This window comes from Winogradskya humida (genome assembly GCF_016862215.1).
Taxonomy (GTDB): domain Bacteria; phylum Actinomycetota; class Actinomycetes; order Mycobacteriales; family Micromonosporaceae; genus Actinoplanes; species Actinoplanes humidus.
Window position 1 is genome coordinate 1 of sequence record NZ_BOMN01000064.1, and the last position, 57,671, is coordinate 57,671.

48 protein-coding genes and 1 riboswitch (1 of these 49 running past the window's edge) are annotated in these 57,671 nt (G+C 69.2%); of the genes, 24 read left to right on the forward strand and 24 right to left on the reverse strand.

Annotated elements, in window-relative coordinates; genetic code table 11:
* Positions 1–377: 377 nt before the first annotated feature.
* From Ahu01nite_RS25025 to Ahu01nite_RS25040, 4 genes are read right to left on the reverse strand one after another with little or no spacing between them, the layout of a single operon-like run.
* The gene (locus Ahu01nite_RS25025; protein WP_203839064.1) at positions 378–1,850 is read right to left on the reverse strand and encodes an ATP-binding protein; all 1,473 of its coding nucleotides are present in this window, start codon (positions 1,848–1,850) and stop codon (positions 378–380) included.
* Positions 1,851–3,509, reverse strand: coding sequence for an NAD(P)/FAD-dependent oxidoreductase (locus tag Ahu01nite_RS25030; protein WP_203839065.1), 1,659 nt, complete (start codon positions 3,507–3,509; stop codon positions 1,851–1,853).
* Between the two features lie 8 nt (positions 3,510–3,517).
* Positions 3,518–3,808, reverse strand: a complete 291-nt coding sequence (locus tag Ahu01nite_RS25035; protein ID WP_203839066.1) for a UBP-type zinc finger domain-containing protein — start codon at positions 3,806–3,808, stop codon at positions 3,518–3,520.
* The gene (locus tag Ahu01nite_RS25040) at positions 3,805–4,977 is read right to left on the reverse strand and encodes an NAD(+)/NADH kinase (protein ID WP_203839067.1); all 1,173 of its coding nucleotides are present in this window, start codon (positions 4,975–4,977) and stop codon (positions 3,805–3,807) included. The genes Ahu01nite_RS25035 and Ahu01nite_RS25040 overlap by 4 nt, the downstream gene beginning before the upstream one ends.
* A gap of 210 nt (positions 4,978–5,187) precedes the next feature.
* Here Ahu01nite_RS25040 and Ahu01nite_RS25045 point away from each other — a divergent pair, with 210 nt between their 5' ends.
* Together Ahu01nite_RS25045 and Ahu01nite_RS25050 are read left to right on the forward strand one after the other, a co-directional pair.
* The gene (locus Ahu01nite_RS25045; RefSeq protein ID WP_239159111.1) at positions 5,188–6,711 is read left to right on the forward strand and encodes a ricin-type beta-trefoil lectin domain protein; all 1,524 of its coding nucleotides are present in this window, start codon (positions 5,188–5,190) and stop codon (positions 6,709–6,711) included.
* 138 nt (positions 6,712–6,849) lie between these two features.
* Entirely contained in the window at positions 6,850–8,502 is a 1,653-nt protein-coding gene (locus tag Ahu01nite_RS25050; RefSeq protein ID WP_203839068.1) for a beta-1,3-glucanase family protein, read from the forward strand.
* A 52-nt stretch (positions 8,503–8,554) separates the two neighbouring features.
* Here the strand turns inward: Ahu01nite_RS25050 and Ahu01nite_RS25055 are convergent, their stop codons facing one another.
* The 3 genes from Ahu01nite_RS25055 to Ahu01nite_RS25065 form a co-directional block, all read right to left on the reverse strand.
* Entirely contained in the window at positions 8,555–9,835 is a 1,281-nt protein-coding gene (locus tag Ahu01nite_RS25055; RefSeq protein ID WP_239159112.1) for a multidrug effflux MFS transporter, read from the reverse strand.
* A gap of 69 nt (positions 9,836–9,904) precedes the next feature.
* A complete protein-coding gene (locus Ahu01nite_RS25060) occupies positions 9,905–11,296 on the reverse strand; it encodes a hypothetical protein (RefSeq protein WP_203839069.1) in 1,392 nt (463 codons plus the stop codon).
* Complete coding sequence (locus Ahu01nite_RS25065; RefSeq protein WP_203839070.1) at positions 11,215–11,634, reverse strand: hypothetical protein; 420 nt, start codon at positions 11,632–11,634, stop codon at positions 11,215–11,217. The genes Ahu01nite_RS25060 and Ahu01nite_RS25065 overlap by 82 nt, the downstream gene beginning before the upstream one ends.
* 119 nt (positions 11,635–11,753) lie before the next feature.
* On the opposite strand from Ahu01nite_RS25065, the gene Ahu01nite_RS25070 reads away from it, so the two are divergent.
* Both Ahu01nite_RS25070 and Ahu01nite_RS25075 read left to right on the forward strand, forming a co-directional pair.
* Positions 11,754–12,593 carry a DUF1963 domain-containing protein gene (locus Ahu01nite_RS25070; RefSeq protein WP_203839071.1) on the forward strand — a complete coding sequence of 280 codons (840 nt, stop codon included), beginning with the start codon at positions 11,754–11,756 and terminating at the stop codon, positions 12,591–12,593.
* Between the two features lie 50 nt (positions 12,594–12,643).
* Complete coding sequence (locus Ahu01nite_RS25075; RefSeq protein WP_203839072.1) at positions 12,644–13,453, forward strand: PrsW family intramembrane metalloprotease; 810 nt, start codon at positions 12,644–12,646, stop codon at positions 13,451–13,453.
* Between the two features lie 46 nt (positions 13,454–13,499).
* Here the strand turns inward: Ahu01nite_RS25075 and Ahu01nite_RS25080 are convergent, their stop codons facing one another.
* Both Ahu01nite_RS25080 and Ahu01nite_RS25085 read right to left on the reverse strand, forming a co-directional pair.
* Positions 13,500–14,363: a siderophore-interacting protein gene (locus Ahu01nite_RS25080; protein ID WP_203839073.1), complete on the reverse strand. Its 864-nt coding sequence runs from the start codon at positions 14,361–14,363 to the stop codon at positions 13,500–13,502.
* A gap of 15 nt (positions 14,364–14,378) precedes the next feature.
* The gene (locus Ahu01nite_RS25085; protein WP_203839074.1) at positions 14,379–15,293 is read right to left on the reverse strand and encodes a hypothetical protein; all 915 of its coding nucleotides are present in this window, start codon (positions 15,291–15,293) and stop codon (positions 14,379–14,381) included.
* 145 nt (positions 15,294–15,438) lie between these two features.
* Between Ahu01nite_RS25085 and Ahu01nite_RS25090 the strand changes: the two genes are divergently transcribed.
* From Ahu01nite_RS25090 to Ahu01nite_RS25120, 7 genes are all read left to right on the forward strand, one after another.
* Positions 15,439–16,371 carry an aminoglycoside phosphotransferase family protein gene (locus Ahu01nite_RS25090; protein ID WP_203839075.1) on the forward strand — a complete coding sequence of 311 codons (933 nt, stop codon included), beginning with the start codon at positions 15,439–15,441 and terminating at the stop codon, positions 16,369–16,371.
* A gap of 34 nt (positions 16,372–16,405) precedes the next feature.
* The gene (locus Ahu01nite_RS25095; RefSeq protein ID WP_203839076.1) at positions 16,406–16,804 is read left to right on the forward strand and encodes a TOBE domain-containing protein; all 399 of its coding nucleotides are present in this window, start codon (positions 16,406–16,408) and stop codon (positions 16,802–16,804) included.
* Complete coding sequence (gene modA, locus Ahu01nite_RS25100; RefSeq protein WP_203839077.1) at positions 16,801–17,610, forward strand: molybdate ABC transporter substrate-binding protein; 810 nt, start codon at positions 16,801–16,803, stop codon at positions 17,608–17,610. The genes Ahu01nite_RS25095 and modA overlap by 4 nt, the downstream gene beginning before the upstream one ends.
* The gene (modB, locus tag Ahu01nite_RS25105) at positions 17,607–18,398 is read left to right on the forward strand and encodes a molybdate ABC transporter permease subunit (RefSeq protein ID WP_203839129.1); all 792 of its coding nucleotides are present in this window, start codon (positions 17,607–17,609) and stop codon (positions 18,396–18,398) included. Before modA ends, modB begins: the two co-directional genes overlap by 4 nt.
* The gene (locus Ahu01nite_RS25110; protein ID WP_203839078.1) at positions 18,395–19,429 is read left to right on the forward strand and encodes an ABC transporter ATP-binding protein; all 1,035 of its coding nucleotides are present in this window, start codon (positions 18,395–18,397) and stop codon (positions 19,427–19,429) included. Before modB ends, Ahu01nite_RS25110 begins: the two co-directional genes overlap by 4 nt.
* 13 nt (positions 19,430–19,442) lie before the next feature.
* Positions 19,443–20,261, forward strand: coding sequence for a hypothetical protein (locus Ahu01nite_RS25115; protein WP_203839079.1), 819 nt, complete (start codon positions 19,443–19,445; stop codon positions 20,259–20,261).
* Between the two features lie 379 nt (positions 20,262–20,640).
* Complete coding sequence (locus tag Ahu01nite_RS25120; RefSeq protein WP_203839080.1) at positions 20,641–21,165, forward strand: hypothetical protein; 525 nt, start codon at positions 20,641–20,643, stop codon at positions 21,163–21,165.
* A 22-nt stretch (positions 21,166–21,187) separates the two neighbouring features.
* On the opposite strand, the gene Ahu01nite_RS25125 is transcribed toward Ahu01nite_RS25120, so the two are convergent.
* The gene (locus tag Ahu01nite_RS25125) at positions 21,188–21,859 is read right to left on the reverse strand and encodes a TetR/AcrR family transcriptional regulator (RefSeq protein ID WP_203839081.1); all 672 of its coding nucleotides are present in this window, start codon (positions 21,857–21,859) and stop codon (positions 21,188–21,190) included.
* 74 nt (positions 21,860–21,933) lie between these two features.
* Between Ahu01nite_RS25125 and Ahu01nite_RS25130 the strand changes: the two genes are divergently transcribed.
* Entirely contained in the window at positions 21,934–23,031 is a 1,098-nt protein-coding gene (locus tag Ahu01nite_RS25130; protein ID WP_203839082.1) for an FAD-dependent oxidoreductase, read from the forward strand.
* Here Ahu01nite_RS25130 and Ahu01nite_RS25135 read toward each other — a convergent pair.
* On the reverse strand, positions 23,028–23,606 hold the full coding sequence (locus Ahu01nite_RS25135) for a DUF1684 domain-containing protein (RefSeq protein ID WP_203839083.1): 579 nt from the start codon (positions 23,604–23,606) through the stop codon (positions 23,028–23,030). The genes Ahu01nite_RS25130 and Ahu01nite_RS25135 overlap by 4 nt on opposite strands.
* 126 nt (positions 23,607–23,732) lie before the next feature.
* On the opposite strand from Ahu01nite_RS25135, the gene Ahu01nite_RS25140 reads away from it, so the two are divergent.
* The 4 genes from Ahu01nite_RS25140 to Ahu01nite_RS25155 all read left to right on the forward strand — a co-directional run bounded on the left by Ahu01nite_RS25140 (position 23,733) and on the right by Ahu01nite_RS25155 (position 29,358).
* Positions 23,733–27,290, forward strand: a complete 3,558-nt coding sequence (locus Ahu01nite_RS25140) for an alpha-L-rhamnosidase (RefSeq protein ID WP_203839084.1) — start codon at positions 23,733–23,735, stop codon at positions 27,288–27,290.
* A 400-nt stretch (positions 27,291–27,690) separates the two neighbouring features.
* Positions 27,691–27,969, forward strand: a complete 279-nt coding sequence (locus tag Ahu01nite_RS25145) for a YggT family protein (protein ID WP_203839085.1) — start codon at positions 27,691–27,693, stop codon at positions 27,967–27,969.
* 30 nt (positions 27,970–27,999) lie between these two features.
* Positions 28,000–28,503, forward strand: coding sequence for a GNAT family N-acetyltransferase (locus tag Ahu01nite_RS25150; RefSeq protein ID WP_203839086.1), 504 nt, complete (start codon positions 28,000–28,002; stop codon positions 28,501–28,503).
* A gap of 54 nt (positions 28,504–28,557) precedes the next feature.
* Positions 28,558–29,358 carry an SAM-dependent methyltransferase gene (locus tag Ahu01nite_RS25155; protein WP_203839087.1) on the forward strand — a complete coding sequence of 267 codons (801 nt, stop codon included), beginning with the start codon at positions 28,558–28,560 and terminating at the stop codon, positions 29,356–29,358.
* A 414-nt stretch (positions 29,359–29,772) separates the two neighbouring features.
* On the opposite strand, the gene Ahu01nite_RS25160 is transcribed toward Ahu01nite_RS25155, so the two are convergent.
* Genes Ahu01nite_RS25160 through Ahu01nite_RS25175 form a run of 4 tightly spaced genes read right to left on the reverse strand, consistent with a single transcriptional unit; the run spans position 29,773 to position 33,544 of the window.
* Entirely contained in the window at positions 29,773–31,971 is a 2,199-nt protein-coding gene (locus tag Ahu01nite_RS25160) for an FtsX-like permease family protein (protein WP_203839088.1), read from the reverse strand.
* The gene (locus Ahu01nite_RS25165) at positions 31,968–32,642 is read right to left on the reverse strand and encodes an ABC transporter ATP-binding protein (RefSeq protein ID WP_203839089.1); all 675 of its coding nucleotides are present in this window, start codon (positions 32,640–32,642) and stop codon (positions 31,968–31,970) included. Before Ahu01nite_RS25165 ends, Ahu01nite_RS25160 begins: the two co-directional genes overlap by 4 nt.
* Positions 32,639–33,163, reverse strand: coding sequence for a PadR family transcriptional regulator (locus tag Ahu01nite_RS25170; protein WP_203839090.1), 525 nt, complete (start codon positions 33,161–33,163; stop codon positions 32,639–32,641). The genes Ahu01nite_RS25165 and Ahu01nite_RS25170 overlap by 4 nt, the downstream gene beginning before the upstream one ends.
* A gap of 39 nt (positions 33,164–33,202) precedes the next feature.
* The gene (locus Ahu01nite_RS25175) at positions 33,203–33,544 is read right to left on the reverse strand and encodes an Atu4866 domain-containing protein (protein WP_203839091.1); all 342 of its coding nucleotides are present in this window, start codon (positions 33,542–33,544) and stop codon (positions 33,203–33,205) included.
* A gap of 73 nt (positions 33,545–33,617) precedes the next feature.
* Here Ahu01nite_RS25175 and Ahu01nite_RS25180 point away from each other — a divergent pair, with 73 nt between their 5' ends.
* From Ahu01nite_RS25180 to Ahu01nite_RS25195, 4 genes are all read left to right on the forward strand, one after another.
* A complete protein-coding gene (locus Ahu01nite_RS25180; protein ID WP_203839092.1) occupies positions 33,618–36,725 on the forward strand; it encodes an NACHT domain-containing protein in 3,108 nt (1,035 codons plus the stop codon).
* Between the two features lie 87 nt (positions 36,726–36,812).
* Positions 36,813–37,400: a TetR/AcrR family transcriptional regulator gene (locus Ahu01nite_RS25185; RefSeq protein WP_203839130.1), complete on the forward strand. Its 588-nt coding sequence runs from the start codon at positions 36,813–36,815 to the stop codon at positions 37,398–37,400.
* A gap of 3 nt (positions 37,401–37,403) precedes the next feature.
* Positions 37,404–39,140 (forward strand): ABC transporter ATP-binding protein, encoded by a 1,737-nt coding sequence (locus tag Ahu01nite_RS25190; RefSeq protein ID WP_203839093.1) that lies wholly within the window; start codon positions 37,404–37,406, stop codon positions 39,138–39,140.
* 139 nt (positions 39,141–39,279) lie between these two features.
* Positions 39,280–41,190 (forward strand): ABC transporter ATP-binding protein, encoded by a 1,911-nt coding sequence (locus Ahu01nite_RS25195; protein ID WP_438874828.1) that lies wholly within the window; start codon positions 39,280–39,282, stop codon positions 41,188–41,190.
* A gap of 50 nt (positions 41,191–41,240) precedes the next feature.
* Here the strand turns inward: Ahu01nite_RS25195 and Ahu01nite_RS25200 are convergent, their stop codons facing one another.
* Positions 41,241–44,174, reverse strand: coding sequence for a beta strand repeat-containing protein (locus Ahu01nite_RS25200; protein ID WP_203839095.1), 2,934 nt, complete (start codon positions 44,172–44,174; stop codon positions 41,241–41,243).
* Positions 44,175–44,188: 14 nt separating this feature from the next.
* Positions 44,189–44,268: riboswitch (cyclic di-GMP riboswitch) on the reverse strand.
* A 155-nt stretch (positions 44,269–44,423) separates the two neighbouring features.
* Complete coding sequence (locus tag Ahu01nite_RS25205) at positions 44,424–44,855, reverse strand: hypothetical protein (RefSeq protein ID WP_203839096.1); 432 nt, start codon at positions 44,853–44,855, stop codon at positions 44,424–44,426.
* 472 nt (positions 44,856–45,327) lie between these two features.
* Between Ahu01nite_RS25205 and phoA the strand changes: the two genes are divergently transcribed.
* The 4 genes from phoA to Ahu01nite_RS25225 all read left to right on the forward strand — a co-directional run bounded on the left by phoA (position 45,328) and on the right by Ahu01nite_RS25225 (position 49,611).
* Complete coding sequence (gene phoA, locus Ahu01nite_RS25210; RefSeq protein ID WP_239159114.1) at positions 45,328–46,689, forward strand: alkaline phosphatase; 1,362 nt, start codon at positions 45,328–45,330, stop codon at positions 46,687–46,689.
* Between the two features lie 67 nt (positions 46,690–46,756).
* Positions 46,757–47,998: a glycoside hydrolase family 16 protein gene (locus tag Ahu01nite_RS25215; RefSeq protein ID WP_203839097.1), complete on the forward strand. Its 1,242-nt coding sequence runs from the start codon at positions 46,757–46,759 to the stop codon at positions 47,996–47,998.
* On the forward strand, positions 47,967–49,178 hold the full coding sequence (locus Ahu01nite_RS25220) for a hypothetical protein (protein ID WP_438874827.1): 1,212 nt from the start codon (positions 47,967–47,969) through the stop codon (positions 49,176–49,178). Before Ahu01nite_RS25215 ends, Ahu01nite_RS25220 begins: the two co-directional genes overlap by 32 nt.
* A complete protein-coding gene (locus tag Ahu01nite_RS25225) occupies positions 49,171–49,611 on the forward strand; it encodes a hypothetical protein (protein ID WP_203839099.1) in 441 nt (146 codons plus the stop codon). Before Ahu01nite_RS25220 ends, Ahu01nite_RS25225 begins: the two co-directional genes overlap by 8 nt.
* Here the strand turns inward: Ahu01nite_RS25225 and Ahu01nite_RS25230 are convergent.
* The 7 genes from Ahu01nite_RS25230 to Ahu01nite_RS25260 form a co-directional block, all read right to left on the reverse strand.
* Positions 49,595–50,461, reverse strand: coding sequence for a sulfotransferase family protein (locus Ahu01nite_RS25230; RefSeq protein ID WP_203839100.1), 867 nt, complete (start codon positions 50,459–50,461; stop codon positions 49,595–49,597). The two genes, Ahu01nite_RS25225 and Ahu01nite_RS25230, sit on opposite strands and share 17 nt — an antisense overlap.
* Positions 50,458–52,047 (reverse strand): lipopolysaccharide biosynthesis protein, encoded by a 1,590-nt coding sequence (locus Ahu01nite_RS25235; RefSeq protein ID WP_203839101.1) that lies wholly within the window; start codon positions 52,045–52,047, stop codon positions 50,458–50,460. The genes Ahu01nite_RS25230 and Ahu01nite_RS25235 overlap by 4 nt, the downstream gene beginning before the upstream one ends.
* Positions 52,047–52,961, reverse strand: coding sequence for a glycosyltransferase family 2 protein (locus Ahu01nite_RS25240; RefSeq protein WP_203839102.1), 915 nt, complete (start codon positions 52,959–52,961; stop codon positions 52,047–52,049). Before Ahu01nite_RS25240 ends, Ahu01nite_RS25235 begins: the two co-directional genes overlap by 1 nt.
* On the reverse strand, positions 52,954–54,582 hold the full coding sequence (locus Ahu01nite_RS25245; RefSeq protein WP_203839103.1) for a hypothetical protein: 1,629 nt from the start codon (positions 54,580–54,582) through the stop codon (positions 52,954–52,956). Before Ahu01nite_RS25245 ends, Ahu01nite_RS25240 begins: the two co-directional genes overlap by 8 nt.
* 65 nt (positions 54,583–54,647) lie before the next feature.
* Positions 54,648–56,555, reverse strand: coding sequence for a delta-60 repeat domain-containing protein (locus tag Ahu01nite_RS25250; RefSeq protein WP_203839132.1), 1,908 nt, complete (start codon positions 56,553–56,555; stop codon positions 54,648–54,650).
* A gap of 38 nt (positions 56,556–56,593) precedes the next feature.
* A complete protein-coding gene (locus Ahu01nite_RS25255; RefSeq protein ID WP_203839104.1) occupies positions 56,594–57,565 on the reverse strand; it encodes a glycosyltransferase in 972 nt (323 codons plus the stop codon).
* Positions 57,555–57,671, reverse strand: partial view of a sugar transferase gene (locus tag Ahu01nite_RS25260; protein WP_239159115.1) — the end only. 1,389 nt of this gene lie beyond the right edge of the window; only the last 117 of its 1,506 coding nucleotides appear in the window; its start codon lies off the right edge, out of view; its stop codon occupies positions 57,555–57,557. The genes Ahu01nite_RS25255 and Ahu01nite_RS25260 overlap by 11 nt, the downstream gene beginning before the upstream one ends.

Genomic DNA, 57,671 nt, shown 5'->3' on the forward strand with positions numbered 1-57,671 from the left:
AGCGGAGCGGTGGCTGAGCTGGCCCGACCGCCGATCCCGCCGCCTGGCGCTCTGACCTGTCCCCACCGCCTGGCGCGCTTAGCTGGGCCTACTGATGGCGCGCTGAGCTAAGCCGACCGCCAACGCCGCAGGGTCGAGCACGCCGAGCTAAACCCACCGCCAACCCCGCAGCGTCAAGCACGCCGAGCTAAACCCACCGCCAACCCCGCAGCGTCGAGCACGCCGAGCACGCCGCGCAAAGCCCACCGCCAACGCCGCAGGGTCGAGCACGCCGAGCTAAACCCGCCGCCAACCCCGCAGCGTCAAGCACGCCGAGCAAAGCCCGCCGCCAACCCCGCAGCGTTAAGCGGGCGGGGCTGGGGCGGCGGGGGCTGCGGTCAGCGGGAGGAGGGCTCGGTGATGGGGAGTTTGACCAGGAAGCGGGTGTCGCCGGGCTGGGATTCGACGATGATGTCGCCGCCGTGGCCGTTGGTGACGATTCGGTAGGAGATGTCGAGGCCCAGGCCGGTGCCTTCGCCGACGGGCTTGGTGGTGAAGAACGGTTCGAAGACGCGTTTGCGGAGGGCTTCGGGGATGCCGGGGCCGGTGTCGCCGATGGAGACGACGACGTAGTCGTCCTTGCGGTAGGTCTTGACGGTGAGGGTGCCGGCGCCGTTCATGGCCTGGACGGCGTTGTCGATGATGTTGGTCCAGACCTGGTTGAGCTCGGCGGGGTGGGAGGGGATCTGGGGGAGGGTGCGGTCGTAGTCCTTGACGACCTTGACGCCTTGGCCGATCTTGTGGCCGAGCATGACCAGGGTGCTGTCGAGGCCGGAGTGGACGTCGATCCACTGGTGGGCGGCGCGGTCCATCTGGGAGTACTGCTTGGCGGCGTTGACGAGGTTGGAGACGCGGCTGGTGGCGTCCTCGACGTCGCTCATGAGCTGCTCGGTTTCGAGGGCGTAGCCGATCCAGTGGATGGCCTGGTCGAGGAGGCCGGCGGTTTCGACCTTGGCGGCGATCTCCTCGAGGCAGTCGACGTCGATGCCGCCCTGGGCGAAGACGGGGGCGATGTCCCAGCCGCCGGTGACCTTGTGGTCGTCCATCCAGTCGCCGAGCTCGTCCTCGCGGTCGGCGGTCTGCATGGCGGTGAGGACGGGGGCCTTCGCCGCGCGCTCGATGACCTCTTCCTGGAGCTCGACGAGGGCGACGAGGCGTTCCGGGGGGACCTTGCCGGCGGCGAGCATGCCCAGCTTGTGGCGCATGCCGGCGACTCGCTGGCGCAGGGCGCTGGTGGCGCGGGAGGCGGCCGCGGCGGGGTTGTTGAGCTCGTGCATCAGGCCGGCGGAGAGGGCGCCGAGGGCCGTGAGGCGCTGGCGCTCGCTGATGGCGGCCTGGGTGCTGCGCATGCCGAGGGCGAGGCCTTCGAGCAGGTGGATCGCCATGGGGAACCACTCGCGCATCATCCAGCCGAAGTCGGAGGCCGACATCATGAAGAAGTCGGCGTCGTCGAGGGCGCGCATGGAGGCCATGTACTTGCGTTCGACACCCTCGTCGCGGATGTACGCCTGGGTCGCGCCCATGTAGACGCCGCGCTGCTCGGTGCGGGTGGTCTGCACGTCGTCCTGGCCGATCCGGCGGGTGAGCGCGATCGTGCCGGTGAGCAGGATGAAGAACTGCTCGGCGGGGTCTCCCTCGCGCAGCACCAGCGAGCCGGCGGGGGCGTGCATGGTGCAGCCGTGCTCGGCGATCCAGGTGAGCTGCTCGTCGGTGAGCTTCTCGAAGAGGAACAGCGTCTTCAGGTCTGCCGTGGTGAGTTTTCCGGGCTCACAGGGCAGGAGTTTGATCTCCTCGACCTCGGTGTCGGTCATTTACTGTGCCTCCAGGTAACGATGGACCAGCGTGACGGCCATCGCGCCCTCGCCGACCGCCGAGGCCACCCGTTTGACCGAGTTGGCCCGGACGTCGCCGGCGGCGAAAATGCCGGGAACACTGCACTCAAGGTAGAACGGATCGCGGTCCCGATCCCATCCCGTTGGACGGGTGCCATTTGAGAGCAGATCGGGGCCCGTGTAGACGAAGCCTTTCTCGTCCCGCGCGACCGCGCCGTCGAGCCAGTCCGTGCGCGGCTCCGCGCCGATGAAGATGAACAGGTAGCCGCATTCGACGGCGGCCACGGAGCCGTTCTTGCTGTCGCAGATCGTGATGGCCTGCAGGTGCCCGTCGCCCTCGGCGCCGACGACCTCGCAGCGGGTCCGGACGTGGATGTTGTCGATCCGGTTGAGCTGCTGGATCAGGTAGTAGGACATCGACGCCTCGAGCGAGTCACCGCGGACGAGCAGGGTGACGCTGCGGGCATAGCGCGAGAAGAAGAGCGCGGCCTGCCCGGCGGAGTTGGCGCCGCCGATGATGTAGACGTCGCTGCCGGCGCAGGACGGCCCCTCGGTGGCGGCCGAACCGTAGTAGACCCCGGAGCCGGTGAGAGCGGCGATGCCGTCGGCCGCGAGCGGGCGGTAGGCGACACCGGTGGCCAGCACGATCGAGTGCGCCGACACCGCGCCGCCGTCGGCGAACGTGAGGGTCCGGGCCGAGCCGTCGGTGCGCAGCCCGGTGACCTCGCGGGTGTTGAGCACCTCGGCCTCGAACTTGCCGGCCTGGCGGCGGGCCCGGTCGGTGAGCTGCGCGCCGGAGATGCCGTCGGGGAAACCCAGGTAGTTTTCGATGCGGGAGCTCTGCCCGGCCTGGCCACCGACCGCGGACCGCTCCACCAGCAGCGTCTTGAGACCTTCGGACGCGCCGTAGACGGCCGCGCCGAGCCCGGCCGGGCCCCCGCCGACGATGATCAGGTCGTAGAAGTCCCGGTTGGGCGCGGTCGACAGGCCCGCGGCCTCGGCCACCTCGAGGGTGGTCGGCTGGTGCATGGCCCGGCCGTCTGTGGTGACCACGAGCGGGATCGACTCGGGGCCGACCCCGGCGGCTTCCAGCAGGCGGCGGCCTTCCGGCTCGTCCGCCGAGAACCATTTGTAGGGCACGAGGTTGCGCGCCAGGAAATCCCGGATCTGGTACGACGGCTCGCTCCACCGGTGCCCGACGACCCGGATGTCCTCGATTTCGCGGTCACCGGTCGCCTGCCAGGCGTCGATGAGCGCGTCGATGACCGGGTAGAGCTTCTCCTCCGGCGGATCCCAGGGCTTGAGCAGGTAGTGGTCGACGTCGACCACGTTGATCGCCTGGATCGCGGCGTCGGTGTCGGCATACGCGGTGAGCAGCGCCCGCCGCGCGTTGGGGAACAGGTCCATCGCCTGCTCGAGGAACTCGATGCCGTTCATCTGCGGCATCCGGTAGTCGGCCAGGATCACCGCGACCCGGCCGCCACGCAGCTTGATGTCCTTGAGCGCGTCGAGGGCGTCGGACGCCGACGCGGCCCGGATGATCCGGTAGTTCTCGCCGTAGCGCCGGCGCAGGTCGCGGGCGATGGCCCGGGAGACCGAGGGGTCGTCGTCGACGGTCAGGATCGCGGGGTGGCCCATGGGAGTCCTCAGCCGTAGGTGAACGTGGGGGAATCGGGGACCTTGAAGGCCACCTCGTCACTGAAGCACCACCACCAGTCCTCGCCCGGCTCGTAGGACGAGACGAGCGGGTGGTCCTCGTGGTGGAAGTGCGCGGTGGCGTGCTTGCCGGGCGACGAGTCGCAGCAGCCGACATGCCCGCACGTCCGGCAGACGCGCAGGTGAACCCAGGTGCCGCCGGAGGCCAGGCATTCCACGCAGCCCTGCCCGGACGGCGTGACGTCCTCGGCCTTGTCGAGATGGGTGCAGTTGGCGGTCATGCGACGGTCTCCTTCGTAGCGGCCACCAGGTCGCTGAACTCGGGGTGGCGTTCGACGTAGCCGACGACGAACGGACAGGTCACCCGGACCGGGGTGCCGCGGCGACGGGCGTCGTGCAGCGCCGCCGAGGCGAGCCGGCCGCCCAGCCCGCGGCCCTCGAAGGCCTGGTCGATCTCGGTGTGCGCGAGCTCGACCTCCTCGCCGTGACGCCGGTAGTGCAGCATGCCGGCCATCTCGCCGCCGATCAGGACCTCGTAGCGCGACTGCTCGAAGCTGTCGACGACCACGGCGTCGGCGGGGTCGCCACCGCCGACCTGCGCACTGCCCTCGACCCGCAGCTTGCGCCGGGCCCGCTCGTAGAAGGAGGTGCGGCCGAACCGGATGACCTGGGCGGCTGCCGGGACCGGGACGATGCGCAACTGGTCGCCGGCGCCCGCGTAGCCCTGGATGATGCCGTCGACCTCGATGGCGAGCCGGCCGCTGGTGAGCAGGACGTCGAGCTCGAGCTGCTCGTCGGGCGAGAGCATCAGCGAGCGGTTGAACGAGGAGTGCGCGGCGGCGGCGCTGACGAGCAGGCCCTCGACGTTGGGCGACACGATCGGGCCGCCGGCGGAGAAGCTGTACGCGGTCGAACCGGTCGGTGTGGCGACGATGACGGCATCGGCCGCGTAGCGCACGAAGTTGCTGCCCTCGACGTTGATGCCGACGTGCGCGAGCCCGTCGCCGGGGACCCGCACGAGCGCGATGTCGTTGAAGGCGGAGACCTCTTTGCCGTCGGGCAGCACCGTCCGCACGGCCGTCCGCGACTCGACCGTGAACCGGTGCTCGTCGATCGAGGAGAGCGCCCCGGCCAGATCGGGCAGGTCGACCTCGGCGAGGAAGCCCAGCCGCCCGACGTTGACGCCGAGCACCGGGGTCTTGCGCCCCTCGACGAGCCGCATCGTGCGCAGCATCGTGCCGTCACCGCCGAGGCTGACCAGCAGCCCGGCGCGCTCGACCATCTCCTCGGCGGTGACCGCCTCGGCGTCGCAGTCGATCCGGCTGATCTCGTCGTGCAGGCCCAGCACGGTGACGTGGCGGGCGGCCGCCCAGCGCACGATCGCGTCGATGGCGGACCCGCAGTCCCGGCGGGGGTGCAGGACCAGCCCCACCACCTTGATCATGCCCATTCAAGCCACTCCATGATCGTCCACGCTCCGCCTACAGGTCAGCGTTCAGCCTTGCACGTCATCGCGCCAACGGCGAGGGGGCACGAAACCGGTACCGGGGGAACGTACCTAAAAGGTTTGTTGACAGATTTGTTATTAATCGACACACTCCGATTTTAAGAGCGCTCTCCCTCCTCGTATCCCCTGCACAGTGGAAGGGACCCATCCCCCATGTCCCCTGCTTTCAAGGTGCTCGGCGCCACCGCCGCGGCATTGCTTTTCGCTTCGGGCGTACCCGGAGTGACGTATGCCGCAGCCAAGCAGTCCCAGGCCTTCGACATGGCGCCCGGCATGACCGCCGCCATGCGCCGCGACCTCGGCCTGACCGACGACCAGATCGCGGCCCGGCTCGCCACCGAGGCCGCCGCGCCCGTCGTCCAGCAGCGGCTCACCGCCAAGCTCGGCGCCAAGTACGCCGGCGCGTGGATCCCGAAGGGCAGCGACCGCCTCACCGTCGCGGTCACCGACGCGAGCCAGGCAGCCACCGTCCGCGCCGAGGGTGCCGTGCCGAAGGTGGTGACCAGGAGCGCCGGCGATCTCAAGGCGGCACGGGCCAAGCTCGACCGCAGCGCCGCGAAGGCCAAGGGTACGGCGATCCGCAGCTGGTACGTCGACGTCACGCTCAACAGTGTCGTGGTCACGGCCGCGCCGGGCGCCGAGGCGGCCGCGCGCAAGTTCGCCAAGGACAGCGGCGCCGGAACAGTCGAGGTCGTCACCGCCGCGGAAGCCCCGAAGACCGTCTATGACGTGCGCGGCGGCGACCAGTACGTGATCAACGGCAACACGCTCTGCTCGGTCGGCTTCTCGGTCGCGGGCGGCTTCGTCAGCGCCGGGCACTGCGGCGGCGTCAACAGCCCGACGCTGGGAAACAACAACGTCGCGCAGGGTACGTTCGCCGGCTCCTCGTTCCCGGGCAACGACTACTCGTGGATCCGGACGAACAGCAGCTGGACTCCGCAGCCGTGGGTCAACAACTACGCGGGCGGCGTCGTGTCGGTCGCCGGGTCACAGGACGCGGCTGTCGGGAGCTCGATCTGCCGCTCCGGGCGTACCACAGGATGGCGGTGCGGAACCCTGCAGGGCCGTGAGGAAACGGTGAATTACGCGCAGGGCGCGGTTTCCGGCCTGAGCCGGATGAGCGCGTGCGCCGAGCCGGGCGACTCGGGTGGCTCGGTCATCACCGGCAACCAGGCCCAGGGCGTCACCTCGGGCGTGACCGGCAACTGCACCAGCGGCGGTACGACCTGGTTCCAGCCGGTGAACGAGATCCTCGGCACGTACGGGCTCTCCCTGACCACCTCCGGCGGCGGCAGCACGAGCGCGATCGTCAGCAACCTGAACAACAAGTGCGTCGACGTGCCGAACTCGAACTTCTCGGACGGCGTACTGCTGCAGATGTGGGGTTGCAACAGCAGCGCCGCGCAGAAGTGGACGTTCGTGAACGGCACCCTGCAGACGTCGAACAACAAGTGCGCTGACGTGGCGTGGGGCTCGACCGCGAACGGCGCGGCGATCCAGATCGTCACCTGCAGCGGCAACCCGGCTCAGCAGTTCGTGCTCTCGGCCGCGGGCGACCTGGTCAACCCGCAGGCGAACAAGTGCGTCGACATCAAGGACAACAACGCGAACGACGGCGCGCAGCTCCAGCTCTGGGACTGCGCCGGAACGGCGAACCAGAAGTTCCGACGGGCCTGAAAACCCCAGCTGGGGCGGCCGAAGGGGCCGCCCTGGTTAGGGGAACTTTAATGACTGTCTGAATTAGGGACGATGCAGTAAAGAGTCCTAATAATTACGGGACCTCTTGTCATCCCCCTAGTGGAGGCAGTTCCCCCCATGCGCCGCAAGCGAACACTCATCCTCACCGTCGCCGCCGTGGTGGCGGCGGCGGGGACCGCCTGGATCGCCCTGCCGGCATCCGCGTCCGCCACGACGGCGACCTTCACGAAGACCTCCGACTGGGGCTCCGGCTGGCAGGGCGACGTGACCATCAGTAACGGCGGCCCGTCGGCCATGTCGTCCTGGAAGGTCGAGTTCGACCTGCCCGCGGGCTCCACCATCGGCAGCTTCTGGGAAACCGACATGGCGGCCAGCGGTCAGCACCGCACCTTCACCAACCGCTCCTGGAACGGCAGCGTCCCGGTCGACGGCAAGGTCACCTTCGGCTTCGTCGGCTCCGGCGGCACCCCGCTCAACTGCCTGATCAACGGCCAGCCGTGCAGCGGTTCGGGCGGCGGCACCACGACCGCGCCGACCACCGCGCCCACGACCAAGGTGCCGACGACCGCCCCCACGGTCGCGCCCACCACCACGGCGCCGACGACCGCGCCCACCAGCAAGCCGCCGACGACGTCGCCCACCACGCCGCCGACGACCGACCCGAACCCGCCGCCGGCCTCCAACCTGCTGCCGGTCAAGGTCACCAACAACACCGGCCGGTCCGACGCCGTTTATCTCTATCTGCTGGGCGTCAACCTGACCACCGGCAAGCTGGGGTACGTCAACGGCGCCGGCGCCTTCACCGCGTGGACCGGCGGCGCGTCGACCCCCGTCCCCGCTCCCGACGTGTCGATCGCGGGCCCCGGAAACGGCGACAGCACCACGATCAAGATGCCGAAGAACCTGTCCGGCCGGCTCTACATGTCGTTCGGTAAGAAGCTCGACTTCCGGCTCACCAACGACGGGCTCGTGCAGCCCGCGCCGTGGGCGAGCGCCGACCCGAACCACGACATCCTGTTCGACTGGAGCGAGTTCACGCTCAACGACTCCGGCCTGTTCCTGAACAGCTCGCAGGTCGACATGTTCGCGGTCCCGCACATCGTCAGCGTCCTCGGCGGCAACGGCGTGACCACGAAGACCGGTGAGCTCAAGCCCGGCGGGCGGCAGAAGGTCATCGACACGGTCAAGGCGCAGTCCGACTTCGCGAAGAGCGTCGTCACCCGCTCCGACGGCACGGTCCTGCGCGTCCTCGCCCCGGGCAAGGCCGCCGACGCCGGTCTGATGAGCGCGACGTACCTGGACCCGTACATCAACTCGGCGTGGAACGCGTACACCAGCAAGACCCTGACGGTCGTGCCCTTCGGCGACCAGCCGAACAACAAGTTCTCCGGTAAGACCAGCGGCAACGTCATGAACTTCACCGACACCACCGGCAAGGTCGTCGCGTCGTTCACCAAGCCGTCGACCGCCAACGTGTGGGGCTGCGACGGCGCGCTCGGCGCCCCGAACGACCTGGTCGTCGGCCCGATCGCCCGCACGCTCTGCGCCGCGATGCAGCGCACCACGCTCGGCACGCTCGACACCCAGCCGAGCGGCGGCGCGGCCGACTTCTACAAGGGCGAGCCGTCGAACCACTACGCGAAGGTCATCCACGACCAGATGGTCGACGGGAAGGCGTACGCGTTCGCGTTCGACGACGTCCAGAACCAGGAGTCGCTCGTCCACGACGGCGACCCCCGCCAGGCCGGCATCGTCATGACGCCGTTCTGATCCCCCAATAGCAAAGAACGGCGCGCCGGATCCCTCCGGCGCGCCGTTCTTGCTAGTGGACCAGAGCTACAACCGTCTCGGACTGCTCGACCGGGAGGCGGTGCGGCTGGACCACCAGGAAGCAGACCGCGGTGGCGGCCAGCATGCCGCCGAAGACGACGACGGACATCGCGACCGCGCCGACGCCGAGCATGCCGACCAGCGGGGCAGCGAGGGCGCCCACGCCGAACTGGACCGCGCCGAGCAGGGCAGCCGCGGTGCCCGCCGCTTCACCGTGCCGGGACAGGGCGAGGGCGGGAGCGTTCGGCATGACCAGGCCGACCATGGCCAGCGTCGCCCAGAGCGGGATCAGGATGCCGATCAGGCCGCCGACATCGGTGGCGGCGAGGACCAGCAGCACCAGGCCGAACCCGAGACCGGCCAGCAGCGCGGTGCTCATGATCTGCTGGGGGGTCCAGCGGCGCAGGAGACGGACGTTCAGCTGGGTCGCGCCGATCAGGCCGATCGCACCACCCGCGAAGACGTACGCGAACTGCTGCTCGCTCATCCCGAACCCGTCCTGGAACACGTACGACGACCCGCTCACGTACGCGAACAGCGCCGCCATCGCCAGCCCCGCCACCAGGATCAGACCCACGTAGACCCGGTCGCTGAACAGCCGCCCGTAGTCGCGGACCGTGCCCAGGACGCCACCACTACGGCGCCGGACGGCCGGCAGCGTCTCCGGCAGGACGATCGCGGAGACCGCCATGATCGCGGTGCCGACGACGGTCAGCACGACGAACACACCGCGCCACGAGGTCCAGTTCAGCACCAGGCCACCGATGGTGGGGGCGAGAATCGGGGCGACCCCGACGACCAGCATGAGCCGGGAGAACAGCCGCGCCGCGGCCATCCCGTCGAACAGGTCCCGCACCATCGCCGTCGCGATGACGGCAGCCGCCGCGGCACCGAGCCCCTGCAGCACCCGCAGCGCCCCGAGCATGGCGAGGTTCGGAGCGATGACACAGAGCACCGAGGCCAGGATGTGCACCGCGATGCCGGCGAGCAGCGGCACCCGCCGCCCGACCGCATCGGAGAGCGGCCCGACCAGCAGCTGCCCGAACGCCAGCCCGATCAGCGTGCCGGTCAGCGTGAGCTGCACGGCGGCGGCGCTGGCGTGCAGGTCGGTGCTGATCGTGGGCAGCGACGGCAGATACATGTCGATCGTCAGCGGCCCGAGCGCCGTGAGGAAGCCGAGCACGAGGACAATCCGGAAGCGGCGCCCCATCGGAAGCCGCTCTCCGGGAGAGAGATCGTTGTCGGGCGGGGTCACAGTGCGAGTTTCAGCCACTACTTCGTCAAGGAGCCCCGCGCCCGGCTTTGTTCCACCACCGCCGAATTGGTAACGGCGGTCACAAACTCACTTGGTAAAGATGAAGTTCGTCCAAGCGCTGTACGTCGTGTTGTTGAGGCTGTCACCCGAGTTGTACGTTCCTGGCATGTATTCGGCCCGGATGCGCATTTTAACGTTCTTGTCATGGTTGCCGACGACGGTCACCGTCGACGTGCCGTTCGCGGCGAGCGCGACCCACGTGTCACCCCAGGTCTTCCAGCCCTTGGCGTAGTACTGGACCATCACGTACTGCTTGCGGCCCTTGTAGTACGTCATCGTGGTCTTGATCTGCGGGATCTTCTTCGCGTGGAAGTAGTAGTACTTCGTGGCGCCGATCTTGCCGGTCTTGTAGTGGCCCTTGACGCTCTGCGAGACCTTCACGTTGGTCTCGGCCGTGATGCTGACCGTCCGCGTGGCGATGCGGGTGTCCCCGGCGAACACCGCGGACACCTTGGTGGTGCGGGTCAGGGTGATGGTGGCCGCGACGTCGCCCTTGCTGTTCGCGGTCGCCTTCCAGACCAGCTTGTTGGGCTGGTCGGTGCCGTACGGGTCGGCCCAGATCGCCACGGTGCGGTTGCTGTAGGCACCACCGAGGTGCGCGGTGAAGGCCACCTTCGTTCCGTACGCGAAGACGGCGTTGTTCTTACGGTTCAGTGTCAGGGTCGGCGTGCTCTTGGCGACCTGCACGGACCAGGTGGCGGTGGCAGCCTCGTGCGTGGTGTCCGCGGCGTACCCGATCCGATAGGTGACCTTCCCGCCCGCAGGCGGCGTGTCCTTGACCGTGATCCTGCCCCCGGCCGCGGTCTTCACCGCGCTCAGTGCGCGCCCGTTCGGCGTCTCCGGGTCGATGCGGGTGACAGACACGGCCGCGCCCACCGGCACAGGCAGCGAGGAACTGACCGTGCCGGTCAGCGTGAGCGCGACGGCCCGCTTCGCCGACGCCGGTCCGGAGAGGGTGAGCTGCGGCACCGACTTCTTCGGCGTCGTCAACCGGCGCAGCGAGTACTCGTCCACGTCGTTGTACGCGACCCCGAACAGCTGGTCGCCCTCCGGCGTCCAGGCGAGCGCACCGAAACCGAGGGGGTCGGAGGTGTAGCTCATCTTGCCGGTGTCGGGCAGCTCGTAGTACCGCACGGGCGCGCCGGTGGCGGTGAAGACCCACACGTCCGGGTCGTACGGTGCCCAGCTGCCACCCGCGATCGTCCCGTCCACCGCGACATCCACCGCGCCCGCGGTGTGCGTCATCACGTACGGCGTGCCGACGGTCGCGAGATCCGAGGTACGCCGCGGCACGAGCGTGTCGTTCCACGGGTAGAGCAGTGTCGAGCCGTCCGGGGTCAGCGCGAGCTCGGCCGGCTTGGCCCAGAAGTCGACGCGGGCCGGTTGGCGGCGGTGGCGAGCCGGGGCGCGTCGGCCCACTTCTCCGCGCCGTCGTCCAGCGTGACCGCGGGGCTCTCGCCACGCAGGTCGAGCGAGCCGATGCCACCCTCATCCGAGGCGGCCTGGTAGCCGAACCAGATCCGGTCACCGGCCGCGGCGAGGGTGTGCGGGCTGACGTCGGCGCCCACTTCGTACCGTGCGACCTCACTCAGGTTCGCCGCGTCGAGCGCGACAATCGCATGTCCGCCGGGCCAGGCGGCGAAGAGCCGTTGCCCGTCCGCGGAGAGCAACAGGTTCTCGACGCCCGGGTAGCCCTCCCTGGTCGCCGTCACCACGCCGGCGTAATCGGCCTGGACGATCTTGCCGGTGCATCCCATGAATATTCGCCGGTGTCTTCGCACGGCAGTGCGGGCAGCATAGACGAAACGGCACCGTTACGGCGTACCCCTCGCTGCCCGGATCACCTTTGTGGACAGCGCCGGGCATCATGTCGGCCATGAATCATCGCGATCGATTTGTTGGGGCCGCGGGCGAGCTGGGTGTGCCGGCGGACGAGGCGGCGCTGTTCGCCGACGAGCTCCTGCGGTTCCGGGTGCGCGCGGGGGATCGGGCTGACGGCGTGCTGGCCGGGCGGTTCGGTGGGATGCCGCGTCTGCCGGCGGGGGTGCCGTGGCCGTCCGTGGGGCCGGGGGCGCCCATGGCGTACATGGGGAATCTCAATTGTGCGGCCCTGCCGAGGATCGCGGGCCTGGCCCTTCCCGCGACCGGTGAGCTGTTGTTCTTCCTGGATGCCTCGTCGGCGGTCGAGGCCTGTTCCATCGCGGACGAGCAGAAGTTCGCCCGGGTCGTGTACGTCCCGGGCGGCGAGGGCGAAGAGGTCACCGAGATCCCGCCCAATGAATACGACGAGTACGGCGAGGAGCCCCTGGTCGGTCCGGAACGCGAGCTGTTCGCCTCGGTGGAGCCGGATCTGCCGGACTGGCTCGACCGCCCGGCGGAGTGGCGATCCGACTTCGAGAAGGACCTCATCACCAGGCTGCCCCATCACAAGGAGCTCAGCGCCCTCGTGGATCGGCTGTGGCCGGGGCGGATCCCGTGGATCGGGGACGGCTTCCTGATCGGGGGCTATTCGAACTCGGCCCAGGACAGCCCCGAGACCGGGCTGGCGCAAAAGTCAGGAAAAGCGGAGCACGAGGTGCTGCGGGAGTGGGTGCCGCTCGCCCAGTTCGCCGTGCCGCACGAGGAGTACACCAACGGGCGGTTCCTGATCCGGCACGAGGACCTCGCCGCCGGGCGGTTCGACAAGGCGCTGTCCTTCTGCGAATTCACGGAGTGACGCGCCACGATCGGTAGCGCACTGTGCCGCTCGTGCGGGAGACTCCGGGGATGCGTGATCTATCCCGCCGGTGGGCCTGGCTGGGCGTGCTCGTCATCGGCCTCGTTCTCTATGTTGTCGTGCTGCGCACGCTGGTGCGGACGCAGAACCCCAACTTCGTGCCCTCGTTGCTGCTGCTCGGGGCGACCGTGGTGCCGTTGTCGTTCCTGACTTTCGCGCAGGGCCGCACCGGGCGCTGGCAGGTGCCGGCGTCCGCGCTGGTCACGGCCGCGTTTTTCGGCGGGGTCATCGGGGTGGTCGTGGCGGGGACGCTGGAGTACGACGCGTTGCGGGGGCTGGGTGCGCTGCCGATGCTCTTCGTGGCGCTCATCGAGGAAACCGCCAAGATGATCGTTCCGGTGATTCTGCTGTTCCTTCTGCTCGCGCGGCACGGGCGGCGGCTGCCTTCGGACGGGCTGGTCATCGGGGTCGCTTCCGGCATGGGATTCGCCGCTCTGGAGACCATGGGGTACGGCTTCAGCGCGCTGCTGTCCTCCGAGGGCAACATCGGCGCCGTGCAGGAGACGCTGTTCGTGCGGGGACTGACCGCACCGGCCGGGCACACCGCGTGGACCGGGCTGACCTGCGGTGCGCTGTGGGCGCTGGTGGCGAGCCCGACCGGCAAAAAGGTCCTGGCATTCATCGGTACGTTCGTCGGGGCCGTCGCCATGCACACCGCCTGGGACACCTTCAGCGGCGTGATCCCGTTCATCATCCTGGCGATTCTCAGCCTGGGGTGGCTCTTCGCCGCCCTGCACCGTTACCGCGCGTTCGCCGAGCACACCCAGTGGGCGCCCCGCGGCGAAGCCCTGGCTATCTGACCTGCCCTGGCTATCTGACCTGCCCTGGCTATCTGACCCGGCCTGGCTATCTGACCTGCCCGCGTTTCCAGTATCCCATGAAGGCGACGGCGCGCCGGTCGATGCCGCACTCCCCCACCAGGTGCCGGCGCAGCGACACGACCGTGCCCGATTCGCCGGCGAGCCAGGCGTAGAAGCTGCCCGCCGTCTCCTCCGGCACGTCCCACACGACGTCGCCGGAATCGTCGGCCACGGCTGAGACCGGGGCCGGCGCCGCGCCGGGCGAGAACGTGTCGAGCAGGTCCCGGACCACCGGCTCGATCCGGTCGCCGTCGTGGCGGACGAGCCAGGTGATGTCGTGGCCGCCCGCGATCGGGAGGCGGTCGTCGCGTTCGGGGACCTCGATGACCGCGCGCGCCGGCCGGTCGAGGGATTCCAGGATGGCCGCCGCCGCGGGCAGCGCCGTGCAGTCGGCCGCGAGCAGCAACAGGTCAGCGGTGGCCGGCGGCTTCCACGCCACGTCGGTCACCGGGTGGCCGTGCGTCGCGCCGATCATCACCACCGGGTCGCCCGGTGCTGCCGATCCCGCCCAGCGTGACGCCGGCGAGGTGTCGCCGTGCAGCACGAAGTCGATGTCGACCTCGAGCGGCGCGGCCCGGAACGCGCGCACGGTGTAGACCCGCAGCGGCGCGCCACAGGTGCGGCCCTCGGTCATCCAGTCGTCCTGGCGCGCGAACGCCTCGTGGTCCTCGGTCGCCGGCAGGAACAGCAGGTTGATCCGCTGGTCGAAGCCGTGGAACGCGAACTCCGCCAGCGCCTCCCCGGCCAGGGTGACCCGCACGAAGCTCGGGCTCAGCCGCCGGGTGCGCGCCACGCGGAGCGCGAAGGGCTGATACGGCCGGAGCACCGGGAGCAGGGAGGTGGCGGTCATGCAGCCTAGGCTAACCTAACTACGGTCGGTCGCGCCCCCGTAGTACCGCTTGGCCCGGGCGACCAGCGCCGGAGATCCGCAGGCCTCGGCCAACTCCAGTCCGTCGCGCAGCACCCGGCGTGCCTGGGCCCGCCGTCTCGCCCCGTTGAGCAGACCTCCGAGGTCGACGAGCGCTGTCGCGAATTCGAACTTGCGCGGCGTACCTTGCAGGACCCGGACCGCCTCCTCGGCCGCCGCCATCCCCGCCTCCCCGGGCAGCACCTGGCCCTGGATGCGCAGCGCACGGCCCAGCGCCGAGGCGAGCCCGTGCCGCCGGGTCAGCGCGACCTCCTCCGCCAGCAGCCGTTCGGCAGCCTCGGCGGCACCGAGCCGTTTGAGGACGGAGGCCGCCGCCGAACGCCACGGCAGCACGCCGGGATGGTCGGAGCGGCGTGCGGCCAGCCGTTCGCCGCAGCGGTACAGGTCGGCCAGCCCTTCGCCGGGGCGCGCGGACGCGGCGTGCAGACGACCGCGCACATAGCGCAGCAACAGATATTCGGGATCATCCGGCAGGTCGCCGGTCAGGCCGGCGGCCTCGAGCAGGGCATCCGCCGCCGCCGGCTCCCCGAGATCGAGGAGTACGGCGATCCGGCGCGACAACAGCAACGCCCCGGCGGCACTGCCGGGCGGGACGCCGGACACCGCCAGCAACTCCGCGGCGGCTTCGGCGTCCCCCCGCGCGGCAGGCAGGTCCCCGAGGCGCCGGGCCACCGACGAGCGCTGGGAGTAGGCCATGGCGAGCCCCGCGCCGTCGCCGACGCGCCCCGCCACCTCCACGGCGATGGAGCATCCGGCGTACGCCGTACTCAGGTCGTCGGCGTCCGCGAGCCGTCGCAGGGCGCGCAGATATTCGGGCAGTTCGTCGGCGTGAGCCGGGCGCGTTATCGGCACCGGGCGGGTGTTACGGACAGTGATGCCCCGGCCCCGGTCCGCCAACCTTGGCCGTTCGTCACGGACTCTCATGCAGCCTCTGTACCCCTCCTTGGAACCCCCGCACCCCAAGGTTTTCCCACAATCCGGAGTTGCACAATGCCGTATGCGTAGTCCTACCCGTCGTGACCTCGATCTACGGACCCTTGATACCTGGATCGCGCCCGTTTTGGGGGCATCGGTACGGGAAGCAAGCGAGCTGTCCGGAGGCACGTTCGCCGCCGTGTGGCGGGCCACCCTGACCGATGGACGCGAGATCGTCGTCAAGACCGCCGCCGCTCCCGAGGCCCGGCTGCTGCGGTACGAGGCCGGTCTCCTCGCCGCCGAAAGCGCTTATTACCAGCGGGTACGCGACCTGGCGCCCGTACCCGAGGTATTGCACCTGGCCGACGACTGGCTCGCGGTGACCCTCCTGCCCGGACAACCGCTGACCGAACTGGACAACACCGACGGGGTCCGCGAGCAGCTCGGCGCGACGATCGCGCGGGTCCACGACCTCACCGGGTCACGATTCGGCTACACCGGCGCCCGGGCGTCCGGCGCGGACTGGCCGACGGCGTTCGCCGCGATCGTGGACGATCTGCTCGCCGACGCCCGGGACTGGTCGGTGCGGTTACCCTCCGGCATCGCCGAGACGGTCGAGCGGCACCGCGCATGCCTCGCCACGGTCACCCGCCCGGCGCTGCTGCACTGGGATCTCTGGGACGGCAACGTGCTGGCGCACGACGGTGTCCTGACCGGACTCGTCGACGGCGAGCGCTATCTCTACGGCGACCCGCTGCTGGACCTGGTCTCCCCCGCGCTGTTCCGCCGGATCGAGGACGAGCCGGACAACCCGTTCCTGCGCGGGTACGCCGCCGCGACCGGCCTGGTGCTCGACGACGCCGCCCGCACCCGGCTCGCGCTCTACCGCATGCACCTCTACACGCTGATGGTCACCGAATGCCCCAGCCGCGGCGAGCCCCGGGACGGCGAACGCGCGACGTATCTGACCGGGCTCCTCGAAAGTGAGCTGCATCTACTAGGCCAGACAACGTAGGGACCTCGCATCTGCGGCCCTTATGCTGACGATCGTGACGACATACCGCATCGGGGAGGCAGCCGAACTGCTCGGCGTCAGCGTGGACACGGTCCGCCGCTGGGCCGACGCCGGCCGCCTCGACTCCGTGCGCGACGAGCACGGGCACCGCAGCATCGCCGGCGCCGACCTGGCCGCGTTCGCCCGGTCGCTGGCCGACGAGCCCGACTCGTCCAGCCGGCGCTCGTCGGCGCGCAACCGGATGCGGGGCATCGTCACCGCCATCACCCGCGACGCGGTGATGGCACAGGTCGACATCCAGGCCGGCCCGTTCCGGGTGGTGTCGCTGATGAGCCGTGAAGCGGTGGACGACCTCGGTCTCGAGGTCGGCTCGGTGGCAGTGGCAGTTATCAAGTCCACGACGGTGCTCGTGGAACGAGGGGACGACAGATGAAGAAGACCTTCCTGACTGCGGTGGCCCTGGCCGCCGTCCTGGTGACGACCGGTTGCTCCAGCGGCTCCGATGACGAATCGGCCGCTCCGGCCTCCACCGGCAGCGCAGCGGCCGGTGCCGGTGCCGCGACGACCGGGAAGGTGACGGTGCTCGCCGCCGCGTCGCTGACCGAGTCGTTCGACAAGATCGGCACGCTCTTCGAGCAGCTGAACCCGAGTGCCGAGGTCACGTTCTCCTACGGCGGCAGCTCCGGGCTCGCCACGCAGATCACCTCCGGCGCGCCCGCGGACGTGTTCGCCTCCGCCAGCCCCGCCACGATGAAGACCGTCACCGACGCCGGCGACACCAGCGGCGAGCCGGTCACTTTCGTGAAAAACCAGCTCGTGATCGCCGTACCCAAGGGCAACCCGAAGGGCATCACCTCGCTGGCCGCCCTCGCCAAGCCGGAGTTCAAGGTGGCGCTCTGCGCCGAGGCGGTGCCCTGTGGCGCCGCCGCCAAGAAGGCGCTCGCCGCGGGCGGCGTCACGGTCAAGCCGGTCACGCTGGAGCAGGACGTCAAGTCCGCGCTGGCGAAGGTGAAGCTGGGCGAGGTCGACGCCGCGCTGGTCTACCGCACGGACGCCAAGGCGGCCACGGCCGATGTGGACGGCGTGGAGTTCCCCGAGTCCGCGCAGGCCATCAACGACTACCCGATCGTCGCGCTGAAGGACGCCACCAACCCGTCGGGCGCCAGCGCGTTCGTCGCGTTCGTCCAGACCCCGCAGGCCCAGCAGGTGCTGGCCGACGCGGGGTTCCAGAAGCCCTGAGCACGCCGCACCGCCGGGTACCGCTGGCCCTGGCGATCCCCGCGATCGCCGGGCTGGCGTTTCTCGTGCTGCCCCTGGCCGGCCTGCTGATCCGGGCACCCTGGACGACGCTGCCCGAGCGGCTGACCGAGCCCGGCATCCTGGCCGCGCTGCGGTTGTCGCTGCTCACGGCGACACTGGCGACGATCGTGTGCCTGATTCTGGGCGTGCCGCTCGCCTGGTTGCTGGCCCGGACCACGTTCCCGGGCCGCAGGTTCGTCCGGGCGCTGGTCACCGTGCCGCTGGTCCTTCCGCCGGTCGTCGGTGGCGTCGCGCTGCTGCTGGTCTTCGGCCGCCGCGGGCTGGTCGGCGAATGGCTCGACACGACGTTCGGCTTCACCCTGCCGTTCACCACGACCGGCGTGGTGGTCGCCGAGGCGTTCGTGGCCATGCCGTTCCTGGTCATCAGCGTCGAGGGGGCCCTGCGCGGCGCTGACTCCCGCTACGAGGAGGCGGCGGCGACGCTCGGCGCGAGCCGCTGGACGGCGTTCCGCCGGGTCACCCTGCCGCTGATCGCCCCGGGGGTCGCAGCGGGTGCGGTGCTCTGCTGGGCGCGGGCACTCGGCGAATTCGGGGCGACGATCACCTTCGCGGGCAACTTCCCGGGGCGTACGCAGACCATGCCGCTCGCCGTCTATCTCGCGCTGGAGCAGGATCTGGACGCGGCGATCGTACTGAGCCTGGTCCTGCTCGTGGTCTCGGTCGTCATCCTGGCAACGCTGCGGGATAAATGGGTCGGTGTCACATGAGCCTCGACGCGCACCTGGTGGTCAAGCGCGACGGCTTCACGCTGGACGCCACGCTCACCGCCGGCCCGGGCGAGGTCGTGGCGCTGCTCGGCCCCAACGGCGCCGGCAAATCAACCGCCCTGCGCGCCCTGGCCGGCCTGATCGGGCTCGACGACGGCCACATCACCCTCGACGGCCGCCGCATCGAACGCGACGCCCCCGAGCACCGCCACATCGGCGTGGTCTTCCAGGACTACCTGCTCTTCCCTCACCTGTCCGCGCTGGACAACGTCGCCTTCGGCCCCCGCTGCCGCGGCGTCTCCAAAACCGAGTCACGGGTCCAGGCCACCGACCTGCTCACCCGGGTCGGTCTTTCCGATCATGTACGCAAGAAGCCCCGCGAGCTCTCCGGCGGACAGGCCCAACGAGTCGCCCTGGCCCGAGCGCTCGCCACGGACCCGAAGCTCCTGCTGCTCGACGAACCCCTCGCGGCCCTCGACGCCCGCACCCGCCTCGACACCCGCGCCCACCTCCGCGGCCACCTCGGCGCCCACAACGGCCCCACGGTCCTGGTCACCCACGACCCGCTCGACGCGATGATGCTCGCCGACCGTCTGGTCATCCTCGAGGACGGCCGCGTGGTCCAGACCGGCGACGCGGCAACGATCACTTCCCAGCCCCGCACCGACTACGTGGCCCGGCTCGTCGGCCTCAACCTCTACCGCGGCCACGCCTCGGAAGGCACGGTCCGGGTCGCCGGCGACTTCACCCTGACCGTGGCCGACGCCTTCACCGGAGATGCTTTCGTGGCGTTCCCGCCCTCGGCGGTCGCGCTCTACAACGTCCGCCCGGAAGGCAGCCCCCGCAACACCTGGCCGGCCACGGTCACCGCCGTCTCCCGCCAGGGCGACGCGCTGCGCATCGAGCTGACCGGCCCGATCCAGGTGGCCGCCGACGTCACCTCGGCCGCGGCGGTCCAGCTAGGACTCGAACCCGGCCGCGAGGTCTGGGCCAGCCTCAAAGCCACCGAAGCCACGGCCTACCCCGCCTGACTACGATCACCCGGTGCTCCCCACCATCCCAGCGCTCGAACCGTACGCCCGGACGACGGTCAGATTGAACCCCCGGCCCGGCCACCCGGTGGCGGACCAGAGCTCGATGGGCGGCCCCCTGCTCTGGCCCGCCGACGAACCCTGGCCGGCCTGCGACGGACCGCTCGGCGAAGACCACTACGACAACTCGCCGGGCGAAGCGGAGGCGCCACTCGTGCCGGTGCTGCAGCTCCTGGCCGGCGACGTTCCCGAGCTGCCGTTCCCGGACGGCACCGACGTCCTGCAGGTGCTGTGGTGCCCCTTCGACCACGACCCGTTCAGCTCTCCCCGCCCGGAGGTCCGATGGCGCCGGTCGGCCGACGTCGGGCCCCGGCTGCTCTCCATACCGGCACCGGACCAGGAATCCTCGCCGGAGTTCGTCCCCTCGCCATGCGTCCTGAGCCCCGAGCGGGTGACCGAATATCCCACCTTCGACCTGCCACGCGACGTCTGGCTACAGATCCGCGACGAGATCGAGCAGGTCAAGCAGGACACCGGCTGGGAATACGAATCCGAACTGGCCGTCGCCCCGGGCACCAAGGCCGGCGGCTATCCCGGCTGGACCCAGTCGCCCGACTGGCCCGACTGCTCCTGCGGCGCCCCCATGGAGCACCTCCTGACAGTGACCGGCTGGGAATTCGACCGTGACGACAACAAGCGCTGGACCAACGGCCGTCCCGAAAGCGAGCAGAACCCGGCCGGGCTGATGCTGGGCGACGCGGGCGGCATCTATCTCTTCGTCTGCACCCGCTGCGACGACCGCCCGGTGGACTACCGCTTCGACTGCTCCTGACGCCCGTCGATGCGAACCATGAGAGTCCATCCGGACACCGGACAACGCCGACGTCGTGGCTATGAGTGGCCGGCTTGGACCGCTCGCCGGGCGGCTACCACCATGGGGTCAGCCGAGGGTTCTCCGCACTGGGCCGCGGGACCTGGCCGCGGGACCTGGCCACGGGCAGAAGTTGCGCTGAAATCCGCATTGGCGCAACCTCGTGCGGCGTCAAGTGTCAAACGCGGGCCAATCACGTCTGGCCGATAGACATAGGTTCTGCCGTCAGACACGATCGACCGGACTTGACGAACAGCACCGCACAAAGTTGTCGCAACTCGTCTCCCAGCGCAACATTCGGCCCTGCGGCCCCACGGCTCTGCGGCCTACGATCTGCGCCATGACCGACCTGCTGGAGACGATCAGGGCTACACCGTGGCTGGCGGAGGTGCTGACCGACCAGTTCGGGTTCGACCTGGCTCGGACCGATCCGATGGAGGACGTGCACCTGCCCGGCGGCGGGACGTTGACACCGATCGCGGGGGATGACGCCGGCGGGACGTTCATGCTGGCCGCGGGTGGGGCGGTTGTCTATGCGGGCGCGTATGGCGAGGGTGGGCTGATCGCGTCGACCCTGCGGGAGTCGCTGGGGTTGATCGTCGGGTTGCCGTCCTTGCAGGACGCGCTGGCGCGGCCGCTCGGGGACGGGATGCGGGCCTGGCTGGAGGAGTGCGACGAGGAGATCCGGCGTGAGTGGGACACGCGGGGCGATGGCTGGTTGCCGCTGGATGAGGCGCGGGCGCGGGTGCGGAAGGCGCTGGACCTGCCCGAGGCGGATGGGCTGCTGGCCGGATTCCACGCCGCGATGACAGATGGGGCATACCGGCCGGTCAGCGAGCATGGGGCGTACCGCCCGATGCGGTGACGCCGGCCTCGAGAAGTCGGCCTCAGGAAGTGGCCGATGCCTGGATGCCGGCCAGGAGGAGGTCGATGCCGGCGAGGAACTGGGCTCGGTCGTCGTGGTCGCGGAGTTGGGGGGCGATGCTGCGGATGAAGGAGAAGTGGGTGGGGTCGAGGTCTGTCCACATGGCTGAGACACCTTCGAGGACGGCGGTGCGGTTGGTGCCCGGTTCGGCTGACTGGGCGAGGGCGGCGTTCTGGTTGGCGACGCCGAGGATGTAGCTCAGCAGCGCTGAGGCCGTGTTGAACTGGGCGGCGGCGGGGACGCCGAGGGCTTGGACCTGCAGGCCGATGCTTTCGAAGATTTTCAGCGTGGTCGGCTGGGATGCGGTGCGGGAGAGCTGCGCGCCGGCCCACGGGTGGTCGTCGATCGAGTCGAACACGCGTAGCGCGAGTGCCCGGATGGCGTCTCCGGGGTCGGGCGGGGCAGCCGCCGCCGGACCGGCGAGGACCGCGTCGGTGGCCGCGGCGACGATGTCGGCCTTGCTCGACATGTGCCAGTAGATCGCGCCGAGACCCGTGGTGAAGTGCGCGGCCAGGGCGCGAACGGTCAGACCGTTCTCGCCGCGGGCGTCGAGGATCTCGATGGCGGCGGCGATGATTCGCTCCCGGGAGAGGGCGTCTTCGCGCCGTTCTGTGTTCTTCGTCTTAGCCGCCATGCCACCATCTTGACATAACTGGATCAGCGTTCCAAGCTAGCTATGGAACAGCGATCCATAGAAGGAGAAATGCCATGATCACCATCGTCGGCGCCGGCCTCGGCGGACTCACGCTCGCCCGCGTTCTGCACCTGCACAACATCCCGGTGACCCTCTACGAGGGCGATGCCTCGGCGGCGGCGCGCACCCAGGGCGGGCAGCTCGACATCCACGAGCAGAACGGGCAGCTCGCGCTCAAGGCGGCCGGGCTGTTCGAGGAGTTCCGCAAGCACATCCACGAGGGCGGCGAGGCCATGCGGATCCTCGGCCCGGACGGGTCGACGCTGTTCGACGAGCCCGATGACGGCTCCGGTCACCGGCCCGAGATCCTGCGCGGCGACCTGCGGCAGCTCCTGATCGACTCCCTGCCGGAGGGCACGATCAAATGGGGGCACAAGGTCACGGCGATCCAGGCGATCGGCGCCGGGCGGCACGAGCTGACGTTCGCCGACGGGACGACCGCGATCACCGAGCTGCTGGTCGGGGCGGACGGCGCGTGGTCACGCGTGCGTCCCCTGCTGTCCGAGGCGCAGCCGGAATACGTCGGCACCTCGTTCGTCGAGACGTACCTCTACGACGCCGACGAGCGGCACGCCGCGAGTGCGAAGGCCGTCGGCACCGGCGCGATGATGGCGACCGTCCCCGGCAAGGGGATCCAGGCGCACCGCGAGGCCAACGGCGTCCTGCACACCTACGTGTCGCTCACCCGGCCACAGGAGTGGTTCGACGCTGCCCCTGTCACGGCCGCGCGGGTCGCCGCGGAGTTCGAGGGCTGGGCGCCGGAGCTCACCGCGCTCATCACCGACGGTGAGACGCCGCCCGTCCTGCGCCCGCTGCACACCCTGCCGATGGAGCACCGGTGGGAGCGGGTGCCGGGCGTGACCCTGCTCGGCGACGCCGCGCACCTGCAGGTCCCGAACGGCGAGGGCGCCAACCTGGCGATGTACGACGGCGCCGAGCTGGGCAGGGCCATCGCCGCCCACCCCGGCGACGTCGAGGCCGCGCTCACGGAATACGAGGCCGGGCTCTTCCCCCGCAGCGCCGCGGAGTCCGCCGAAGCCGCCCGCGACTTCGAGCGCTTCTTCGGTCCCGACACCCCGCAGAGCGTCCTGGACCTGTTCAAGAGCGCCTAGTGATACTTCAGCTCGCCGGCTCGGATGGCCACCTCGAGGGTGTTCTCGGGTGGGGCGAGCGGGCAGAGCCACGCGTCGTCGTACGCGCAGCTGGGGTTGTAGAGGTAGTTGAAGTCGAGGCGGGCCCGGGTCGGGGTGAGCATCTCCACGCCCCGGCCATGGGTGCCCTTCACCGTGTCGGTCAGGTAGCGGCCGCCGCCGTAGGTCTCGGGGCCGCTGGTCGCGTCGCGGACCGGCAGGAACAGGCCGCCGCCGTACGACTGGAGCCACCACAGTGACAGCTCGCCCCACGGGGTGTCGAGGATGCCGGCGCGGGTGTAGTGGCAGACGCCGTCGGGGCCGCCGGTGTCGATGTCGATGCTGCCCGGGGCTTCGCGCAGGTCTGCCTCGGCCACGAATTCGTCGTTCGGCGGGTAGTACTTCAAACCGTCGAACGGGGCGCCTCGCGGGATCGCCGATTGCGGGTGGTTCGCGAAGAGTTTGTCCCGCTGGGCGCGGAAATCGGCGAGGTCGATCGCGGTCAGATAGTTGCGGGCCACCGCTGCGCGGTAGTCGGCGAGTTCGAGTGCCTGCACGACCCCACGGTAGCCCGCGCTCTTGAGCGAAGACCCTCCTTTGACATACGCTCGAAACGTCATCGTATTGAAACGTTTAAATACATGACTCTGCACAGCGCCTTCTCAACCACCGAGGAGAACCGCATGGCAAGAACCGTCCGGATGCTCGCCGCCACCGTCCTGGCCGCGATCGTCGCCACTCCCCTCCCCGCCTTCGCGTCGCCGGCTTCGGCGGCCCCGGAGAGCGCTCTTCGGACCGCTCACTGGATCTGGTTCCCCGAATCAGGTCAGCCGGGTACGCGCTATCTCCAGCGCACCTTCACCGCACCTCAGCAGAGCACCACGGCAGAACTCGACATCACCGGCGACGACACCGTCGACGTGTGGCTCAACGGGACGTGGCTCGCGGGCTCACCGCGTACCCAGAGCTCCTGGAAGACCGCACTGCACGTCGACCTGGCCGCAGCCCTGAAACCCGGACCGAACACCCTGCTGGTCGCCGCCCGCAATGCCGCAGGTGATGCCGGCGTCCTCGGCCACCTCCGGGTTGCCGGACCGGGCAGCGTGCTCGACCTGGTCACCGACGGTTCGTGGCAGGCCTCGAATTCCGTGCCGCAGGCGTGGGTCCCGGCCAAGGACCTCGGTTTGTACGGCAAGAAGCCGTGGGGGCGCAACGTCAGCCTCGCCCGGACCGCGGCTCTCGCGCCGACCCTCGTCGGCGGCCTCACCACCGAGCGCCAGACCAACCCGCTGGGCATCGCCGCGGCGAAACCCCGCTTCGGCTGGAAGCTGCTGTCCGCGGCGAAAGGCCAGCTCCAGGGCCGCTACCAGGTGGTTGTCGGCACGAAACCAGGCGCGAAAGACGTCTGGGACAGCGGTCAGGTCGCCTCGCAGCAATCCGTGGACATCGCGTACGCCGGGCCCGCACTGGCGAAGGACCGCACGTACTACTGGCGGGTGCGCGTCTGGGATGCTCAGGGCCGCGCGAGCGCGTGGAGCAGCAACGCGCGTTTCGACACCGCACTGGCGGCGTGGTCGGCCGACTTCATCGGGGACCCCGGCACGGCGAACCTCACCGGCGCCAACTGGATCTGGTATCCCGAAGGTGACCCCGCCACCAGCGCACCGGCCGCCACCCGCTACTTCCGGCGCACGTTCGACCTGACGGAGGTCAAGCGCAGCACGCTCGTGGTGACCGGCGACGACACCGCGGACGTCTGGGTCAACGGCGTCCAGGTCACCACGTCGCGCCGGGTCACCGACTCGTGGAAACGGGCGACCACCATCGACGTGACCGCGCAGCTGCGTACCGGTAGCAACACCGTCGCGATCGCCGCCACCAACACCACCGAGGGCCCGGCAGGTCTGCTGGCCAAGCTCGAGTCGATCAGTACGGATGCCAGCTGGAAAGCCGCGCAGACCGCCCCGGACGGCTGGCAGCAGAACGGCTTCGACGACAGCGCCTGGCCCGCAGCGTCGGTCCTCGCCGCGAACCCCGGCGGCCCGTGGGGCGACCAGGTCACGGTACCCAACCCGGCGCCGCGGCTCGCGAAGACGTTCACGGTCGCCAAGAAGGTCACCCGCGCGCGGCTTTTCGCCACGGCGCTGGGTCTGCACGAGACGTACCTCAACGGCGCGAAGGTCACCCAGGAGCGGCTCGCCCCCGGCTGGACCGATTACAACAAGCGCCTGCAGTACCGCGAGTACGACGTGACGGCCGCGCTCAAGCAGGGTTCCAACGAGCTGTCCGCGCTGGTCGGCAACGGCTGGTACGCGGGCAACATCGGCTTCGCGGGGACCCACGTCTACGGCGCTTCGCCGTGGTATTCCGCTCAGCTGAGTGTCGAGTATGCGGACGGGTCGCGCGCTGATGTGCGTACCGACGGATCATGGTCCTCGACCGCGAGCACCATCGTGGCCGACGATCTCTATCACGGTGAGGATCAGGACGCCCGCATCGCGGGTGGTCAGGGCAGGGCCGTGACCGTACGCACGGCAGCCCAGCCGAACCTCGTCCCCCAGGTCGACCCGGGCGTCACCGTGCAGCAGGAACTGCGCCCGGTCGCCCTGACCCAGCCGAAGCCGGGCGTGTGGATCGCCGACCTCGGCCAGAACTTCACCGGCTGGAACCGGCTGAAGGTCGACGGCCCGGCCGGCACCCGCGTGACCCTGCGCCACGGCGAGATCCTCAACGCCGACGGCACGCTCTACACGACCAACCTCCGCGCGGCCCAGGCCACCGACACGTTCACGCTCAAGGGCGGCGGAATTGAAACGTTCGAGCCGCATTTCACCGTCCACGGCTACCGCTACGTCGAGCTGACCGGATTCCCCGGGGCGCCCACCGCGGACAGCATCACCGGCCTCGCCGCCTGGACCGACGGCGCGGAAACCGGCGACTTCGAGACCAGCGACCCGCTCGTGAACCAGCTGCAGAGCAACATCCTGTGGGGCGCGCGCTCCAACATGCTGTCGATCCCGACCGACTGCCCGCAACGCGACGAGCGGCTCGGCTGGACCGGCGACATCGCGGCGTTCGGCGCCACGTCCACGTTCAACTTCGACACCCACGGGCTGCTCACCAAGTTCGTCGACGACCTGGTGGACGCGCAGCACAGCGACGGCTCGTTCACCGACGTCGCACCCGACGTGCTGGGCGGCTCGGGCAAGGCCGGCTGGGGTGACGCGGGCGTCGTGGTGCCGTACGTCATCTGGCAGCGCTACGGCGACCTGTCCGCCGCCGACAAGCACTTCGATGCCCTCGCCAAGTGGGTCGAGTATCTGCGCAGCACCTCGGGCGCGGACCTCATCCGCAACCACGAGACCTTCGGCGACTGGCTCAACGTCGACGACAACACCGCCAACGACCTGACCAGCACCGCGTTCTTCGGCTGGTCGACACGGCTCGTGGCCCGGATGGCCGCGGCAACCGGCCGCACCGCCGACGCCGCCCGCTTCAATGCGCTCGCTGACCAGATCGGGGCAGCGTTCACGGCGAAGTTCGTCACCGCGGACGGCACCGTCGGCAGCAACAGCCAGACCGGCTACGTGCTCGCCCTCGCCTTCGGGCTCGTCCCGCCGGACCGGCAGCAGGCGGTCGCCGACAAACTCGCCGCGAAGGTGGCCTCCCGCAACGGGCACCTCTCGGTCGGCTTCATGGGTGTCGAGAACCTGCTCCCGGTCCTCGCCGACCACGGCCACCTCGACACGGCGTACCAGATCCTGCAGCAGCCGGACTACCCCGGCTGGGGCTACATGAACTCCCGCGGCGCCACCACCATCTGGGAACGCTGGGACGGCATCCGCCCCGACGGCGCCCTGCAGGACCCCGGCATGAACTCCTTCAACCACTACGGCCTCGGCTCGGTCGGCGACTGGCTCTACCGCACGGTCGGCGGCATCGCCCCGGCCACCCCGGGATACCAGCAGCTCACCCTCGCACCCAGGCCCGGCGGCTCGCTCACGCACGCGACGACTTCGTTGACCACGTCGTACGGCCAGACGCGTACACAATGGAGTCGTAGCGGCACGGTGTTGACGCTCAAGGTCACCGTCCCGCCGAACACCACGGCAACCGTCCAGGTCCCGGCCACGTCAGCGGCCGCGGTCACCGCCCCGCCCGAAGCGGTCGCCCAGGGCTACAGCTCCGGCACGGCGTCCTACTCCCTCGGCTCCGGCACCTACACCTTCACCGCCTCCTGACGAGTGTGGCCCGCGTGCTCCCGCACGCGGGCCACTACCGTCCTTGCTTGCGCCAGCTTCGAGGGCTGGAGAAGGCCGACTTCGAGCGGAACCGACCCGGGTGGTCGCGGTGCCGTCGCCGGCGTCCGCAGCAGCAGCCCGGGTATCTCGGAGCGACCAGCCGGCCCTCCCGGTTGGCGGCACCGGGCGCCAGGATCGTAGGAACCTCGATGGCCCGCTTCCAGAGCCACGCGTGATCGAGCGCGAAGCTGAGCTGCGACGTCATGCGACCAGACTTCCATCAATGCCGATCCCCGCGCCACCGTTATTTTTGGGGCTGGCTGTATACAACAGGTTCTCAGCCACTTCACAACATCTCGACGCATAGTGGGGAGGTAGTTACGGCTCTCTGGAGGAAATTGTGGGTCCCCTGCTTGCTCTGATCAGCTTTGTGTTGCTGCTGGTGCAGTTGCTGCTGGTCGTTCGCGCGATCCTGGACTGGAGCGTGACGCTGGCGGGCCCGAGCATGCCGGGCTCGTTCCGCTCGCGGCTGACCCGTGGGGTCTATGCGGTGACCGAGCCCATTCTGGCCCCCGTTCGCCGGGTGATTCCCCCGCTGCGCGCCGGCGGTGTCGCGATCGACCTGTCGTTCATCGTGGTGTTCCTGGCGATCGTGCTGATCCGGTCGTTCATTCTCTGAAAGCTCTGACGATGTTCTATTGTCCCGCGAATGCCTGACGTACGGATTGTCCAGCTGCCGGTTGATACCTTCGACGCCCTGAGCCGGGGTGACCTGGCCGGGGCGAACGAGACCAGTCCGGTGCCGCTGAGCGAATACCTGGCGAGCACGGCCAACGCGAGCACCTGGGCGCGGCGTTACCGCCAGGTGCTCGCCGAGCCGGCGGACGGCGCGTGGGTCACCGGTGCGATCTGGGACATGGAGGAACAGATCACCGTGGGTCGCGCGGGTTTTCACTCCGCGCCTGTCGACGGGACCCTGGAGATCGGATACGCCGTCGACCCCGCCTTCCGTCGCCGGGGGTATGCCCGCGCGGCCTTGAAGGAGCTGCTCGAACGGGCAGCTCAGGAGCCCGGCGTACGCACGGTCCGGCTCACCATCGCGCCTGACAACGTAGCGTCGATGTCCCTGGCCGGGCAGTTCCCGTTCCGGACGGTCGGCGAGCAGTGGGACGATGAGGACGGTCTTGAGATAATCCTGGAAATGGATGTGTGAGGATGTCGCACTAAGATCGTTCGTGGACGGTCGTCGTCCAGGGGTGGGGGAAACGTGAGCAGCGCCGCGGACCGCTTTGACACGACCATTGCCCACCCCGCCCGGCGTTACAACTACTGGCTGGGTGGCAAGGACAACTTCGCCGCCGACCGGGCCTCCGGGGACGCGATCGAGGCGGCCATGCCGAGCATCCGGCTGATGGCGATCGAGAACAGGATGTTCCTGGGCCGGGCCGTGGAATACCTCGCCGGCCAGGGCGTGCGGCAGTTCCTGGACATCGGCACCGGCATCCCGGCGCCGGGCAACACCCACGAGGTCGCCCAGGCGATCCAGCCGTCGACCCGCACGGTCTACGTCGACAACGACCCGATCGTGCTCACCCACGCCCGCGCGCTGATCACGAGCGGTCCGGAGGGCTCGATCAGCTACCTCGACGCCGACCTGCGCGAGCCCGGCCAGATCCTCGGTCACCCGGAGCTGGCCGCGACGCTGGACTTCACCCAGCCGATCGCGTTGCTGCTGGTCGCCGTCCTGCACTTCATCCGAGACGACGAGGACCCGCAGGGCATCATCGACAAGCTGGTCGGCGCGCTGCCACCGGGCAGTTACGTGGTCGCCTCGCACGCCACCTGGGAATACCAGTCCGCGAAGGCGATCGCCGAGCTCACCGCGAACAACCCGGACGGCCGGTTCGTCCCGCGCACCGGCGACCGGCTCCGCGAGCTGATGCACGGGCTCGACTTCCTCGACCCGGGCCTGGTATCGGTGTCCCGCTGGCGCGCGGACGGGGAACCCCAGCCCCGCCCGCGCATCGAAGACGTCTCCTGCAACGGCGTCGTCGCCCGCAAGCACTAGTGTCCCTGAGTCGGTAGTTGCTTGTCAGTTCGGTCCGGGTGGATCACCCTTCCCAGAGCCGATGCCGATGGCGTTCTGACACACACCGGCCGCGACCGAGTTGTTGCAGTCCATGCCACGAGGCTGAATGTTGCGCTGGACACCGAGATGCAAAAACTATCTGCGGTGTTGCTCCTCAAAACCGGCCAATCACGTCTGACAGAACAACATATGTATCCCGGCCAGACCTAATCGGCCCACACTTGACACCCAAAGCCGCAGAAGATTGCGGCATAGCCGGTTTCACCGCAACTTCGTGCCTCGGGGCCGAATCCTGCCGCCCGCGCCACCTACCGCAAATGGATCGAAGACTCAGGACACAAGTGCGCATCTGAGGGATCACGACGGCCTGCGCCGGGATCCCTCAGATGCGCTCTAGTCGTTACGCGCTGCCTCAGGCCCGGTGATCCGGCGGAGCAGGGGCAGCGTCGAGGCGATCACGGCCAGGGACAGCAGCACGCCGAGGATCACGGTGACGTAGAAGGTGACGCCGGGGGACCGCAGCGGCAGGTGCATCTGGGCGGTCAGGAACAGGTGCGCGCAGAGCAGTCCCGCACCCACGGCGACCAGCGCCGCCGCCAGCAGTGGGGTCGCGCTTTCCAGGGCCACGACCCGGCGCAGCATGCCGAGCGGGACCCCGGTCAGCCGCAGGACGCTGAACGGCCGGCGGCGCTCGGCCAGGCTGCCCGCGACGTTCACCGCGAGGCTCAGCCCGGCGAGCACGAGCGACGCCAGCACCACCACATTGGCCAGCCGCTTCCAGCCGTCAAGAACGCGGGTCGTGTCCGCCTGCCAATCGGCGTCGGTGATGGGACCCCACCGCAACGGGTACGCGTTCCCGAGAACCGTCCGCGCCCGTTCCACCGACGCCGTCGTGCCGTCGGTGCCGACGATCAGTGACGTCGCCTGCATGGCCGCGAGCTGCTCCGGCGTGTAGTCGGCGGTCGGCCACGCGGTCCGCCACTCCGCGGGCCATGGGTCCTCCATCGCCCGCGCGTCCGTCATCACCCAGGCTGTCTTCGCACCGGGTTTGCAGGGTGTGAGGCCCGGCACCCGCGCGAGCTCGGCGCAGGACGCGAGCGACTCCAGGGTGAACCCGCCGGGTCCCTCCGCCTTGGCGCCTTCCGGTGCCGTCCGCACCACCGCCGCCGTGCCGGGGAGACCGGCCGGGATGACCGTGCCGGTCGGGGCGTGCTCGCGGTCCCGGAAGAGCAGGGCCATCAGCTCGGTGCTGCCCGGGCTGTCGCCGGGGTGATCCGCGTCAGCAGCGACCGTCCCCATCACGCCTACCGCCACGCTCGTCACGAACAGCGCGAGCACGAGACCGCTCACCGCGCGAAAGCCGGCCGCCGGGTTGTCGGCGAGGCGCCGCGCGGCGATCAGGGCGGCCGGGCGGCGGGCCCGCGAGGCGAGCAACCGGGCCGCGGCCATGGTCAGCCACGGTCCCGCGACCACTAGCCCGATCATCACGATCAGGATGCCCGGGACGAACGCCAGCACCTGACCGTTCGACGTCTCCGGCCGCCGGCCGATGAAGAACGCAAGCTCGGCGAGGCCGAGAACAAGCGGGATCAGCCGGTACGCCCGCGGCGGCCTGGGCGTGCCACGCCGGGTCACCCCCAAAGGCGATATGTGTACGCGTCTCAGCGCGAACCTCGCCGCCAGCGCGGACGCCACGGGCACGCCCACCGCCACCCCGAGCACACCCCACCAACCCGGTGACAGGTCGGACGGGAACATGGGCGACCCGCTGAACGGGATCGCGGCCAGCCGGTCGCGTACCAGATAGAAGATCACGAAGCCGGCGGCGGTCCCGGCGAGCGACGACACCGTGGCCTCGACCGCCGAGACGATCGCGACCTGGCGCGGGGTGGCACCGACCAGCCGCATCGCCGCGAATCGCTGCTCGCGTCGCGCCGCCGCGAGCCGGGTGGCCGAGCCGACCAGGATGAGCAGCGGGAAGATCAGGGCGAGCGCGACGACGGACAGGATCAGGAGGAGCCCGTTCGCCGGGATGCCCGCATAACAGCCGGACGGGCAGTCCCGGGGCCCGATGTCCGGGAACGAGGCGACCCGGACGGCACCGTCGCGCTGCGCGAGCTCTTCCGGCGTGTGCCCGACGACGGCGATGAGGGAATCCGGTGCGGGCAGTGCGGCGTCCCCGATCGTGCCGGCCGGCCGGTCCGCGAGACGGTCCTTCAACTGCGCGTCCGGCGCGGAAGCGAGCAGGTCCTGCAGGGCGGGCGAGGCGAAGAACTCCCCCGGCCCCGGCAGCCGGGGCAGGCCCGGTGGCACGGGTGCGCCGGGTCCGGCGGCGGCGATATCGATTCGGGCCAGCGTGCTCTGCGCGTACATATCGATGTGGAGATCCCACCAGAGCGGGCCGTCGGCGGCAGGTGTCATGTCCGCGTTGGCCCAGTCGAAGCGGTCACTCTGCTTGACCACACCGGACATCCCGCCGACAGCCGTGAGCAGCATGGCCACCCCGAGCGCCACAGCGACCGCGATGAGCGTGAGCCGCAGCGCAGCCTCGCGCCCACCGGCCAGCGTGAGCCGCAGCCCGAACCGGATCATGTCGAGGCCGCCAGGCTGTGCACCCGGCCGTCACGCACCACGACTTCACTGTCCGCGTACGCCGCGACGCGCGGCTCGTGGGTGACCACGACAACCGTCGTCCCCTCCGCCCGCGCTGAGGTCACCAGCAGCTCCATGACCTGCTCGCCGGTGAGCGAGTCGAGCGACCCGGTCGGCTCGTCCGCGAACAGCACCCGCGGTTTGGCGACCAACCCCCGTGCCAGCGCGACGCGCTGAGCCTGGCCGCCGGAGAGCTCCCCCGAACGCCGTCCCCCGAGCCCGTCGAGCCCGAGCCGCGGAAACCACTCCCGCGCCTCCCGCACAGCCGCCGCCCTGCGCACCCCGCCGAGCAGCAACGGCAGCGCGACGTTCTCCTCCGCGGTCAGCTCCGGCACCAACTGCCCGAACTGGAACACGAACCCGAACTGATCCCGCCGCAGCGCACTACGCTCGTTCTCCCCCATCGCATCGAGCCGCCGCCCGGCAAAACTGACCACCCCCGAATCCGGCACCAGAATCCCCGCCAGACAATGCAGCAAGGTGGACTTCCCGGACCCGCTCGGCCCCATGATCGCCAGCACATCCCCCTCGCCGACCTCCAGATCGGCTCCCCGCAGGGCAGGCGTGCTCCCGAACGACAGCGTCACATCCTCCGCGCTGAGCAGGCTCACTTCCGGACCTCCTCGGCCAGCGCATCCAGCCGCGACGAGGTCAGCTCGATCCACCGCAGATCGGCCTCCAGATGAAACAGCCCATGATCCGCAAGCAGCGCATCAACCAGCGCCCCCGACCGCTTGACCTCGGTCAACTCCCGCATCCGCTGCAGATGCGCCGCCCGCTGCCGATCCAGATATTCCGCTGCCGGCCGCTCCAGCATCAGCGCCAGTGTCACCTTGGCGAACAGCACGGTCTGCAGATGCGGCTCCGGCTCCACCGGCTGCACCAGCCAGGCATCAACCTCCGTCGCCCCCGCATCGGTGATCACATACTGCTTCCGATCGGGCCCATCCCCCGGCCCCACCTCACTGACCACCACTTTCCCGTCCCGAGTCAGCCGAGCCAGCGTCGAATACACCTGTCCGAAGGAAAGCGGCTTACCCCGACCGAAAATCGCGTCGTAGTCCCGCTTGAGGTCATAACCATGGCTGGGCTCCCGCTCGAGCAACCCCAGCAACGTCAGAGGCACCGTCATGCCAGGAACTATACTCTCGGCGTATACCCCGAGAGAATACTAAACCCGCCGGAACCTGAAATCAGCGTGCACCAAGACCCCTTCAACCACTTTTCCGTACGCCCAGAAGTCCAGGTCATCGTGATAGACCACGCTGTCCCCGGCGATCCAGAAATTCCCCCGGTACGCATGCTTCCGCCCGTTCCGCGTCTCGTCGTACCGCCCGTCCGGCCGCAGCTCCTGGACGACCCGCGCCCGCTCATCGACCCAGACCCCGACATGAGGGCTGTCGCACGGGGTGGCCGTCGGCTCCCCGTGCTGAAACAGCACATCCTTCGGCCACCAGACCTGCGACTCGAGCGCCCCGGCCCGGCCATCACCCAGCACAACAATCATGTCCATGCCCCCAGCCTGCGCACCCCGCGAGCCCTCAGCCAGGGTGCACCCCACCCACCTTCTGCCCTAACGTGTCGAGATGGCCGGCTCGCCGTACGCCCTAGCAACCGCCCGTGAAATCCTCCTCGGCAAACGCTCCCCCGCCATCAGAGTCCTGGACAAACTCCTGGGCCTGGGCATCCTGGCCGCCGGCCCGGTCGGCCTGGCCACGGGGCAACCCTGGCTGCTCGCCGCGTGGGGCTGGGTCGACCAGAAGAACGAACTGATCGCGCGGCTGGATGACCTGGTCACGGCCGGCCGTACCAAACTCCGCAAGGCCACCGGCACCCAACGCCACGAGGTCCTGGCCGCCACCCACACGGTCCTGGTCCTGGGCTCCTTCTTCGCCGCACTCCGCGAAATCGGCAGCCCCGCCTACGACAAGCTGTCCCTCACCGACGCCGACCACGACGTCATCGTCAAGGACCTGCGGACCGTGTCGGAAGCCGTGACGACGGTGGAGATCAGCCTGCCGTGGGCCGGCCAGGGGTTTGCCGCCAACCTGGACAGTTCGATCGGTCCTGATCTCCGCCTGCTCGCTGTGGCAGCACTTCGTTTCTTCGAAGGTTTCGCCGCGTGGACGGCAACCTTCGGCGGGCATTCCGACCCGGAGGTGATGGTCGGCCAGATCGTCGAACGGGCCATCGATCGGTACACGGCAGAATACTTCGCGCTCGCGGCGGAGGTGCCGGAGTATTCGATCTGGACAGTGATGGGCGAGCACTCGGCTACCCAGAGGTCGCTCGGCCGACTGGAGGATCTGGTCGGCACCCTCACCCCACCGCCGAAGACCCGGGCCGACGCTGCCAGGACGGCCGTCGCAGCGCTCAACCGCAGCGTGCTGAGCCAGCCGGTTCTCGATCTCGACGATACGGCGCGGATCACCGAGGTGCGCACGCCGTCTGTCGAGGACGGCTACGTCGAACCCCACTTTCGCTGGGCGGTGGTCGACAGTTCATCACAGCCGGCCCACGAGGAATGGTGGAAGCAACAGGAGCCCGGCGACGACCTCTCAGAATTTCTGGCACGGCATTTCACGTCACCGAAGGCCGCGACCGCGCCGCTGGTCATTCTCGGCCACCCCGGTGCGGGCAAGAGTCTGCTCACCAAGGTCTGCGCTGCCCGGCTGTCGGCCACAAAAGCCTTCACCACCGTACGAATCCCGTTGCGCGACGTTCCGGATCCCTCGGCGAGCGTCTACCGGCAGATCGAGGACGTCCTGCGGGAATCGTCGCACGGACACGCGGAGTGGCGGCAGCTCTGCGAATCCAGCGAGAAGCTCACCCGCGTCGTGCTCATCGACGGCCTGGACGAACTCATGCAGGCAACCGGCGCCACCGAGTCCCGCTACCTGCGCAACGTCATGGACTTCCAGCGCACAGAAGCGGTGACAGGCGGGCCGGTCGCGGTCGTCGTGACGTCGCGCACCGTCGTCGCGGACCTGGCGGCCATCCCCGACGGCTGCGTGGTCGTCAAGCTGGAAGAGTTCACCGACGCTCAGGTCAAGGCATGGACCGGAACCTGGACCGGGGCCAATGCCGCGGGAATCCGGTCGGGCTCAGTCCGCCGCATCGAAGCGGACCAGCTTCTCGGCTATGCCGACCTGGCACGCCAGCCGCTGCTGCTCCTGCTACTGGCGCTCATTCTCTCGGAGCGGGACCTGCCGCCGCACGAAAGCTCCGCCGATCTCTACCGCATCCTGCTCGACGACTTCATCGGCCGGGAACTCAACCGCCCCGACAGCGAGGCAAGCGGACTCACCGACGACGAACGCCGCGAGGCAGAGCTGTGGAAACTCGGCCTGGTCGCGTTCGGCGCATTCAACCGCGGCCGTCAGTACCTGAACGAACGTGACCTCACCGCCGACCTCCGCGCACTTCCGGCGCCGCACAGCGGCCCTTCCTCCGACCGCCGTGACGTCGGCAGGGAGCTGGACCCGGCAAGCCGCGTGGTGGGCCGGTTCTTCTTCGTGCACTCCGCCGAGGCGGAATCCGGCCGGGGCGGCCGTAGCTACGAGTTTCTGCACGCAACGTTTGCTGACTACCTGATCGCCCACCACACCGCGGCACTGCTCCGGGACGCGGCGGCGGCCCGAAGCCTCCGAGCCGCATCCCAGAGCTGGGACGACGACCTGCTCTTCGCCGTGCTCTCACATCGTGCTCTTGGAGTAACCGGATCCTTCACCATCAAGTTCTTCGCCGAACTGGTCGGTGACGACTCCGACATTGCCGGAATACTGCAACACATCACCCACACTGCCCCGGACCGCTGGGGTCGTGGGCGGCATGGCGGCTACGACCCTTCCGGCAGGACCGTGGTCCAGCGCACGGCGGCCTACACCGCGAACATCACAATGCTGCGGGTCTCCATCGCCGCGGGGCCACTGCCAATCGCCCAGCTGTGCCCACCCCGTGCCCAGATCCTGGACTGGTGGCCCGCCCAGGTCCGACTCTGGGACGCGGGGCTTCCAAGGCCTGAGCTGCAATCGGTGATGGGTGTTCTCAGCCTCGCGGACGGCATCGAACTGGCGCTGGTCAACAACGAGTATCCGTCGTTCTACTACCAAGACGTCCAGGAGAGTTTGGGTCTCGATCGGTACCGGGCTTTCGGCCTGGCCGTCGGCCAAGGTCTTCAACTCAACTTGAAAGACGACCATTACCTTCGGATCAGCCCGCCCTACGCGGCGGCAGTGACCTCTCTTGCCGTCGCTCTGCGAACCCGGTTGAGGGGACCGGAGACGCTCTCGGCATTCCGAACCGTGCGGCGCGCCGGAGCCGGCCTCCTCCTCCTCAAAATCGCCGTCCTGGCCGGTTGTACCGATGATCTGGAACCTGAGGTGGTGAGCGAAGTTCTCGAGGAGGCCGACCAGAGCGGTGTCGCGATCCCTGCCCGCGACCTCATGCTGATCTGCGCGCCTCACGCCGGTTTCTGGGAGCGCTACTCCGAGCTGTCGAACGGCGCTCCCGCCGGCGACGAGGATCTGACCGTTGCCAAGTTCATCGACCTGGTCGGATCCGGGCCGTCCCGCAAGGAGATCGCTGACAGCCCCGAGGGAAAAGCACTGCTGGGGATGCCGCCTGAGCTTGCGCTGCGGTGTGTGGCGGCGCTCGCTGAGTCATACGACCGGAGGACCGCGCGGGAGGCATGACAAATGTCAGTGGCTGAGTGAGTGCTCGCTCATTAAGCTCGGCCTGTGGGTTCTTCTGAGCAGGTTCGGCGGCGGCGGGTGGCGCCGATGGCGGCTGAGGATCGGCGGGCGGCGCTGATCTCGGCGACTTTGCCTTTGCTGAGGGAGTTCGGGTTGGAGGTCAGCACTCGGCAGATCGCTGCGGCGGCGGGGGTGGCTGAGGGGACGATTTTCGGGGTTTATTCCGACAAGAATTCGCTGCTGGTCGACGTGCTCATGGACGCTCTGGACCCCGATACGACGCTGCGGGCGATCAGGGCGATCGACGCCGGCAAGACATTGCGGGTGCGGTTGGCTGAGGCTGCTGAGCTGGTCAATGAGCGTTTTACGCAGAATGCGCAGCTGATGACCGCGGCGCGGAAGCTGGTGTTCATGTCCGGTGCTCATCCGGAGGCTGCTGCCCGGATGGGTGCGTCGCGGGGGCAGTTGCAGGCTGCGCTCGCTGAGCTTGTTCTGCCTGACGCGGCTGTGCTGCGCCGGGCGCCCGATGCCGTTGCCGGGTTGTTTTTGCTCTTCTGCGGTGGCAATGCGTTCGGGCCGTTCGGGGATCCCGATCATTTTGACGGCGAGGAGCTGGTCTCGCTGCTCCTCGACGGTCTGCTCATCCGTCCGTCCATCGACCACGGGGGTGCCTGACAGGTGCTGATCCGACTGTTACGCGAGCGGCTCCGGCCGTACGGAAGATCGATCTTTCTGGTCGTGTTCTTCCAGTTCGTCGCCACGCTGGCGACTCTTTATCTGCCAACTCTCAACGCTGACATCATCGACAACGGTGTGGTGCCCGGCGACACGAATTACGTGATGATGGTCGGCGCCGAGATGCTCGGCATCACGCTGGTGCAGATTCTGGCGCAGATCACGGCCGTCTACTTCGGGGCGCGGACGGCCATGGCTGTCGGGCGGGATCTGCGGGGGGCTATTTTCTCGCAGGTCATGCGGTTCTCGACGCGGGAGGTCGGGCAGTTCGGGGCGCCTTCGCTGATCACCCGGACCACGAACGACGTCCAGCAGGTGCAGATGCTGGTGCTGATGACCTTCCTGTTAATGGTCTCCGCGCCGATCATGTGTGTGGGCGGCATCCTGCTCGCGCTGCACCAGGATGTGCCGCTGTCCGGGCTGCTGCTGGTGATTGTGCCGATTCTGCTCGTCGTGGTCGGGGTGCTCATCTCGATCATGCGGCCGCTGTTCCGGACGATGCAGGTGCGCATCGACAAGGTCAACCGGATCATGCGGGAGCAGATCACGGGCATCCGGGTGATCCGGGCGTTCGTGCGTGACGAGCGGGAGCAGGCCCGGTTCGGCGGGGCCAACACCGAGCTGACCGACGTGTCGCTGCGGGTCGGGCGGGTGATGGCGGCGATGTTCCCGACCGTCCTGCTCATCGTGAACCTCTCGAGCGTGGCCGTGCTGTGGTTCGGCGGCCATCGGATCGACGACGGGGCCATGCAGGTCGGGGCGCTGACCGCGTTCCTCAGTTATCTGATGCAGATCCTGATGGCGATCATGATGGCGACGTTCATGTTCGTCATGATCCCGCGGGCCGAGGTGTGTGCCGAGCGCATCGAGGAGGTGCTGGGGACCGCTCCGTCCGTACGCATCGCGGCGGAGCCGGTCACCGAGCTGGAGCGGCACGGCTTCCTGGAGCTGCGCGGGGTTGACTTCCACTACCCGGGTGCTGCGGCTCCCGTCCTCAGCGGCGTCGCCCTGACGGCGCGGCCCGGCGAGGTGACGGCGATCATCGGGAGTACGGGCGCCGGCAAGACCACGCTGCTCAATCTCGTGCCGCGGCTGTTCGACGCGACCGGGGGCGACGTGCTCGTCGACGGGGTGAACGTGCGGGAGCTGGCACCGGCACTGCTGTCGAAGGTCGTGGGGCTGGTGCCGCAGAAGCCGTACCTCTTCACCGGGGACGTGGCGTCGAACCTGCGTTACGGCAATCCGGACGCGACCGACGAGGAGCTGTGGGCGGCGCTGGACGTCGCGCAGGCCCGGGGTTTCGTCGAGCGGATGGAGGGCGGGCTGCACGCGCCGATCGCCCAGGGTGGCACGAACGTGTCGGGCGGTCAGCGGCAACGGCTCGCGATCGCGCGGGTGCTGGTGCAACGCCCGGAGATCTACCTGTTCGACGACTCGTTCTCAGCGCTGGACTACGCGACGGACGCCGCGCTGCGGGCCGCGCTGGCCGAGCAGACGGCCGACGCGACCGTGGTCATCGTGGCGCAGCGGGTCAGCACGATCCGCGACGCCGACCGCATCGTGGTGCTCGACGACGGCCAGGTGGTCGGCACCGGAACGCACGACGAGCTGATGGTCGACAACGAGACGTACAGAGAGATTGTGCTTTCTCAGCTCACTGAGCAGGAGGCGGCGGCATGACCGACTGCACCGAGCTTTCCTCACCGTTCCCGGCGTACTGCCGGGACAGCGAGGGCCAGAAGGGCATGTCAAAGGGAGGCTCAGCATGACCGGACCTCGTAGGCCCGCTGGGCCGCCGATGGGCGGGCCGGGGCGGATGATGGCGGCCAGCGGGCCGCCGGAGAAGCTGCAGGATTTCAAGGGTTCCACGCTGCGGCTGCTCAAGATGCTGCGCCCGCAGCGGATGCTGGTCGCTCTGGTGCTGGTGCTCGGCATCGCGAGCGTCGCCCTGTCGGTGACCGGGCCGAAGATCCTGGGCCGCGCGACCGACATCATCTTCGACGGCATCACCGGCAAGAATCTGGGCGAGGGGCTGCCCGCGGGGGTGACCAAGGAGCAGGTGATCGACCAGCTCCGGGCGCAGGGCGAGACCAACAAGGCCGACATGCTGGCGGGGATGGACGTCGTGCCGGGGCAGGGCATCGACTTCACCAGGCTCCAGCATGTGCTGCTCTGGGTGCTGGCGATCTACGTGCTGGCCTGGGTCTTCGGGGTGCTGCAGGGGCGGCTGACCGCCAGGGTCGTGCAGAACACCGTCTACCAGCTGCGCGAGCAGGTCGAGGAGAAGCTGTCGCGGCTGCCGCTGTCGTACTTCGATCAGCAGGCGCGGGGCGAGGTGCTCAGCCGCGCGACGAACGACACCGACAACATCGCGCAGACGTTGCAGCAGACGCTGGCGCAGCTCGTCACGGCGTTGCTGACCATCATCGGCGTACTCGTGGTGATGTTCTGGATCTCGCCGTTGCTCGCGCTCATCGCGCTGGTGACCGTGCCGCTGTCGTTCTGGGTGACCACGAGGATCGGCAAGCGCGCGCAGCCGCAGTTCGTCGCCCAGTGGGCCACCACCGGACGGCTCAACGGGCACATCGAGGAGATGTTCACCGGGCACGCGCTGGTCAAGGTGTTCGGCCGGGACAGCCAGGCGGTGGAGACCTTCGAGGAGCACAACGAGAAGTTGTACGCGTCGAGCTTCAAGGCGCAGTTCATCTCGGGGCTGATCCAGCCGGCCATGATGTTCATCGGCAACCTGAACTACGTGCTGGTAGCCGTCGTGGGCGGGCTGCGGGTGGCGTCCGGTTCGCTGTCGTTGGGTGACGTCCAGGCGTTCGTCCAGTACTCGCGGCAGTTCAGCCAGCCGCTGACCCAGGTCGCCAGCATGGCCAACCTGGTGCAGTCCGGGGTGGCGTCGGCGGAGCGGGTGTTCGCGCTGCTGGACGCCCCCGAGCAGAGCCCCGACCCGGTGTCCGCGGGGGTCCGCCCGATCGAGGGCCGGGTCGCGTTCGAGAACGTGTCGTTCCGCTACGTGCCGGACAAGCCGCTGATCGAGGGGCTGTCGTTCACGGCCGAGCCGGGCCAGACGGTCGCGATCGTCGGCCCGACCGGCGCGGGCAAGACCACGCTGGTGAACCTGCTGATGCGCTTCTACGACGTGTCGTCCGGGCGGATCACGCTGGACGGCGTGGACATCGCGTCGATGCCCCGCGCCGAGCTGCGGGAGCACATGGGCATGGTCCTGCAGGACACGTGGCTGTTCGGCGGCACGATCGCGGAGAACATCGCGTACGGCGCGGACGTCCCGACGCCGGATTCGGTCGCCGAGGCGGCGGAGGCCGCGCACGTGGACCGGTTCGTACGGTCGCTGCCGGACGGCATGGACACGATGATCGACGAGGAGGGCGGGAACGTCTCGGCCGGCGAGAAGCAGCTGATCACGATCGCCCGGGCGTTCCTCGCCGAGCCGAGCATCCTGATCCTGGACGAGGCCACGAGCTCGGTCGACACCCGCACCGAGGTGCTGATCCAGAAGGCGATGAACACGCTGCGCTCGGGGCGTACGTCGTTCGTGATCGCGCACCGGCTGTCGACGATCCGCGACGCCGACGTGATCCTGGTGATGGAGAACGGTGCGATCGTCGAGCAGGGCACGCACGACTCGCTGATCGCGGCCGACGGGGCGTACGCCCGGCTGTATTCGGCGCAGTTCGCGCAGGCCGCCGTCGAAGTGGAGTAAACGCGAAGTGGGGCGGCCCGTCAGGGCCGCCCCACTTTTTGAACCCGTTGTTACTTGACGCTGACCCGCACGCTCGTGGAGGTGTTGGTCAGCAGGCCGACGTCGCCGTCGCCGTAGATCGTCGCCCGGAAGAGCGCCGACTTGCCCGAAGCCCCGTTGATGGTCTTCGAGAACTGCCCGGCGGCGTTGATGATGCCCGTGCCGACCGTGGTCCAGGATCCGTCGCTGTTGGCCCGGATGACCCGCACCCGCAGGCCGCGGACCTTCGGGTCACCGACGACCTTCAGGTTGACCTTGCCCTTGCTGGTGGAGGTGACCGTGAAGTCCGGGTCCTCCTTCAGGTTCACCTTGATGGTGTCGGACTCGATGTCACCGTTCGACACCTTGAACCAGTAGCCGGTGGTGGTGAAGTCCGGCGAGAACGAGAACGCCCCGCTGGCGGAGGCCTTCGTGGTGCCCAGGTTCTCCCAGTCAGCGGCGTCGTCGCTGCCGACGGCCCTGCCCCACAGGGTCAGGTCGGCGGCGGCCGGAGCCGTGCCGTTGAGGCGCAGCGAACCGACACCGAGCCGGAAGCTGGCGGCCGACTCGAGAGTGAGGTCGTTGTCAGCGGGCGGCGTGGTCGGGCCGGTGGACGGGCCACCGGACGACGGCGGCGTGCTCGGTCCGCCCGTGCTGGACGTGATCGTGATGATGCCTTCGGTCACGGTCGCGGTGTTGCCGATGCCACTACCGGTCGCGATGATCGTCTCGGCCGGCTCGGAAACCGTGTCCGTGAGCAGCTTCAGGTCCGCGACGGGGATGACCGTGTTGTTCGGCGTGCCGTAGTCGATGTCGATGACCTTGACACCCGGGTTCTCGAAGTCGGCCGCCGTGGCAGCGACGCTGCCCTTCGACGATCCGCCCGCGAAGGTCACGGCGACCTGGGCGTAGCCCTGACGCTGGCCGGTCACCGTGCCGGTCACCGCGACCGTGGTGCCCTCCGCGCCGGAGATGCTGTTGATCTCCAGGTCCGGGACCTTGTCGTCGTTCTCGAGGGTGACCTTGGCCGTCTTGACCGCCGCACCCGTCGAGAGATAGGTGTTGTTGGTGGTCGGCGTGGCCTTGAGAGCGATGATCTCGTTCTCTTCGTTGACCGTGTCACCGTTGATCAGCAGCACCGGGTAACCGTTGACCTGCTCGGCCGCGATCGTGACCGTTCCGTTCAGCAGCGTGTAGTCGTTGCCGCCGGGGGCGTTGGTCAACCCGTTGAAGCTGATCGGGCCGTCGGTGGCCGGGTTGGTCGCCGACGGGGTGTCGTTGGCCACGGCGACGGTGATGTCGTGGTCCGAGGCGTTGCTCAGCATGACCGGGGTGAGCAGCGCCTGGGTGTCGTTGCCCTCCTTCAGCGACTTGTCCGCGAAGACCAGGGTCGGCGCGGCGTCGTCGTCGAGGATCTTGACCACCCGGTTGGCGCCCGGGTCGCTCAGGTCGAGCGACAGGTCGCCGCTCGACTGGCTCAGCTGCAGCTGCAGCGTCTCGCCGTCGGTCGCCGCCTGGGTGCCGTTGGTGCTGCCCTCGTCGATCGTGTCACCGATGATCTCGACGGTGAACGTCTGCGAGGTCACCCCGGGCGCGAAGGTCAGGGTGCCGTTCTTGGTCACGAAGTCGGTGCCGGGCAGCGCGTAGCCGACGCCGGAGCCGTCCGCCGCGGTCTTCCAGTCGACCTTCACGGTCTGGGTGGAGGCCGCGCTCAGCGTCGCGGTGAACGTCGCCGTCGAGCGGCCCGTGTTGCCCTCGGTGACGCTCGCGGGCGCGATCGTGACCTTCGGCGCGTCCTTGCCCTGCGTGATCGTGCCGGTCTGCTGGATCGGGGTGCCCAGCGTGGCGTTCACCGGGGTCTTCAGCAGGACGTCGAAGGTCTCGTCGGGCTCGTTGAGGTTGTCCTTGAGCGTCTGGACAGCGATCGAGCTGGTGGTCTGCCGGGCCGGGATCGTCACCGTCCGGGTCGCCGGGTAGGTGAAGTCCGCGCCGGGAGTGGCCGCGGTGGTCACGGGGCTGGTGGCCACCGAGTCCCAGCCGACCGTGATCTCCTTCTCGGAGCCGTGGTCCAGCGACAGGCCGAAGCTGAGCGTGCTGCCCTCGGCGACGCTACCGCCACCGGTGAGGGTCACCACCGGGGTCGTCTGGGCGTCCTTGATGTTGACCGTGGCCGAGGCGCCGGCGGAGTTCGCGGGCTGGATGACCCCCGCCGACGTGCTGTTCACCGTGAAGTTCTCGATGTCGGCCGTGTCGCTGACATTGTCGTTGGTGATGTTCACCGTTGCCGTGCCGGAGATCTGGTTCGCCGGGACGGTCAGCTGGGCGGCCGACAAAGTCGTGTAGTCGGTGCCGGACTTGGCCGTACCGTCGACCGTGTTCAGCGTGATGATGGTGGCGGTGCTCGACTTCCGGTTCAGCGTCGCCGTGATCGTCGCCTGCGCACCACCGGCTTCGGTCACCGGGTTCGGCGAGGCAGCCAGCGTGTAGGTGGGCACGGCGTCGGCGTCCACGATGGTGCCGGTCTCGGTGCCGTAGTTCGAGCCGTCCACGGAGGCCGTCAGGATGACGGTCTCGTTACCGCCCTCGTAGGTGGTGTCAGCGACGGTGGCGACCGTGATGGTGGCCGTGTCGCCGGCCGCCACGGTGACCGGTGTCGCCGGCGAGAAGGTGAAGTCAGCGGGGTTCGCCGCGGTGCCCGTGAAGACGAGGCCGACGCTGTGCGACGCGATGTCGGTGTTCTTGACCGTGAAGACGAGGTTGCCGCCCTCGGTGACGCTGGCGGTCGTCGCTGCCACGGTGATGTAGCCGTGGGCGTCAGCCTCCGCGGGTGAGCCGAGCATGACAACCGACCCCAGGCCGAGCACACCGGCGACTGCGGCCGCGAGGATCGTCTTGGCCGACTTGGGACCACGCAGCACGAACGGTACCGAGCCGCTCTTGGCCGCATGGGCTGATGAATAGCGCATGTGTTTCTGTCTCCTTCGGCGGCTGGGCCGCCTCCCGCTCGGGAGGTCCCTGGCTTTGCGTCCCCGCCTTACGGCGGGTTTGCCTTTCTCGGAGCCGCACGCGACGGCTGGTGGCGCACGCCTTGAGCGCGGGGACAAAGCTCGCACTTGGGAACTGCGCCGACCGTACTGTAACCAGGGAATTAGGGCAGTGTGGGTGAATTGGGTTTTTCGCCTGGATAGCCAGCAAGACCCGATTGTTCCGTTTAATTAACGCCCTAACGCGTGTTTTGTCCTTCTCGGCGAGCGCAGGACGCTCAGCGAGGAGAGCAGCACTACCAGCATCAGACCCGCCAGGAACGGCACCCGCCACCAGAACGGGAGATCCGCCGGGATCGGCGCGGGATCGGCGACCAGCTCCCCAAAATCCCCCAACGCCCCCGCCAGCCCCGCATCCCCCTGCGCCCGCGCGGCCCCGAGCGTGACCACCGTGGCGGACAGGCTCGTCCCCAGCACCAGCGGCCCCGAGTCGACGTCACCTTCCAACTCCACACCCGGCGGAAATTCCCGCACCCCGGGGCCGAGCCCGAGCGGCCGCACCACGAAGAGCGACCGGAATACGAGGTACTGCGAGCGGGCGAACGCCGGGTCGATGTCCACGAGGAACCGCTGGATGATGCTCTGCGACGTGCCCCGCGCCATCGACTCGGGTGGTCGGGACGCAGGGAGAGGACGCCGCCGCGCAGCCAGTTGGTCCAGCCCTGGTAGAAGACGCCGTACGCGGGGGTCAGGCCGGCGCTGAACGGCGCCCGGGCCTGCGGCGTTTCGAGGTGATCGAGGGCCCAGCGGACTTACGGCCCGTTGCCCAGGTCGACCTGCGTAAGGCCGTAGAGGGCGTAGAGGAAGAAATAACCTTCGGGGAAGAGCTTTTGCGCGTCGTTCGCCGCTCCCTTGTCGAGCTGGGCGCAAAGAAGGGTCAGCTGTGCGCGTACCCCCCATGATCTTGGGGCGCGACCAGCCGCACGGCCGAGAGCAGGGCGATGAGCGTGACCACGACGGCAGCGACCCTGCAAACCATGCGCTCACTCAAGAAAGTGGCATCCACCTGCGGAGTTTTCCTGTAGTTCGCCGGGGCGCCAACATCACGTCGTTTACAACTGATGCGGTGTTGCGCATGAATGCACTTCGTCAACTCCGCGGCCGTCGTGCCGCAGTGGTGCTCGCCGCGGCCGCCATTGTGGCCGTGCCGACGGTTGCCCTGGCCGGTGACTCGCACCCGGACAAGACCCAGGCCGCCAAGCAGGCGATCAAGGGCGGTAAGGCCCGCAACGTGATCCTGCTGATCGGCGACGGTATGGGCGACAGTGAGATCACGATCGCGCGCAACTACCAGGTCGGCGCGGCCGGCCGGCTCGCCATGGACACGCTCCCGCTGACCGGCGCCTACACCACGTACGCCGTGCAGAAGGCCAGCCCGAACCTGCCGGAATACGTGACCGACTCGGCCGCGTCCGGCTCCGGCTGGGCGACCGGCCACAAGACGTACAACGGCGCCATCTCGGTCACCCCCGACGAGAAGCCGAAGCCGACCATCCTGGAGCTGGCCAAGGCCGCCGGTTTCCGGACGGGCGACGTCACCACCGCCGAGCTGCAGGACGCCACCCCGGCCGTGCTCGGCTCGCACGTCATCAGCCGGGACTGCAAGGGCCCGGACGCGATGGCCACCTGCGCGGTCAACGACAAGGTCAACGGCGGGGCCGGTTCGATCGCCGAACAGCTCGTGCAGACCAGGCCGGACGTCCTGCTGGGCGGTGGCAAGCAGTACTTCGACCAGACCGTCAAGGCCGGCAAGTACAAGGGCCTCACGGTCGCGCAGCAGGCGCAGGTCAACGGCTTCCAGATCGTCACCGACGCGGCCGGCCTCGCGGCGGCCAAGCCGAACCAGCCGATCCTGGGCGCCTTTGCCAAGAACAACATGGACCTCGAGTGGACGGGCCCGACCCCCACGCGTACGGGAACCGCGCCCTCGACGTGCGCGATCAACGCCGCGCGTACGGCCACCCAGCCGCACCTGGTCGACATGGCGTCCAAGGCCATCGACGTGCTCGACAAGCAGACGAAGAACAGCCGTAAGGGCTTCTTCCTGCAGATCGAGGGCGCGTCCATCGACAAGCAGGACCACGCGGCCAACCCGTGCGGCCAGATCGGCGAGACGGTCGGCTTCGACACGGCCATCAAGAAGGTTCTGCAGTACCAGAAGTCGCACCCGGACACCCTGGTCGTCGTGACCGCCGACCACGGCCACACCAGCCAGATCGTCGAGACCGCGACGCTGGGCTACACCGCGACGCTGACCACGCACGACGGCGCCAACATGACCATCAGCTACGCGACGTCGGAGATCACCGGCTCGCAGCAGCACACCGGCACCGAGGTCAGGATCGCCGCCGGTGGCCCGCAGGCCGCCAACGTGCTCGGCGTGACCAACCAGACCGACCTGTTCTTCACCATGAAGCGGGCACTCGGCGTGAACTGACGCCTCCGCTGAGAAGGGCACGCCTCCCCGCCGGGGGCGTGCCCTTCTTCTATATGCTGCCCCTTCAATGCGCAAACGAACGATCGCCCTGATCGCGACGGCCCTGATCGCGACGGCTCTGGCCGCCGCCGCGCTGATCCCGCTGCTGGCGGGCGACGAGCATGACAAGAAGCCGGCTGCCGGTCGTGAGGTCCGGCTCGTCCTCAGCCCCGTCGCCGACACCACGATCAGCCAGGTGGTGCAGGACGGCGATCTGAGCGCCAAAACGACGCTGGCGACCTGCCCGGCAACCTGTGAGAACGACCCCAGCGGGCGGCGGGACGCGCAACTGCGGTTCTCGCTGACAACGCTGCCCGCGAACGCGACCGACGTGCACGCCACGCTGCGCGTCTACTCGTGGCAGGACTACCCGGCCCGCATCTCCGTCGGCGACGCGAAGCTTCCCGCGGTGCGAACGGGCTTCAACGAATTCCCGGTCAACCTCGGCGACGGCACTTTCACACTTTCCCAGGAGAGTTACGACCAGCGGATTTACTGGGCCTCGGAGGAAAACGCCGATCCGGCGCTGCGGCCTCAGCTGGTGGTCTCCTACCGGCAGGCCGGCTGGAAGCTGGTGTGGGGTGACGAATTCGACGGCGGCACGCTCGACCGCTCGAAGTGGAACCTGCGCAACGGCGAGGCCCGCGACATCGACCTCGGGTGCAACGTCGACAGCCCGGCCAACACGTTCGTCAGCGGCGGCATGCTGACCCTGCGCGCGCTGCGGCAGAGCGTGGCCTGTGGCTCCCGGACCCGGCAGTTCACCCAGTCGTACCTCGACACCATGGGCAAGGCGTCCTGGCAGTACGGCCGGTTCGAGATCCGCGCCAAGTCCCCGACGACCGCCACCGGCTCCACCGGGCTGTGGCCGGCGTTCTGGCTGCGCCCCGACGACGGCGGCAACGGCGAGATCGACATCACCGAGCTGCCCGGCGGCGGCGCCTGGTACGACAAGGCCACCGCCTCGATCTTCTGGGACTACACGCCGGTCAAGCAGGACGTCCGGATCCCGCTGCCCGGCGGGGCGCTGGCTTCGGACGGCTTCCACACGTACGCGACCGAGTGGACCGCCGACTCGCTGAAGTGGTACATCGACGACCAGCTGGTCTGGACCCGCGACCGGACCACGACACCGTGGTACGACCAGGCCTTTCACAAGCCGTACAACATCCGGCTCAACACCCAGGTCGGCGGCTGGCTCGGCACCCCGGACGCCGCAACCGTCTTCCCCGCCGATTTTGTCGTCGACTACGTCCGCGTCTACCAGTAGCAGGAGCAAAACCGTGCAGGAAGTTCTGGGGCAGCGGCTCGGCTGGGTGGTCCGGGCCGTCTTCGACAACCCCGGCGTGACGGTCAAGGTCGGCGACGACCCCACCGCCACCGTCAGGTACGCCGTGATCCCCGCCCTCGGCAACGCCCGTTTCCTGCTGCCCCTGGCCTCCGCACGGGTGACGGCGGCGTCGCTGCTGGCGTACAACGCGCTGCGCCCGCCGAAGGTCCGCGCGGGCCGCGCCGCGGTCGGTGTGCTGGCCCGCGTCGGGCTGCTCGGTCTCACCAACGCGCCGGTCCTGTCGGTTCACGCCGACAAGGCGGAAGACCTGCTCTCCGGCTTCCTCGCCGCCGAGCTCGGCTACGACCGGCTGCACGCGGCGATCGGCATCCGGCCGCCGGACCCGCACCACAAGCCGACCCTGCAGCTCTTCGACGACCAGGGCCGCCCCCGCGGGTACGCGAAGATCGGCTGGAACGACGGCACCCGGGCGATGGTCCGCGCGGAGGCAGCCACGCTGGCCGCGCTGCCCGCCGGGGGTGGTTTCCCACCCGCGCCGCAGCTCAAGCTGCACACCCAGTGGCACGGCCGGGAGATCGCGGTCATCGAGCCGATGCCCCGCGACGTGCGACGCATCCGCAGGCCGGACAGCCCCCGGCTCGACGCGATGCTCGCGGTCGCCCGGCGCGGTGGGCCGGCTACTCCTCCGGTCCCGGTGACCGGCCTGATCGCCGGGTGGCGGGACCGTGCCAAGGACGCCGACCCGCGCATCCACGTATTCATCGACAGGCTTGACACCGGGCTCACACTCGAATTCGGGGACTGGCACGGCGACTGGGTGCCGTGGAACATGGCCCGGCATCGGGGAGGGCTGCTCGTGTGGGACTGGGAGAACCGGGCTGCGGGCGTACCCGTCGGATTTGACCTCGCCCACCAGGCCTTCCAGACGGCCCTGTCCACCCACGGCAAGCCCGCCGCCGACTGTGCGGAAGCGGTCGACGGTGCCTTGGCCGCCTACGGCCCGGCGTTGGGGCTTGACCCGGCCCGGCAGCGGTTCGTCGCGGACGCCTACCTGGTCGAGCTGTGGCTGCGCACCTACGAGTTGTCCGGCGGTGGTGCGGGCTGGAACCCCAAGCTGCATCCCGCGTTGCTCGACGTCCTGGAGGCCCGGCATGGGTAACGCCTCGTTCGTGTCACCCGAACGGCCGTGGAAAATCGGTCTCGCGCTGGTCCTCGGCATCAGCTTCCTGGCGCGGGCCATGGCCGAGGACGGGCTGACGGCGTTTGTGCTCGACGCGGTCACGGGGGTCGTGGGCCTCGTGCTGGCGTGGCGGATCGCCGCGACGAAGGTGTCGGTCACGCCGTCGCTGATCGAGGACGTCCGGCTCTTCCGCCGGGTCTCCTGGCCGCGTGACCAGGTCGTCGATGTAGTCGTGAGACGGCCCGGTGGGCTGTGGGCGGGGCAGTGCCTCGTGCTCGTCCTCGCGGACGGCACCGAGGCTGCTCTGCTCGCGTCCCGGGCCTACTCCCGCTTTCCGATCGGCTCCCACCCGCAGCGACTCGCGGCGATGGCCGGGCAGCTGCGGGATGCGCTTGTTACTCAGCCCAGCTGAAACGCATCGACAGCCGGTCTGCCAGGGCCGCGTTGTAGGGCTGGTAGTACGCTGTGAGCTCCGCCCGCACGTCGTCGTCCATACCCTTGCTTGGGCGATCGTTGAAGACGTCGTAGGCGGGCAACTCGTACGCCGGCAGCCCGACGAACGACAGGATCTGCGCGTACGTCTGCGCGGGCTCCCGGTAGAACGTCTCGCTCGCCACGAAGAGCAGCTGGGACCGGTCGAACCGCGCCAGCCACGGCTCGAGATGCTCGAGGTACCGCCCACGCGCCCGATACGAATACCAGTCGAACGCGGTGTCATCGGGTTTTGCCGTAGCCGTGCGGCTCTCCTCCGCGGCCAGCGCCTCCCGGAAGCCGAGCGGCTCGACGCCCTCCCCGCGACGCTCCTTCCAGTGTGAGAAAGCGCGCTCGACCGGGTCCCGCAGCAACACGATCATCCGCGCCTGCGGCATCAGCTCGGCGACCCGCCCCGGCACCTCGGGATGGAACATGTACAGCGGCGCGGCCTCGCCCACCTTCGACGGCCCGCCGTGCTTGCGTTCCAGGGCGGCGCGCTGCCGGTCGGTCGGGAAGTGCGAGCGGTACCAGGCCTCACCGCGCGACCAGTTCTCCTCGAAGTAGTGCGAGGTCTTGGTGTTCCACGCCGGGAAGAGCCGCGGCACGAGCGGATGCTGGATCAGGTAGTTCCACAGCGAGGTGGTGCCGCCGCGCTTCGTCCCGATGACCAGGAAGTCGGGCAGCGGCCGCCGGTCGCTCGTGCGTTCGCCATAGCGGACCAGCAACTCCCTGACCTGCTCCTTCGCACCGGCCGGCGCGACCCCTTTGAGCTTGTCCTTCACACTCATCTCAGCTGCGTCCTCACTGTCTTCAGCGCCGCACGGACCCGGCCGTCAGCGAGCAGTGCCAGGCACCCCGCGACGATCACGGCAAGTGCGACGGCAAGCCCACCCAATCCACGACCCGCGACGAGAGTGCCGATCAGGGCCGCAGCGCCGGTCGCGCCCAGCACCCCCACCGCCGACACGATTTCGGTACGCCCGAAGAGCGCCTCCCCCAGCGCCCGCCTCGCCAGCACCGCGGCCACCACGTTCTCGACCACGATCCCCGACGACCACGCGATCGCCGCCCCCAGCGCCCCATGACCGGGAACCAGCACCACACACCCGACGACGTTCAGCGCCAGCCCCGCCACACAGGCCAGCAGGTGCCCACGGCTGTTCCCGCTCATCAACAGCACGGTCTGCACGAGCCCGACCCCGACATTGACCAGCATCGCCACAGCCAGCACCGCCATCGGCCCCGCACCCGCCCGGAACTCCCGCCCGAACAACTCCAGAAAACCAGGAGCAAAAACCGCCAGCAGCGCGTACGCAGGCCACGAAAGCACCACAATCCACAACGTCGTACGCCGATAGACCTCCGCCGCCTCCCGCCGCCTTCCCACCCCGAGCAACCGGGACAGCTGAGGCGCAATCGCCACCCTGAGCCCCTGCATGATCAGCAACCCAGCAAGCGCATAACGCCCCACCGCCGCAAAGACCCCCGCCTCAGCTTGCGTCGACAACGCCCCGGTGAGCAGGACGCCCACCCACATGCTGCTGGCATCAATAGCCACCGAAGCCGCCCGCGGCAGCGCAAACCCCCAAAACAACCGCCACGCCGCCCGATCCAACCCGCGGGCCTCGTTCTCCCCCAGTGGCCCGCGCGCCTCGCTGCCCAACCGGCCCAACCCGCGGGCCTCGTTCTCCCCCAGTGGCCCGCGCGCTCTGCTTTCCAACCGGCCTCTTCCGCGCGTTCCCCCTGTTGAATTGTTCGATTTGCGGGGTTTACCGATCAGTGCAATCGCGATGATCAACGCGGCGGCGATCGGCAGCAGCCAACCGGCAAAGCCGAGCAGCACCCCGCCCCCCGCCAGCACCGCGGCGATCATCAGAGCCGGCCGCGCAATAGGCACAAAAAGGAACTGCACCCCGGCATAAACAGCCACCGGCCGCGTGGCACGCACCGCCGCAAGCAGCACAGTCGACGCCACAATCACCGGAACGCCAACAAACGCGAGCCGAATCAGCCCAGCGCCATCCGGATCATCAAGCAGCGCGCGCGAGATCGGATCAGCCGCCGCAAGCCCGATCGCCGCGACCACCACCGACAAACCCACCGTCGGCAGCAACGCAACCGGCAGCAGCGCTTCACTTTTTTGAGGACTGCGCGGAATCGCCCACATCAGACCCGTGTCGGCGCCCAGGCAGCAGACCGCCCCGACGATGGTCACCAGCCCGATGACGCTGAACAGCGCCCCCGACCCGTCCGCGCCGAACGTCCGCACGATCACCGTGGTCAGCACGAAGCCGAACGCCCCGTTGGCCGCGGCGCCGATCAGCCCGATCGCGCCACTTCGCGTGCTCTGGCGTACCTCAGATGTTGCCGTCACTAAATCCCTTTGCCGCGTTTCTGGGCCATGCGCAGGGCCCGCTCGCCGGTCATCAACCCCATGATCACCGGGAGGGTGACCAGGACCCGCTTCTCGGTGGGGTTGAGACGCAGGACGGCGGCCAGCTCTTTGATCGCTTCGGTACGCCGATGGCCGGACGCGAGCGCGAAAGCGATCTGCCCCCGCAGCCGGGCCATCCCCTCACGGCTCTCGGCCAGCTCGGGGTGCTTGGCGATGAGATACCGCTGGGCCTCGACGATCATCGCCCAGCGGCCGAAGTAGTACGAGCCGCCGTGCCAGTCGACGATGACCAGGGCGGCGGGGACGATCGCGATCGGTGTCTGCGCGGCGACGCGCAGGAGCCACTCGTAGTCCTCGCTGTAGCCGCCGGGGATGTTCTCGTCGACCTCGCCGGCAGCGGCCCAGATCGAGCGGCGTACCAGCATGGTGCTCGAATGCACCTCCATGACCCGGTCCGCGAGGAAGTCGCGCAGATAGACCCGGTCGGTGTCGAGGATGCGTTCCTTGTCGATGCCGGGGCCGCGCAGCCGCAGCCCGCAACTGACCGCGCCGACCTCGGGGTGGGCGAGCAGCGCCACCTGCCGGGTCAGCTTCGACGCGAGCCAGATGTCGTCGTCGTCGCAGAAGGCGAGCAGCTCGCCGGTGGCCGCGTCGACCCCGCTGTTGCGCCCGCCGGGCAGGCCCTGGGTGCGGGTGTTGCTGATCAGTTTGAGGGCGCGGTTGGGGCCGACCTCCACCACCAGATCGCGGACCTGCACGTGGTCGTAGACGACGATGCACTCGACCCGGCCCACGTAGTCCTGGTTGAGGATGCTGATGACCGCGCGTTCGAGGAGCCCGGGACGGTCGCGGGTGGCGACGACCACAGTGACGTCGGGCGGGCGGTTATGCACCGCTGCCTCCGGTCAGCACAAAACCGACGGTCCTGGCACCGGCCGACCGCAGGCGGTCGACGAGACGGCTGAGTTCACCGCTACGGGTACGGTCCCGGGCCACGACGAGCACAGCGACGCCGTCCTGGGCGGACCGGACGCCGCGTTCGTCGGACTCCGACGGCGGGGCATCCACCACCACGACACCGACGCTGGGCTCGTCGCCCAGCTGGCAGAGCCGCACCACGCCGCCGCCGATGAGCACGACCAGCGGCGAACGGCTGTCCGCGGGACTACCGCCACCGGACACGGGCTGGGCCGAGACCGGGGCCGCGGCCGGGATCACCATCGTCGCGTTCGGGTCCATCTTCACCGCGCCGGGCGAGGCCACCCCGGCTGCGGCGCCGTACACGCGGGTGACGCCGGGAGCGGGGCTGACCGGTGCACGGCTGCTGCCGTTGAGGCCCGGTTTCGGGGGCTTGGGGGGCGTCCGGGGCCGGGGCGGCGTACGTTTCTGGGCTGCGAAGAGGATGCGTTTGACCTCCTCCTGCGACTCGACCGCGGCGGCGAGCGTGACGTCACGACCGGCCTCGGCGAGCGCGACCGCCAGGTTGCCGGTGACCGCCGTGCGGCCCTCGTCGTTGCGGCCGGAGAGGATCACCAGCGGGCTGTCGGGATTCTCGTCGATCCAGTTGAGCAGCGCGAGCGAGACGTAGCGGGCGTCCGCAGCGGCGGCGGCCTCCTGGTTGCGCGCGGACCGCACCGAGCCCAGCGCGGGCAGCCCGATCAGGTCGGCGGCCTGTTCACCGGAGCGGATCCGGCGGTCCATCGCCTCGCGGGCGTGCGCCCCGATCATGCCGAGCAGCAGCCCGCCGAGCAGCGCCGCGGCGATGAACAGCAGCGCGGCGTCGTGGCTGGACGGCACGGGTGCGCGGGCGGCCGCGGTGATCGAGCCGGGGCTCAGGTCTGCGGAGGCGACCTTCGCGCGGGCGTTCGCGAGCTGGGCGATCTGGTCGTTGAGCGCGCTGACCTGGTTGAGCATGGCCTGCGTACGCGGCGTCATGGACTCCACGCTGGACTTGTCCGACGGCAGGCCCTTCTGCGCGGCCTGCCGCTGCGACGTCACCGACTTGATGGTGTTGTCGTAGGAGAGCATCAGCGCTGCCCGCTGCTGCTTGTAGATGTCCTCGCGGACCCGCAGGTACGTCTCGGCGGCGGTGTTCGAGCCGGTGATCGAGCTCTGCTCGGTGTCGTCGGCGTACTCGAAGCGCAGCACCTGGCCGCCGGTGGGGACCTCGGTGGTCAGCGCCTCCCGTACGGCGTCGGGGTCGCGGTTGAGGATCTTGGCGGTCGAGTCGATGACGTCGTTGCCGAGCGCGATGCCGTTCTCGGCGGTCATGTTGATGGCCCGGTCCGCGCCACCCGCGGGCAGCGTGAACGGGTCGGTCACCACGGGCCGCAGCACCACGACCGTCGTCGCGGTGTAGGTCGCCGGGATCACCAGGAGGTACAGGAGGACGGCCAGGGTGAGGCCCACGGTGACACCCGCCACCAGGCGCCAGCGGCGCAGCGGAATCCTGACGATGTCCGCAAAGCCGACGACCCGCTGCCGGCTGCCGGCTACGGAATCGGTCACATCCATGGTCGTCTCCTGGTAGAACGTGGTTCGGGGCCCGGCCTCACGGCCGGACCCCTCGTGCGTGCTCTTTAGGACGTCGCGAAGAACAGGGTCGGGTTGTTCCACGTCGCCGCGGTGCTCGACGCCGCGAGCTGGGTGGAGTTGGCGCCGACCACGGCGGTGGCCGCTGCCGGATCGAATCCGACTGTACGCAGGGAGCCGCCGGTCGAGCCATAGACGATCTTGCCCGAGACCCACGTCATGCCGCGCACGGTGTGCCAGTCGATACCCGAGGTGGGCAGCGTGTACGCGGTGTCACCCACGATGTAGCCGTCCGGTGTCAGGTAGCGGTAGAACAGCGCGTTGTCCGTCGACGTCGTGTAGTACAACCGGCCCGCCAGGTAGAACGCGCCGGTCAGGTTCGCCGCCGGGAACCAGCTGTTGTAGCCGCTGCCGACCCACGGTGCCCCCGCGGCGCCGGCGCTGAACACCGAGATGTTGAGGACGCTGCCGCTGGACGTCGAGCTGTCCGCCTTGGCCCAGACGAGCTTGTTGGACAGCGCGAACGCCGCCTTGACCCCGGTGAGCTGCGGCTGGCTGCTGGTGGCCGGCGTGCCCAGCCCGGTGCCTGTGTACGCGACCTTCTTCACCGTGCCGGTGCTCGTACCGAGGTAGAGGTAGCCGGTGGCGGTCTTCGGCGCGTCGAGCACGCCGATCGCGCGGCCGCCAGAGTCGGGGAAGTAGCCGAGGCGGCCGTGGTACTCGTTGCCGAGCCCGTCGGAGTCCTGACCGAGGAAGAGCCCGTTCGGTCCCTTCCAGAGCTCCCACACGATCGCGCCCCAGCTCACGCCGTCGGTCGGCAGCGCGTCGCCGGGCGAGCGGGTCGGGTTCCACGCGATCGGGCGGCCGTTCTGCTGGTCGAGCGCGGCGACACCGTAGCGGTCCACGCCGCCGTCGCCCTTGGCGTCCACGCCGTTCGCGTTGTTCTGCCAGCGGAAGTGACCGGCGACGTAGACGACACCATCGGCGACCTCGAGCGAGGTGACCGAGTCACGGCCGGTGTACGCGACCCAGGTGGCCTTGACGGCGGTGCCACGGTCGGCCGTCTCCCAGCGGGCGGTGGCATCGCAGTACGCGTCACCGCTGGCACCGTCGGCCACGATCACGAAGAAGCTGCCGTCGTCGGAGAAGTCAACGTCACGGGCGTAGAACGGGAACGCGTCGCTGGCGCAGGCCGCCACGTAACGGTCGGTCACCCAGTTCGCCACTGTGGGCGTACCCGTCGAGGTGTCGATCATGACCACCTGGTTGCGGACGTTGCCGTTGACCGTCGTGAAGTTACCGACCGCGACGACCGTCTTGCCGTCGGGCGCGACCGCGAGGCCCCAGACCAGCTCGCTGGAGTTCGGGTAGGGCCGGGCACCGCTCGCGTCGATCTGGAACGTGGTGTCGATCGCGCCGGTGGTGGCGTTCAGGCGGGCCAGCAGCGAGTGCTGCGTGCCGTTCACCCAGTGGAAGGCGCCCGCGATGTACAGGTTGTTGCCCTGCACGATCGCGCGGCGGACCGTGCCACCGTCACCGCGGCCCACCCAGGAGGCCACCGTCGCGCCGCTGCTCGGGTCGAGCTCGACGAGGTTCTTGCGGGCGACACCGTTGACCGTGCCGAAGCTGCCACCGACGATGAGCTTGCTGTCGGGGCTGACCGCGAGCGTCTGCACCGCGCCGTCGAGCACCGGGGCGAACCCGGTCTGGATCGCGCCGGTGTTGATGTTGTACGCGATCAGGTTGTTCGCCGCCGACCAGCTGCTCGCACCCGCCGCCTTGACCCCGGTGAACGAGCCACCGGCGTAGACGATGTCGCCGATCTGCGCGAACGCGCGCATGCTCCCGTTCTGGGCGTGCGGCGTGTTGTCCGCCGGGTTCGCCGTGACCAGGGTCGCCGCCGCGGTCGGCGGGACGTACACGGCGCTCGCCGGCACAGCGGTGAGCCCGACCATCAGGCCTGCCACCACTGCGGGCACCAGCGCCCTGCGCTTCAGGGACACAAATCCTCCTCATCGGTACTGCTGTTCCACACGAACGGTGCTGCTCCGGGGGCGGCCCGCACCGTCCAAGCCGCTGCCGAGCGCAGATCCGCGAGGGTGACGTCCTCCGCCTCGCGGGCCACGACCAGCTTCCTGCTCTCCAACTCCTGCGCCATCTCGACCTGGTGGTCGTCGACGTGCTCGCCGTGCGCCTTGCGCCGCGGGACGTACAGGGCCCGCTTGCCGGCCTGCATGGCTGCCAGCGCCGACCCCACACCGGCGTGGGAGATGACGACGTCCGCCTCGGCGAGGGCCGTGCGCATCTCGGCCATCGGCACCTGCCGGCGGGCACCGGTGGGCATTGTGTCGACAACCGTCGCACCAACCTGCCAGAGGACCTCCCACTCCGGGGGTATCAGTCCCATCAGGTGGGTCAGCAGCCGCGGAAACGTGTAGCGCTCATGCGTGCCGAGCGTGACCACAACCTTGCGTACGGGTAATGGATCGGTCAGTGCCTCGGCCTCGAACGCGTCGAAGATGGACCCGCCATAGCTCCACTCCCCGCCCGCCAGCTCCGGATACTGCGTGTAGAGACGCACGCCCGGCACCCGCGCGGCGAGCTTCCCCGTCAGCGACGGCCCCAGGGTGCGCGTGGCGCTCTCGATGTAGAAACACTCGATGCCCATCGCCGACGCCGGCACGAAAAAGGCCATGGCGACGCTGGCACCGGTGCTGATCACCCGCTCGTAGCGCTCGGCCTTGAGCATCCGGCGGGCCACCACCATGTCCTTGACCAGCCCGACGGCGTCACGGCTGGTGGCGGGCGGCACGAAGACCACGTCCTGCCCCGCCAGCAGCGACCGGCTCTGCGGGCTGTCGAAGGTCACCCAGCGGACGGCCCCGAGGCCCAGCCGCGGCACCAGGTTGTGCAGCTCAGCGAGGTGACCGCCGGTCGAGGCCACCAGCAGACTTTTAGTACGCACCGGAGCCACGCATGACCGCCATCGCCGTTCGCATGAGGATCACCAGGTCGACGGTGAGCGACCAGTTCTCCACATATCGGATGTCCAACCGGATCGAGTCCTCCCA

Coding starts and splice junctions, on each gene's coding strand:
- Ahu01nite_RS25025 (WP_203839064.1), bottom strand. CDS start 1,850: ATGACCGACACCGAGGTCGAGGAGATCAAACTCCTGCCCTGTGAGCCC.
- Ahu01nite_RS25030 (WP_203839065.1), bottom strand. CDS start 3,509: ATGGGCCACCCCGCGATCCTGACCGTCGACGACGACCCCTCGGTCTCC.
- Ahu01nite_RS25035 (WP_203839066.1), bottom strand. CDS start 3,808: ATGACCGCCAACTGCACCCATCTCGACAAGGCCGAGGACGTCACGCCG.
- Ahu01nite_RS25040 (WP_203839067.1), bottom strand. CDS start 4,977: ATGGGCATGATCAAGGTGGTGGGGCTGGTCCTGCACCCCCGCCGGGAC.
- Ahu01nite_RS25045 (WP_239159111.1), top strand. CDS start 5,188: ATGTCCCCTGCTTTCAAGGTGCTCGGCGCCACCGCCGCGGCATTGCTT.
- Ahu01nite_RS25050 (WP_203839068.1), top strand. CDS start 6,850: ATGCGCCGCAAGCGAACACTCATCCTCACCGTCGCCGCCGTGGTGGCG.
- Ahu01nite_RS25065 (WP_203839070.1), bottom strand. CDS start 11,634: ATGGGATGCACCGGCAAGATCGTCCAGGCCGATTACGCCGGCGTGGTG.
- Ahu01nite_RS25070 (WP_203839071.1), top strand. CDS start 11,754: ATGAATCATCGCGATCGATTTGTTGGGGCCGCGGGCGAGCTGGGTGTG.
- Ahu01nite_RS25075 (WP_203839072.1), top strand. CDS start 12,644: ATGCGTGATCTATCCCGCCGGTGGGCCTGGCTGGGCGTGCTCGTCATC.
- Ahu01nite_RS25080 (WP_203839073.1), bottom strand. CDS start 14,363: ATGACCGCCACCTCCCTGCTCCCGGTGCTCCGGCCGTATCAGCCCTTC.
- Ahu01nite_RS25090 (WP_203839075.1), top strand. CDS start 15,439: ATGCGTAGTCCTACCCGTCGTGACCTCGATCTACGGACCCTTGATACC.
- modA (WP_203839077.1), top strand. CDS start 16,801: ATGAAGAAGACCTTCCTGACTGCGGTGGCCCTGGCCGCCGTCCTGGTG.
- Ahu01nite_RS25110 (WP_203839078.1), top strand. CDS start 18,395: ATGAGCCTCGACGCGCACCTGGTGGTCAAGCGCGACGGCTTCACGCTG.
- Ahu01nite_RS25120 (WP_203839080.1), top strand. CDS start 20,641: ATGACCGACCTGCTGGAGACGATCAGGGCTACACCGTGGCTGGCGGAG.
- Ahu01nite_RS25125 (WP_203839081.1), bottom strand. CDS start 21,859: ATGGCGGCTAAGACGAAGAACACAGAACGGCGCGAAGACGCCCTCTCC.
- Ahu01nite_RS25130 (WP_203839082.1), top strand. CDS start 21,934: ATGATCACCATCGTCGGCGCCGGCCTCGGCGGACTCACGCTCGCCCGC.
- Ahu01nite_RS25140 (WP_203839084.1), top strand. CDS start 23,733: ATGGCAAGAACCGTCCGGATGCTCGCCGCCACCGTCCTGGCCGCGATC.
- Ahu01nite_RS25150 (WP_203839086.1), top strand. CDS start 28,000: ATGCCTGACGTACGGATTGTCCAGCTGCCGGTTGATACCTTCGACGCC.
- Ahu01nite_RS25160 (WP_203839088.1), bottom strand. CDS start 31,971: ATGATCCGGTTCGGGCTGCGGCTCACGCTGGCCGGTGGGCGCGAGGCT.
- Ahu01nite_RS25170 (WP_203839090.1), bottom strand. CDS start 33,163: ATGACGGTGCCTCTGACGTTGCTGGGGTTGCTCGAGCGGGAGCCCAGC.
- Ahu01nite_RS25175 (WP_203839091.1), bottom strand. CDS start 33,544: ATGGACATGATTGTTGTGCTGGGTGATGGCCGGGCCGGGGCGCTCGAG.
- Ahu01nite_RS25180 (WP_203839092.1), top strand. CDS start 33,618: ATGGCCGGCTCGCCGTACGCCCTAGCAACCGCCCGTGAAATCCTCCTC.
- Ahu01nite_RS25185 (WP_203839130.1), top strand. CDS start 36,813: ATGGCGGCTGAGGATCGGCGGGCGGCGCTGATCTCGGCGACTTTGCCT.
- Ahu01nite_RS25195 (WP_438874828.1), top strand. CDS start 39,280: ATGGCGGCCAGCGGGCCGCCGGAGAAGCTGCAGGATTTCAAGGGTTCC.
- Ahu01nite_RS25200 (WP_203839095.1), bottom strand. CDS start 44,174: ATGCGCTATTCATCAGCCCATGCGGCCAAGAGCGGCTCGGTACCGTTC.
- Ahu01nite_RS25205 (WP_203839096.1), bottom strand. CDS start 44,855: ATGGCGCGGGGCACGTCGCAGAGCATCATCCAGCGGTTCCTCGTGGAC.
- phoA (WP_239159114.1), top strand. CDS start 45,328: ATGAATGCACTTCGTCAACTCCGCGGCCGTCGTGCCGCAGTGGTGCTC.
- Ahu01nite_RS25215 (WP_203839097.1), top strand. CDS start 46,757: ATGCGCAAACGAACGATCGCCCTGATCGCGACGGCCCTGATCGCGACG.
- Ahu01nite_RS25225 (WP_203839099.1), top strand. CDS start 49,171: ATGGGTAACGCCTCGTTCGTGTCACCCGAACGGCCGTGGAAAATCGGT.
- Ahu01nite_RS25230 (WP_203839100.1), bottom strand. CDS start 50,461: ATGAGTGTGAAGGACAAGCTCAAAGGGGTCGCGCCGGCCGGTGCGAAG.
- Ahu01nite_RS25245 (WP_203839103.1), bottom strand. CDS start 54,582: ATGGATGTGACCGATTCCGTAGCCGGCAGCCGGCAGCGGGTCGTCGGC.
- Ahu01nite_RS25250 (WP_203839132.1), bottom strand. CDS start 56,555: ATGGTCGGGCTCACCGCTGTGCCGGCGAGCGCCGTGTACGTCCCGCCG.